Source organism: Paraburkholderia ultramafica (assembly GCF_902859915.1).
In the GTDB taxonomy this organism is placed as follows: domain Bacteria; phylum Pseudomonadota; class Gammaproteobacteria; order Burkholderiales; family Burkholderiaceae; genus Paraburkholderia; species Paraburkholderia ultramafica.
In genome coordinates this window covers 57,672-114,967 of sequence record NZ_CADIKK010000017.1, presented here as the reverse complement: position 1 = coordinate 114,967, position 57,296 = coordinate 57,672, and the positions used below count along the sequence as shown (strand labels likewise).

Genomic DNA, 57,296 nt, shown 5'->3' with positions numbered 1-57,296 from the left:
CCACGACGCGGTCTACGAGTACGAAGCCGGCTTCGACGACAGCGGCCGCATTCTCGGCGCGCGTGTCGAAATCGCGTTGCGCGCGGGCTATTCGGCCGATCTGTCCGGCGCGGTCGCCACGCGCGCCGTGTGCCACTTCGACAACGCGTACTACCTGTCCGATGTCGATATCGTCGCACTGTGCTGCAAGACCCACACGCAGTCGAACACCGCGTTCCGCGGCTTCGGCGGCCCGCAAGGCGCGCTGGTGATGGAAGTGATGCTCGACAGCATCGCGCGTCAGTTGAACTGCGATCCGCTCGACGTGCGTCTCGCCAACTACTACGGCATCGGTGAACGCAACACGACGCCTTACGGACAGCGCGTCGAAGACAACATCATCGCGCCGCTGACCGACGCACTGCTCGACTCCAGCGACTACCGCGCGCGCCGCGCGGCGCTCGCCGCATTCAACGCCGGCAGTCCGGTGCTCAAGCGCGGCCTCGCGTTTTCGCCGGTGAAGTTCGGCATCTCGTTCAACGTGCCGTTTCTGAATCAGGCCGGCGCACTGGTGCATGTGTACAAGGACGGCTCGGTGCTCGTCAATCACGGCGGCACCGAGATGGGCCAGGGGCTCAACACGAAGGTCGCGCAGGTCGTCGCGAATCAGTTCGGCTTGCCGCTGACGCGCGTGCGGGTCACGGCGACCGATACCTCGAAGGTCGCGAATACGTCGGCGACCGCGGCCTCCACCGGCAGCGATCTGAACGGCAAAGCCGCCGAAGCCGCGGCGCGCACGATCCGTGCGCGGCTCGCCGAACTCGCGGCCAAACAGCTCGGCGGCAACGCGCACGACGTGCAGTTCGCCAACGGCGCAGTGTCGGTGAACGGCGGCGCGATGCCGTTCGAGCAACTGGTCGGCGCCGCGTATCTGGCGCGCGTGCAGTTGTGGTCGGACGGTTTCTACTCGACGCCGAAAGTGCATTGGGATGCGAAAACGCTGACCGGTCATCCGTTTTATTACTTTGCGTATGGCGCGGCTGTGTCGGAGGTCGTGATCGACACGCTGACCGGCGAATGGAAGCTGGTGCGCGCGGACATGCTGCACGACGCCGGCCAGTCGATCAATCCGGCGATCGACATCGGCCAGGTGGAAGGCGGCTTCATTCAAGGCATGGGCTGGCTCACCACCGAAGAGCTGTGGTGGAACCGCGATGGCCGTCTGATGACGCATGCGCCGTCCACGTACAAGATTCCCGCGGTCAGCGACACGCCCGCCGCGTTTCATGTGCAGCTCTATCAGAACCAGAACGCCGAGCCGACCGTGTTTCGCTCGAAGGCGGTCGGCGAGCCGCCGCTGCTGCTGCCGTTCTCAGTGTTCCTTGCGATTCGCGATGCGATCGCGGCCGCCGTGCCGGGCGCGCAACAGGCTCCGCCGCTGCGCGCGCCGGCCACGCCCGAAGCGATACTCGATGCGCTCGACGCGTTGCAGGCCGCTTGCGCAACCGAACCCGCAGCGCAGCCGGCCATCATCGACACGACAGCGTGAAAACCACCGCAATAGAATGATCGCAATGAAATAACCCGACGGCCTGACACGACACGAACGCGTCACGCCGCACGCAACCAGCCGCACGGACACCCCGCGCGGCCACGTATGGAGAACCGCCGGATGCAAGCCTGGCTACCTGAGCTGCAACAACTGCTCGCGCACGGCGACGCCGCCGTGCTGGTGACGGTCGCGCGCGTCGAAGGTTCGGCACCGCGCGAAGCCGGCACCAAGATGATCGTCACGCGCGACTCGGCCAAGCATACGATCGGCGGCGGCCACCTCGAATGGAAAGCGATCGAGACCGCGCGCCAGGTGTTGCGCGACGGCATGCGCTCGCCGCACATGCGCCGGCTGGAGCGTTTCGCGCTCGGCCCGAGCCTCGGCCAATGCTGCGGCGGCGCGGTGATTCTCGCGTTCGAGCGGCTCGACGTCGGCGACCTCGGCTGGATCACGTCGCTCGCGAAGCGCGTGGCCGCGGGCCAATCGACCGTGCGTAGCGTATCATTCGGCCCCGCGCCGGACGCGGTGATGCTGTCCGACCCCGAGCCGGGCGTCGACGCCGCCGACTGTCTGCTGTGGGACGGCGCCGGTTTCGACGACAGCGTCGCGCTGCTCACCGAAACCATCGCGCCCGGCGACTTCGCCGTCGTGCTGTTCGGCGCCGGCCACGTGGGCGCCGCGCTGGTTCGCGTGCTCGCCACGCTGCCCTGCACGGTCCGCTGGGTCGACGAACGCGATGCGCAGTTCCCGCCGGTCGAATCGCTGCACGCGCCGAACGTCAAGCTCGATCCGAACGACGCGCCCGATGAAGCGATCGACCAGGCCGCGCCGCACACGTACTTCATCGTGATGACGCACAACCATGCGCGTGATCTCGAACTGGCCGAGCGCATTCTGCGGCGCGGCGATTTCGCGTTCTTCGGCATGATCGGCTCGCATAGCAAGCGCAAGCAGTTCGAACACCGGCTGGCGGCGCGCGGCATCGATCCGTCGCAGATCGCGCGGATGAAGTGCCCGCTCGGCGTCGACGGCATCGTCGACAAGTCGCCGGAGATCATCGCGATCTCGGCGGCCGCGCAGATGCTGCAGGCCGTCGAGGCGAACGCGGGCACGCGTCACGCGACACAAACGGTCTGATGCAGTGCGCCCCGGCGTGCGGCCGGCGCGAACCGACTCCAACAAACTCCAAACGACTATGAATACAACGACCGCTACCACCCCATCGCTCGCCGATAAAACCGCGCGGGCTCCGAAGGCCGAGCTGCATATCCATATCGAAGGCTCGCTCGAACCCGAACTGATTTTCGCGCTCGCCGAGCGCAACGGCGTGAAGCTCGCGTACGACTCGATCGAAGCGCTGCGCGCCGCCTACGCGTTCACCGATCTGCAATCGTTCCTCGACATCTACTATGCGGGCGCAAGCGTGCTGCTGCACGAGCAGGACTTCTACGACATGACGATGGCGTATGTCGAACGGTGCCTCGCCGACAACGTGATTCACAGCGAGATCTTCTTCGACCCGCAGACACACACCGAACGCGGCGTGTCGATCGCGACCGTGGTGGCCGGCATCGAACGCGCGCTCGCCGACGCGCAACAGCGCGGCATGTCGAGCAAGCTGATTCTGTGCTTCCTGCGCCATCTGTCCGAAGAGGACGCGCTCGCCACCTTCGAAGAAGCGCTGCCGTTGTTCGAGCAGTACAAGCATCGGCTGATCGGCGTCGGTCTGGATTCGTCGGAGCGCGGTCATCCGCCGTCGAAGTTCGAACGCGTGTTCGCGAAGGCGCGCGCACTCGGCCTGAAACTCGTCGCGCATGCGGGCGAAGAAGGGCCGCCGTCGTATATCTACGAAGCGCTCGATCTGCTGAAAGTGGACCGCGTCGATCATGGCGTGCGCAGCATCGAAGACCCGGCGCTCGTCACGCGTCTGGCCGACACGCGCGTTGCGCTGACCGTCTGCCCGCTGTCGAACCTGAAGCTCTGCGTGTTCGACGACCTCACCAGGCACACGCTGAAGGATCTGCTCGATCGCGGCGTCGCGGTGACGGTGAATTCCGACGATCCGGCCTACTTCGGCGGCTACGTGAACGCCAACTATCTCGCCACCATCGACGCGTTGAAGCTCAACGATGCCGAGGTCTACACGATCATCCGCAACAGCTTCGAAGCGTCGTTCGTCACGCCCGAGCAACGCAATGAACTGATCGCGAAGCTCGACGCGCACTGGCATCAAAGCGGCCCGCACTGACGGGCCGGGATATAGCAGCCGACGGCGGCGCGGGTTGTGGTTCGAAACTAAGCCCCAGCATAAAGCCGCCGTCCGCGCTGTTCAGCTTCTCATATTCGGAGACGGTTTTTCCATGACTCAATCGGCTAACCCGGCCAAAGCAGCGCAGTCGGCATTCCGCGCGCAACTGCTGACCTTCAACGGCGACCCGGCGCAATCGCCCAACGCGGCGGTCTTTCATGAGGACGGCCTGCTGATCGTCGAAGACGGTCATGTGGCCGCGGCGGGCGCGTATGCAGCGCTCGCGGCGCGGCTCGCGCCGGGCACCCAGGTGCAGGAGATGCGCGACAAGCTGATCGTGCCGGGTTTCATCGACACGCACATTCACTATCCGCAAACGGACATGATCGCGTCGCCGGCGCCGGGTTTGCTGCCGTGGCTCGACACCTACACGTTCCCGACCGAGCGCCGCTTCACCGATCCGGCGTATGCGCGCGACACCGCGGGCTTTTTCGTCGACGAACTGCTCGCGTGCGGCACGACCACCGCGCTGGTGTACTGCACGGTCCATAAGGAATCCGCCGATGCGCTCTTCACCGAGAGCGAAGCGCGCAATCTGCGGATGGTGGCGGGCAAGGTGCTGATGGACCGCAACTGCCCCGCGTTCCTGCGCGACACCGCGCAATCGGGTTATGACGACAGCGCCGAGCTGATCGGCCGCTGGCACAATCGTGGCCGTCAGATGTACGCGCTCACGCCGCGCTTCGCGCCGACCTCGACCGAAGCGCAGCTCGAAGCGTGCGGCGTGCTGGCGGGCAAGCATCCGGATGTTTTCATCCAGAGCCACGTCGCGGAAAATGCCGACGAAGTGAAATGGGTCGCCGAGCTGTTCCCCGGCCACCGCAGCTATCTGGACATCTACGATCACTACGGCCTGCTGCGCCGCCGCGCGGTGTACGGCCACTGCATCCACCTCGACGAGGAGGACCGCAAACGCATGGCGCAAACCGGCACGGTCGCCTCACATTGCCCAACTTCGAACCTGTTCCTCGGCAGCGGCCTGTTTGACTTCGATAAGGCCGACGCGGCGGGCATGCCGATCACGCTGGCGACCGACGTCGGCGGCGGCACCTCGTTCTCGATGCTGCAAACGATGAACGAAGCGCACAAGGTTGCGCGTCTGACCGGCCATCATCTGACGGCTACCCGGATGTTTTATCTGGCGACTGCCGGCGCGGCCGAAGCGCTCGATCTCGCGGACAAGGTCGGTACGTTGAAACCGAACTCGGAAGCGGACTTCGTCGTGCTCGATCCGCACGCGACGCCGCTGCTCGCGCGGCGCACCGCGCGCACCGACTCGCTGGAGGAGTTGCTGTTCGCGTTCGCGCTGCTCGGCGACGATCGTGCGGTTTACGAAACGTATGCGGCCGGCAAGCGCGTGCATCGTCGCGACGATGCGCGGCAGCCTGCGCCGGGGGCGGCGAGAATCGCGGCCTGATTGTGGGTTGATCCGACTCACGCTCACACGGCTGAATCAAAAACGGCGCTTCGTTCACGAAGCGCCGTTTTCATTTGCATCACCGCTGCATGCACACCTCATGCAGCGCCGTGAGCCGCCGCACCGGATCGGCAACATACGGATTCGATTCATCCCACGCATATCCCGCCAGCACCGCGCTGATCATGCGCCGGATCGACGGCGCCTGGTCCGGGTAGTAAATGATGTCCTGCAACTCGCCGGTGTACCAGCGCTCGACGAACGCGCGGAACGTATCGATCCCCTTGCGCAACGGCGCGTCGTAATCGGCTGACCAGTCGACCGTTGCGCCGTCCAGTTGCCGGTTCAAGGTGTGCGCCGCGAGATGCGCCGAACGCAGCGCGATCGTCACACCCGACGAGAACACCGGATCGAGAAATTCGCCGGCATTGCCGAGCAGCGCATAACCCGGCCCATGTAGCCGCTCGACGTTCGCCGAGTAGCCGCCGATATGGCGCACCGGCATCAGGAACGGCGCGCTGCCGATCAGCCGGTTCAGCGTCGGCTCCTGCTGGATCAACGCACGCAGCGCCGCGTCGCGCTCCGCTTCCGGCACGTCGAGAAAGCTGGCCTCGGCGACGCACCCCACCGACGACCGGCCGCCCGCCAGCGGAATCATCCAGAACCACACGTCGCGGCGCTGCGGATGCGTCGCGATGCAGATCTTGTTGCGATCGCTCGCGTCGACCGGAATGCCGTCGCGCACGTGCGTGAAGAGCGCGGCGCGCGTCGGCATCCGCGTCGGCGTTTCGAGATTCAGCAGACGCGGCAGCACGCGCCCGAAACCGCTCGCATCCAGCACGAAACGCGCTTCGATCTGATACGCGTGGTTCGCCTCGTCGATCACGTCGACCAGCGGCATGTGGCCCGTGTGGACCGCGCGCACCGTATGGCCGAAGCGCACGTCGGCGCCCTGCTGCGCCGCGCAGCGAATCAGGATGTCGTCGAACAGCGCGCGCTCGACCTGATAGGTGGTGCCCCATCCGGACGAATGTTTGTCGCGGAAATCGAACGACGAGGTCTGGTCGCGATAGACGAAATACGCGCCGTTCTTGTGCTGGAAACCGGCTTCGACCACGGCCTGCAGCATACCGGCCTCTTCAAGATAGGCCATGCTTTGCGGCAGCAGGCTCTCGCCGATCGAGAAGCGCGGGAAATGCTGACGCTCCAGCACCAGTACGGAGCGGCCCGCTTTGCGCAGCAGCGCGGCAGCGACTGCGCCGGCCGGACCGGCACCGATGATCGCGACGTCGACGGCCGTCCGCTTCGATGAATGTTTAGTCAAATTTGCCTCAATTGTTTGCATGTCCGGCGCAGCGTTACGCCGCGCCCTTACTTCTCGTTACAATCGTGCCTCTGACAGCAGGAACAACATTTCGCCGGGGAGTGCATCGTGTCGTCATCCGAAACATCCAGCGTGCCCTTTGTGCCGGAGACGGCGTTCGGGATCTGGTTCCTGCGCACCCACACGTGGGAACATCACGTGCTGCGGGTCGCGATCAACGACCTCAAGAGCCTGATCGATGCGCCCTTGCCGGCCGCGCCGCTGATCGTCGACGTCGGTTGCGGGCAAGGCATTTCGTTCCGCCTGCTGGCCGAAGCGTTTGCGCCGCGCCGTATTGTCGGCATCGATTTTCACGCGCCATCGCTGGCGCTTGCCGCCAACGCGGCGCACGCCTGCCGTAACACGCTTGCCGATATCGAACTGCTGCATGGCGACTGCGCGAACCTGCCGCTGCCCGACGCCAGCGCCGATATCGTGTTCTGCCATCAAACGTTCCACCATCTCGTCGAGCAGGAGCGCGCGCTCGCCGAGTTCCGCCGCGTGCTCAAACCGGGCGGCATCCTGCTGTTCGCCGAATCGACCGACGCGTACATCAAGTCGTGGGTGATCCGGCTGCTGTTCCGTCATCCGATGCAGGTGCAAAAGAGCGCCGACGGCTACCTCGACATGCTCCGTCGCGGCGGTTTCAGCTTCGGCCAGCGCAACGTCTCGTTGCCTTACCTGTGGTGGAGCCGCGCGCAAGACTTCGGTCTGCTCGAACGGCTCGGCCTGCATCGTCCGCGGCCCGGCAAGCGTCGTGAGACGCTGGTCAATGTCGCGGCGCTCAAGGCTGGCCAAGCTCAGTTCGCTTCCAGCACGACGAGTTGACCACGCACCGCGATCGCGGCGGCGCTCGGACTCACGCCGCATGTGAAGTCGGTCGACGAACTGGTTTCAGTGCTGTGAAAACGCGTCGACACACCGATCACCGCATTCGCGTGGCGCTCGCGCGCCGCGTCGCGCAGCCCGCCTGCGTCAACACGACCACGGCGAGCGCACCAACTACCAAAGCCTTTTTCATTATTATCACCTTCGTTATTTTTAAAGTCGCGGCCATTTCAACCGCCCTGCCATGCTTCGAACATCAGGCTCGCGCAACTACCGCCGAACCCGAATGAAACCGACATCGCCGTGTCGATACGCGCATCGCGCGTCATGCGCACCAGCGGCATGCCGCGCACTTCCGGCTCCGGCGTTCCGATATCGGCCGTGCCCGCGATGAACCCGTCGCGCATCATCAGCAGCGTGTAGATCGCCTCGTGCGCGCCGCACGCGCCGAGCGAATGCCCGGTCATGCCTTTGGTCGACGAAAACGCCGGCACGCACCGGCCGAACACCTCGTTCAACGCGCGCAGTTCCTCGAGGTCGCCAAGCGGCGTCGACGGTGCGTGCGTGTTGATGTAGTCGGGGCGCCGCCCCGCTTCGTCCAGCGCACCACGCATCGCCCACGCGATGCCCGCCGCACGCGGCGCGACCATGCCACCGCCGTCGGTGCAATCGCCGAATCCGCTCAGCTCCGCGTAGATGCGTGCGCCGCGCGCCAGCGCGTGATCGAGCGCTTCGAGCACCAGCACGCCGCCGCCCGAAGCGATCACGAAGCCGTCGCGCTGCGTGTCGTACGGACGCGACGCGAGTTGCGGCGTGTCGTTGAAGCGGCGCGATAACGCGCCCATCGCGTCGAACAGCAGCGTCACGTTGTCGTGCAGCGCCTCGCTGCCGCCGGCCAGCACGATCTGCTGGCGGCCAGTCTGGATCAGCTGCATCGCCTGGCCGATCGCGAGCGCCGACGTCGTGCAAGCCGACGACGGCGAATAGCTCACCCCTTCGAGCCCGATCACCTGCGCGACGTTGGCCGACGCGGTGCTGCTCATCGCCTGCGGCACCGTGTACGGCGGTACCCTGTCGATGCCGCGCGCGTGCGCGATCGCCAGCGCTGCGTCGTAGCTCGACAAGGCGCCGACGCCCGAGCCGATCACCGCGCCGGCGCGTGGCGAACGCAACACGGCAGGCGCGAGCCCGGCGTCGTCGATCGCGTTGCGCGCAGCATGGCAGGCCAGGCGCGCGGTGTCGCCCATGAAGCGTTCGAGCTTGCGCTCGAACGGCGGCTCGTGCGCGATCGACGCGACGCCCGCGACCTGCGAGCCGAAACCGCGCTCGCGCCACGCGTCGATCCGCGCGATGCGCGAGCGGCCCGCGCGCAATGCGGCGGACACGTCATCGAGCGTATTGCCGAGGCACGACACGATGCCCATGCCGGTGACGACCACGCGTTGCAGCGCGATGCTCATCGAACGCGCCTGAAAATCAGCGACGTGTTGATGCCGCCGAACGCAAAGTTGTTGCTCATCACATGTTCGGCGTCGATCTCACGCCCGCTGCCGGCGATGTAGTCGAGCGGCGCGCAGGCCGGATCGACGTGGTCGAGATTGAGAGTCGGCGCGTACCAGTTGCGCTTCATCATCTCGATGGTCCACCACGCTTCGAGCGCGCCGCACGCGCCGAGCGTATGGCCGACATAGCTCTTCAACGAGCTGATCGGCATGCGCGCGCCGAAGGTCCGCGCGGTCGCATGGCTTTCGGCAATGTCGCCGCGATCCGTCGACGTGCCGTGCGCGTTCACGTAGGCGATCGCTTGCGGCGCCAGTTGCGCATCGCGCAGCGCAAGCTGCATCGCGAGGGCCATGGTTTCGGTGGTCGGCTGGGTCATGTGCGCGCCGTCCGAATTGCAGCCGAAGCCGACGATCTCCGCGTGAATCCGCGCGCCGCGCGCCACCGCGTGTTCGTATTCTTCGAGCACCAGCGTGGCCGCGCCTTCGCCGACCACGAGGCCGTCGCGCGCGGCATCGAAGGGACGCGGCGTCAGATACGGCTCGTCGTTGCGCGTGCTGGTCGCGTACAGCGTGTCGAACACCGCGACCGCCGGGCCCGACAGCTCTTCTGCGCCGCCCGCCAGCATCAGCGTCTGCTTGCCGGCCTGGATCGCTTCATAGGCGTAGCCGATCGCCTGGCTGCCGGACGCGCACGCGCACGAGGTCGGAATGATCCGCCCTTTCAGATCCCAGAACAGGCTGACGTTGACCGCCGTGGTGTGCGGCATCATCTGCACATAGCTGTTCGACGTGACGTTACCCATTGAGCCGGTTTCGAGCATCGTGCCGAACGCGCGGATCGGCTGCACCGAACCCGACGACGAGCCATACGCGACGCCCATGCGGCCATCGCCGATGCTCGGGTCTTCGGCGAGGCCCGCGTCGGCGAGCGCCAGTTCGCTCGCGCGCACCGAGTACATCGACACCGGTCCCATCGAGCGCGTCTTCTTGCGCGGATAGTGCGCGGGCGCGGTGAAATCCGGCAGCGGACACGCGAGCCGCGTATGCAGCGATTCGAAGTAGTCCCACTCGGGCATGCGCCGCACCGCGTTCTCGCCGCGCTTCAAACGCGCTTCGATGACGTCCCAGCTATCGCCGAACGCCGTGACGCCGCCCATGCCGGTAATGACGACGCGCTTCATCAGACCATCCCGCCGTTCACGCCGATCACCTGGCGCGTCACATACGAGGCCGCGTCCGACATCAGGAAGCTGACCACCGACGCCACCTCGGCGGGCTGGCCGACGCGGTTCATCGGCACGGTCTTCAAGGCCTGGTCGAGCGGCATCTGGTCGAGCATGCCGGTTTCGATCAAGCCCGGCGCGACGCAATTGACGGTGATGTGGCGCGTCGCCAGTTCGACCGCGAGCGCCTTGGTCGCGCCGATCAGCCCGGCCTTCGCCGCGCTGTAGTTGACCTGGCCGCGATTGCCCATCACGCCGGACACCGACGCGATCGTGACGATACGCCCGCCCTGGCGGGCGCGCACCATCGGCATGGTCAGCGGATGGACAACGTTGTAGAACGCGTCGAGACCGGTCTCGATCACGATGTCCCAGTCTTCTTCGGTGAGCGCGGGAAACGCAGCGTCGCGCGTCACGCCCGCGCTGCACACGATGCCGTAGTACGGGCCGTGCGCGGCGACATCCGCTTCGAGCACTTCACGGCACGCGGCGCGTTCGCGCACGTCGAATTGCAGCACGCGCGCCATGCCGCCTTGCGCGGCGATGCACGTCGCAACCGCGTCGGCTTCGCTGCGTCCCGTGCGGCAATGCACGGACACCGCGAAGCCGTCGGCGGCCAGCTTGTACGCAATCGCACGGCCGATGCCGCGGCTTGCGCCGGTAACGAGAACACGCCGGCTCATGAACTGAAACTCCCTTCGATGAATGACTGGAAATCGGACGGTTGAAAAATCTTGATGACAGCCTCGGCGCAGCACACGTCGCCATCATGGATCGTGCATTCGTATGCGCCGTGGCCCTCTTCGCTACGCAGCAATTCGGTGACGTGGATCAGCAAGCGCGCGCCGCCGCCGAACGCCGGCTGCAACGCCTTGTAGCTGCGCGAGCCGAGCAGCACGCCGGGCCGCGCACGGCCGCCGCCGCGCATCGCCAGCAACGCGACGTGCGCGGCAATCGCCTGCGCCATCAGTTCGATGCCGATCCACGCGGGCATCGCGCCATCGGCGTCGGCGTACCACGCGTGCACGTCGACGGTGGCGCGCGCGCTCAGCGTCGCTTCGCCAAAGGTATCGACGGCGTCGATCAGCAGCATGGTGCCGCGATGCGGGATGATCGCTTCGATCGGCTGCTGCATGAGTTGCTGGACGGTCGGCGTCGGAGTCGTCATGCGCGTCACCGTGCGAGGATCAGGCTGACATTGCTGCCGCCAAAAGCAAACGAATTGCTCATTACGTATTGCGTGCCTGCATGCTTGCCCGCACGCGGCAGAAAGCGTTCGCTTTCCACCAGGTCCAGCGCCGGCAACGCGGGATCGGCCTCGCCGTCCCACAGATGACGCGGCAGCGGCACGTCGTCACGCGCGAGCGTCAGCCACGCGAAGCCGAGTTCGGTGGCGCCCGCCGCGCCGAGCTGATGCCCGGTCAACGGCTTGGTGCCGCTGGTCGCCACGCCGCCCGGAAACACCCGCGCCATCAGCTTCGCTTCCATCTCGTCGTTCTTGCGCGTGGCGGTGGCGTGCAGGTTCACATAGCCGAGCGTGGACGGCGCGATACCCGCATCGGCGAGCGCTTCACGCAACGCGAGTTCGCCGCCGGCGCCTTGCGGGTCCGGTGACGAAATGTGATGCGCGTCGCTCGATTCGCCGAGGCCCGCGAGCCGCACCGCCGCTTCGTCGCGGCTCATCAGAAACACGGCGGCGCCTTCGCCGACGTTGATCCCGCGGCGGTTGACGCTCATCGGATTGGTACGCACGCCGCTAGTCGATTCGAGCGACGCGAAACCCTGCACGGTCAATTCGCATAGCGAATCGACGCCGCCCACCACCACCGCATCGCACAGTTGCAATTGCAGCAGCCGGCGCGCCGACGCGAAGGCTTTCGCACTCGACGTGCACGCGGTCGAGATCGTGAAGGCCGGCCCTTGCACGCCGAGCGCGGCGGCGGCGAACGGCGCGGCGGTGCCGATTTCCATCTGCCGGTAGTTGAAGTTGACGGGCAGCTCGCCCGCTTGCGCGTGATAGACGAACGCGGCTTCGGCCGCTTCGATGCCCGACGTGCTGGTGCCGAGCACCACGCCGATCCGATCCGCGCCATAGCGCTCGCGCGCGGCGTCGATGGCGGGCGCGATCTGCGCGAGCGCGGCCAGCAGCAAGCGGTTATTGCGGCAGTCGTAGCGCGCGAGCTCGGCGCGCGGCGCCAGGTCCAGCGGCGCGAGCACGCTGCCGACAAACGCGTCGCCGATCCCCGTATGCACGTTCGCCATGCCGGGCGCGCGCGCGGCGGCGAGCGCCGGAACGATCTGGTCGATATCGCCGCCGAGCGCGTTGATCATGCCGAGCGCGTGCAAATAAACTGATGGCGTTTTCATGCCGCCCTCCTCGATTCCGATGGCATGCCGATCGGCGCGAGCAGCACCGAGACCGCGATGCCGAGCGCGAGCGTCGCGCCGAAGCTCTTCAGCACGGGCATCCCGCTCATGCCGAGCATGCCGAACGACAACAGCGTGGTGGCCGCCGACAGCAGCACGCCCGTCCACACTGCGCCGAGATCCGCGTCCGCGTCCGCGCGCAGACAGCCTTCGCGCAGGAACACCGCATAGTTTGCGCCGACGCCGAGTACCAGCATTAGCGCGAGCCAGTTGAACAGATTGAGCGGCACGCCGGCATAGCCGAACACCGCGAGCGTGACGCCGACCGCGAGCAGCACCGGCAAGGTCGTGGCGATGCCGCCGCGCACGCGGTGCCACAAGGGGACTTTTTGCGGGACGTCCCTCGAGGGGACTTGCTTCGGCGCGTACCGCACCGTCAGCAGCACGAGCACGAGCGTGAGCGCGCCACCGAGCCACCAGCCGCTATCGACGCGATACGCGCCGAACAGCTTCGACACGCTGGCGGCCTTGTCGACGAACGCGACGCCCGGCAAGCCTTGCGCAAGCGCGATCAGCGCGGGCTCGTTATGCGGCGTCACGCGTTGCGGAATCACGACGGCCGCGTAGGCTCGCGTGGCCGAGTCGACTTCGCCGAGCCACAGATGCCGGTACGGCTGCGACCACGGCGCGGCCAGCCAGCGCTCGACGCTCAGCGGCGGCTGCGGTTGCGCGTACGCGGCGAGCCACGCATCGGCGACTTCGTCCTTGAAGCCCGCTTGCAGCAGTGTCGCGCGCAATGCCGCGGGGTCGTTGAACACATGCTGCGCGAGCAGTGCGCGGTCTTCGCTCTGCTGCTTCGCGGACGGCACGAATTGCGTCACCGACTGATAGCTGCCGACCTGGTTCGTCGTGCCGTTCAATGCGTCCAGTTTCGCGCCCAGCGCTTCGGCGCGTTGCAGCACCGCTTCCGGCGTATCGCCGCGCACGACAAAAAACTGCGCGCTGTTGTCGACGCCCACCGCGTCACGCACCTTGTCCTCCTGCGCGACGAGCGACGGGTCGCGCTGGATCAGCAGATGGATATCGTCGTCGCTGGTCAGCCGCAACCAGCCGGGAATCGCGACGATCAGCAACAGCGCCGCCACGAACCACGCGCGCTGACCACCAATCGTGCGATGCCAGAGCGTCAGCAAGCGCGCCGAGCGGGCAAACACGCGTTGCCGGCTGCGCCTCGGCGCGCGGGTCAGCAACGCGGGCAACAACCACAACACAGAGGCGTACGCGGTCACAATCCCGACCATCGCGAAGCACGCGATCTGCTTGAGCGCGGGAAACGGCACCCACATCAGGATCGCGTAGCCGAGCAGGCTCGTCAGCAACGCGACCGTCAACGCGGGCCGCACCGCGCGCGCGCCGCAGCGCGCGTCCCAATTGCGCTGCGCGCCGAGATACACCACGAAGTACTGAATCGAATAATCGACGGCTTCACCGATCAGGCTCGCGCCGAACACCAGCGTCAACAGATGCAGCTTGCCGAACACCAGCAGCGTCGCCGCGAGCGCGCAGACGATGCCGAGCGCCGTCGACACGAAGCCGAGCAGCAGCAGACGCGGCGAGCGGAATACCCACATCATCAGCAGCGCGATCCCGCACAGCGACGCGACGCCGATCAGATGCACCTCATGTTCGGAGGCGCTGCGCGCCGATTCCGCGTAGAACACCGCGCCGGTGCGCGCCACCGAGACGTCGGGAAACGCCTCGCGCAACGCGCTTTCGCTTTGGGCGAGCGCCGCGTGCACCGCGTGCTGCGTCTTCGTTTCGTACGCGGAGCCCGGCAACGTCGCGACGATCAGCACACCGGTCGAGGCGCCGCGATGCGCGACCAGCAGGTTGTCTTCGACTTCGAGGTTCGACGTCGCGAGCGGCAGGCCGCCGAGCCAGCGTTCGAGCCAGCCGAACGGATCGTCGGCGAGCGGCGTGGTCAGGCCGCCGCGCAATGGGCTGTAGATGCGTTGCGCAAGCGTGTCGCGCAAGGTCGTGCCCAATGCGCCCGCTGCGCCACCCGCGAGCGCCGCGCGGTCGGCCGGCGCCAGCAAACCGAAGCGATACGGCATGTATAAAGCGGCGATCTGCGCCAGATCGAACGGCGGCAACTCAGCGGTCACCGAGCCGAACGCCCCGCTCTTTTGCAGCGCCGCGCCAAGCTGCTTCGCTGCCGCTTTCGCGTGCGCGTCGTCGTTGCTCGTGACGAGGAAAACCGTGCGGTCGCCGAGCGCGCTCGCCAGCGTGTCGACCGCCCTTTCGGCGACCGGGTCCGCTTCGGTGGCGGGCAACAGCGCGAGCAGATTGGTCTGCAACGGCGACGGTCCCGCGAAACGCCAGCCGCAATACAGCGCCGCGACCAGCGCGAGCAGCAGCCACGCGGCGCGCACGCCCCACGCCTGTCTCGCGGATCGCTGGTGCAGCATATCCATCACGGCGCCCCGAGCAAGCTGCGTTCAGCCTGCGTCGGTTCGGTGACGGCCATGCTCTTCGCGAACTCGAGCTTCGTCACGTCGCCGTTCGCCAGCGTGATGCGCAAGCTTTGCAGGTAGTCGCCGCCGTCCATCTCCAGACCCTTGATCGACTGCGCGATCTGCGGCTGATTCGGCGTGAGCCGCATGCGCCATTGCGCGGCGCTGCCTTCGGCCTGCACGTCGAATTGCGAATACAGCGCCGACAGGTCGCCGCCGAGCATCGCGCGCATCATCTTCGAAACCTGCGCGACGCCGCGCGTGCCTTGCGCGCTGTGGGCGCTCACGCGCTGGCCGGCAGCGTCGACCTGCACGACGCCGGCATCGGTAATCACATAGGTGGCCTTGTACGGCGTGTCGATCTGCCAGATCACGCCGCGCTCGCGAAAGAACAGCAACGCGCCGCTGCTGACGAGCGGCTGCTTCATCGCGGCGAGGGTCTGCGTCTGCGTGAATTGCGCGCGCACGCCCTTGGCCTGGGCGAGATGCGCGGCGATCTGCGAAACGAGTGCGGGGTTGCCGGCGGTTGCGCCGGTTGCCGCGCCGGTTGCCGTGTTAGCTGCCGCTGCGCTTGTCGCCGCGCGCGCCGACGCCGCCGGCCATCCCGCCACGCCAGCCAGGCCGATCACGCTCAACGCGCTCAACGCACTCACCGTCAGCACGCGCCAATTCATCTTCCCCATACACGCTCCAGCTTGTCGAACACGACGGGCGGCGAGACGAACTGCAACTCCTGGGTGGCGGCATCGACCGCGACCTGAATCGTGTAGCCCTTCGTCAAACGCGCGCCGGATGCGCAATCGACAATTTCATAGCCTATTTTCAGGCGGTTTTCGTGTTCGAGCAGTTGCGCGCGCACCTCGAGCTTCTGACCGTACACGGCCGGCCGCACATACTTCAGATGCGCCTCGACGATCGGCCACAGATAGCCCGACGCCTGCATCTCGCGATAGTCGTAATCGAACGCGCGCAGCAGCGCCGCGCGGCCGATCTCGAAGTACTTCAGATAGTTGCCGTGCCAGCACACGTTCATCGCGTCGACGTCGTGGAACGCCACTTCGACCGTCGCGCTCGCGCTCAGCACCTTCGGCAGCCCGCTCATGCGTCCGGTCCTCCGCGATAGTCGTCAAGCAGATCGCATGCGGCGATGCGCGCGGTCAATGCGCGCAACTCGCTTTCCAGCGCGCGGTCTTCGTCGACGAACGGCGACTGCGCGCTCACGCCGTCGATGAAGTATTGCAGCGGCGCCGGCACCGGCGTCGCGCTGTCGATCCGCAACCGCAGACGCGCGGCCTGCACCGTCGCCAGCGTGTGCGCGGCGGCCACCTGCTCGGTCAATTCGAGCACGCGCAAACAGTCGCGCGCGGCGATCGTGCCCATGCTGACCTTGTCCTGGTTGTGCGCCTCGGTCGAACGTGAAAAGACGCTCGCGGGCATCGTGTTCTTCAGCGCTTCAGCGGTCCATGCGGACGACGAAATCTGCACGGCCTTGAAGCCATGATTGATCGCGGCGCGCGCGGGCGCGGCGCCGGACAGATTGCGCGGCAACCCGTTGTTGAAATTCACGTCGACCAGCAGCGCGAGTTGCCGGTCCATCAGATCGGCGAGATTGGCGACCGCAACCTTGAGCGCATCCATCGCGAACGCGATATGACCGCCGTAAAAGTTGCCGCCGTGCAGCACGCGTTCGTTGTCGGGATCGATCAGCGGGTTGTCGTTCGCGCTGTTCAACTCGTTCTCGACGTCGCGGCGTACCCACGTCAGCGCGTCGCGCGCCACGCCGATCACATGCGGCGCGCAGCGAATCGAATAGCGGTCTTGCAGACGATGCCCCGGCGTATCGTCGCGGCCCGCCAGATCGTCGCGAATCCATCCGGCCGCTTCGGCCTGGCCCGCGTGCGGCTTCACTTCGAACAACATTGCGTCGAAGTGCGCGGCGCGGCCGTCGAGCGCGACGGTCGAGAGCGCCGTCAGGCGCGCGGCGAGCCGCGTCAGATGATCGGCGCGGGCAAACGCGAGACAGGCGAGGCCCGTCATCACCGCGGTGCCGTTCATCAGCGCGAGACCTTCTTTCGGCGCGAGCGTGAGCGGCGCCACACCGAGTTCGGCCCACACGTCACGCACGTCGCGCAGCGCGCCTTCGAACTGCACGTCGCGCTCGCCGGCGAGCGCCGCCGCCACATACGACAGCGGCGTCAGATCGCCGCTCGCGCCGACCGAGCCTTCGGACGGAATGCGCGGCAGCACGCGATGATTGATCAGATCGGCGAGGCGTTCGAGCAGCACCGGACGCACGCCGGAAAAACCATAAGCCAGCGAGTTGAGCCGCGCGGCGATCACCGCGAGCGTTTGCGCGTCGTCGAGATACTGGCCCATGCCGCAGCCGTGATAACGCGTCAGTTGCAGCGGCAACGCTTCGACCAGTTCCATCGGCACGTCGACCACGCAGGCGTCGCCATAACCGGTGTTGACGCCGTACACGGTCGCGCCCGCGGCCAGTTGGCGGCGCAGGAAATCCGCGCCGCGCTGGATGCGCGCGCGCCATGCGGGATCGGTATTCAACGCAACCGGCGCGCAGCGCTGCGCAATCGCAACGACCTCTTCGATCGTCAGTTTGCGCGCGCCGATCACGACCGCCGCCGCGTCTTTATTCACACCTGCATTCGCGCTTGCGCCGTTGTAACGCGCGTCGCTCAGATCATGTTCGGCCATTCGCGCCTCGCTTGGGGCTGGCCCAGAAATCGAAGAAGTTGAACCATTGATAAGGTGCCTTGCGGCAATAATGTTCGAGACGTGCCGCGTAACGCTGCGTCCACGTGGCGAGATGCTGCGCGCGTTCGCGGCGCGGCAGCTCGATGCGCTCGGCGAACGGCTCGAAATACAGGTGGTAGCCGTCGCGCTCTTGCAGACAGAAGAACAGATAGACCGGGCAGCCCAGCGCATGCGCGAGCACATACGGGCCTTGCGCGAACGGCGCGCGCGCGCCGAGAAATTGCGCGTCGGTCGTGCGGCCCGTCTCGTGCGCGGGCACACGGTCGCCGACGATCACCAGCAACTCGCCGGCATCGACCCGCTGCTGCATCAGCATCGCGGTCTCGGGTCCGAAGTCGCTGACTTCGAGCAGATGCCGCGCGAACTCGCTATTGGCCGACGCCAGCACGCTATTGAAGCGGCGCGCGTGGCCGGTGTAGACGACCGCGGTAACTTTCGCATGGCCGCCCTGCGCGGCGAGCGCGCGGGTCATCTCCAGATTGCCGAGATGCGCGCCGATCACGAGCGCGCCCTTGCCGCTCGCCACCAATGCTTCGAACGCCGAACGATCTTCGAACTTCACGTCGGCGTCGTCGACGCGGCCAGACCATGCGGCGAGCTTGTCGAAGCCCGACTGCGCGAACGCCAGCATGTGGCGATACGCGGACAGCCAGCCCGGACGCGGCGTCTCGCCGTGCGGCGCGGTGGCGCCGAGATGCCGGAAGTAGTTGCCCGACGCCTCGCGCGCGGCGCGGCCCGTCAGCAGAAAATACGCGACGATGGGGTGCAGCCAGAGCGCGGTGAAGCGGCGGCCGAACAGCTTGCAGCTGAGCGCGAGCAAGGCCATGCCCAGATGGCTGCCGCGTTCGGCGATCCGCCACCAGTCCTGGCCATTCGGGTCGCTCACGTCGCTCGCGTCGTTCGGTTCGCGCGGCGCGTCAGCGGGCGCGGCGCGGCGCGACATCCGCTTGTGCGCGAGCAGCATCGGCAGACGCCACAGCATGCCGAACACGAGCCGCGTATGACTGCGGCTGATCCGCACGTTGTCCCATAGCACGTCGAAATGCGACACGCCGTCGGTGGCATAGGTGACGCGCGTCGGAATCGAGCGGAACGCCGCGCGCCGCCAATGGAGCCGCACGAGAATCTCGATGTCGAAGTCCATCCGCGTCGGCAGCGGCACGCTATCGATCAGCTCGCAAGCCAGCGCCAACGGATAGAGACGGAAGCCGCACATCGAATCGCGGATCGTCAGCGACAGCGTTTCGATCCACACCCACACGTGCGTCAGATAACGGCCGTAGAGGCGTGCTTTCGGCACGCTCCCGTCGTAGACCGGGCGGCCGAGAATCACCGCGCCCGGTTCGGCGCGCGCCGCTTCGACGAAGCGCGGCACATCGGTTGCGTCGTGCTGGCCATCGGCGTCGATCTGCAACGCGTGCGTGTAGCCCGCGTCGCGCGCGGCGCGCAGCCCCGCCATCACCGCTGCGCCTTTGCCGCCGTTGACCGGCAGACGCAGCAGCGTGAGCTGCGCCGCGTACTGATGCGCAAGCGCGGCGAGCACCTGCCGGGTCGCTTCGTCGCTGCCATCGTCGACGATGAAGATCGGCAAGCGATGCACCGCGAGATCGGCGACGGTCGCGCCGATCGCGTCCTTGTGGTTGTAGATCGGAATGACGATGCAGGGAGCGAAGTCGATCACACCGGCTCCCGATAAACGATCACGCCCGACGCGCATTCACGGCCGTCCAGCCGGTACGCGAACTGCACGCGCCGGCGCGCGGCGTCGTGAGCCAGTGTGAGCTTCAGCGCCGCGCCCGGCGAGACCGGCGCCATGAACTTCAGCCGATCGATCCACGCCACCGCGCGCACGGCCGGCAGGTGGTCGGCGGCCAGACGCACCGCCCAGTCGACTTGAACCACGCCAGGCAGAATCGGCAGTCCCGGAAAGTGGCCGGCGAAATGCATGAGCGTGGGCGGCACGCGCAGTTCGTAGTGCAGCGTGTCGCCGCTGCGCGCTTCGGCCAGCACTTCGAACCCTTCGGCGCGCGCCGCGAATGCGGCCGCCACCGCGCTCACCGGCAGCTTGCCGCGTGCATCGAACGGCAAGCCCAGCCTGAATCGCCAATGACGCGGCAGCACCACCACGTCGAAATAGGCGGCGAGATGCCGGCGCAGGGTTCGCGCGAGCAGCACGCGGCCTTCGTCGCGCAACGCTTCGCTGCCCGCTTCGGTCAAGGCGACCAGCGCGCCGACGCGTTCGCGCGACGCGCCTTCCAGCGGCACGAGCGCCGCTTGCGCGACATACGGATGCAGCGCGAGACGCGCTTCCAGTTCGGGCAGCGACACGCGTTTGCCGTCCAGCTTCAGCACGCGGTCGAGCCGGCCTTGCAGGCGGAAGCGGCCGTGCGCGTCGCAAGCGATCTGATCGTCGGTGCGGTGCCAGCCTGGGTGATCGAGATGCGGCGAGCGGACGCTCAACGCGCCGTCGTCGTCGCGGCGGATTTCGACGCCGGTCACCGGTTGCCACGCGTCGGTCTGATCCTGACGCCGCCATGCGATGCCGCCGGTTTCCGTGCTGCCGTAAATTTCGAGCGGCGCCGCGCCGTAAGCCGCGGCGTAGCGCTGCGCGGCTTCGAGCGCGAGCGGGCCGCCCGACGAAAAGAATGCGCGCGGCGCCGGCGTCAATGAAGCGAAGCCGGGCAACGCGGGCCAACGCGACAATTGCGCGGGCGTCGACACGACCACCGTCGCGCCGCATTGCTCGATCCGGCTTTGCAAATGCAGCGGCTCGATGCTGATCGCACGGTCGAACGCGCGGCCGGCGGCAAGCGGCCACAGCACGCGAAACAGCAAACCGTAGATGTGATGGTGCGGCACGCTCGCGAGCATCGTCGCGTCGCCGATCAGCGCGCCCCACTGCTTTTCCAGCGTGTGCACTTCGGCATTGAATTGCGCGAGGGTCTTGCGGATCGGCTTGGGGCTGCCGCTGCTGCCGGACGTGTAGAGCGTGAGCGGGGCTTGCGGATCGATCACGTACGGGGAGCGCGATGCGTGCGCCTCAGCGGTATTCGCGCTTGCGTGCCGCGTGAACGGCGGCAGGTCCGCATCGGTCAGCATCGCGTCGTACGCGTCGGCGAGATCGGCGAGATACCCCGGCGTCGCATTGGCCGGAAGCACCGGCTCCTTGCCGCATGCGAAGAGCGCGAACAGCGCACAGGCGAAATCGAACGGGTCGTCGATACACAACGCGTAGCGTTGCGCACCCTGCGTTTGCACCCGTGCGATCAATACGGCGACGCGCGCGCGAAACGCCGCGCGATCGAGTAACTCGCTGCCGTCCCGGCATACCGGTGCGTCGAGCAAGGTGGCTTCATCAACCGCCGACAACAGATCATGCAGTGCGATCATGCCGCCCCCGAACGCGCGGCTCGCGGCAGCACGACCAGATAACGCCAGATGACCTCGGCCACCAGCAGCGCGCCAATCAGCCCATAGGCAAGCGCGCCGTTATACAGCGACCAGCTCGCGCGGCTCCAGTACAACGCCGTATAGGCGGAAAACGCGCCGTTCAGCACGAAGAACGCGCACCACACCCGGGTCACGCGCCGCGTATGGCGCACCGCGCCGGGCGGCAGATCCGGATTGCCGAGCCGCGCGAATTTTTCGATCATCGACGGCCCGCGCACGAGCGTCGCGCCGAACGCGATCAGCAAACCGAGGTTGACGAGCGAAGGATAGAGACGCAACAGCAGCTCGCTATTGGTGACGACGATCGCCGCCGACGCGCAGCTGAGCAAACCGACCACGGTCCAGTCGAGCGCGGACATGCGCCGCAGCGAAGTCGCGACCGGGCCGTTGCCGGCGCAGCGCTGCAGCCACAAAATCGCAAACAGCATGCAGCCGACGAGGCGCGGCGCGTCCCAGCGCCACGCGCACAGAATCAGCGCGGGATACGCGAGCTTCAACAGCGCCTGCACGACGGTCTTGCCCCAGTGGCGCTCAGTGCCGGGCGCTGCCGCGGCGGCCTCGTGCGCCGCCGCTGGCATTCGCGAGCGCGCGGCTGACATCAGCCTTGGGCCGCCAGCAGGGATTCGACCGCGCCGATCACATCGCCGACGGTGCGCACCGACTTGAACTCTTCCGGCTTGATGCGGCGCCCGGTCAGTTCCTGCAGTTTGATCGCGAGGTCGACGGCGTCGATGCTGTCGAGATCGAGGTCTTCGAACAGATGCGCGTCGGGCGTCACCCGCTCGGGCTCGATGGCGAAGTTTTCTTTGAAGATCGCGCGGATGCGTTCAAGAATCTCTGCGTCAGACACGGTTTATTCCCCCTTCCTGGTGGTTTCGTTCGCAGCATGCGCCGCTTCGCGCTGACTCTCGACCAGCGCGGCGAGCGTGCTGATCGAGCGGAAGTGTTCGCGCGTGCGTTCGTCGTTCGCTGCGATGGTCAGTTGGTATTGTTTGCGCAGCACGATGCCGATTTCGAGCGCATCGATCGAATCGAGACCGATGCCGTCGGTAGCGAACAGCGGGGCATCGTCGTCGATATCGGCCGGGCTGAGGTCTTCGAGATCGAGGGCTTCGATCAGAAGCTGTTTAATTTCCAGTTTTAAAGAATCCATAATCGACCAGGTGCCGGGTAATGTGTGCCTCGACGGCGCTCGTCACGCTGCGCGCCGCCAGAGCCGGTGTCGTGTCATGGGCCGCGAGCTGCTCGACGCCGAGCGGCTCGAGCACGTTCACGCGCATCCGGAACGCGCGCGCCGGCACGTCGTACCAGCGCATCTGCTTGGTGAACGCGGGCGGGTCGCAATCCATCAGCACCGGCACGATTGGCGCGCCAGCCTTCAACGCCATGTGCGCGAAGCCGCGTGAAAAAGCGTGCAGCCGGTTCGGCGCGGGGCTGCGCGTGCCTTCGGGAAAAATGATCATCGTATAGCCGGCCGCCAGTTGCCGTGCGCCGGCCTCGATCAGCTCCGCGGGGTCCGCATTGCTGACGTATTCCGCCGAGCGCACGATGCCCCAGAAACACGGGTTGCTCCAGTGCGCGTTTTTCACGACGCAACAGGCGCGCGGCGTGAGCGACAGCAGCACCATCACGTCGAGGTAGGTCGGGTGATTCGCCACCACGATCGCGGGGCCGGCGGCTCGCAACGCGTCGGTGCCCGACACGTCGAGCTCCATCACGCCGACGCGCCGCAACACCGCGACCAGCGCGCGAAAAAACCCGCGGATCACGCGCGTCACCGCCCGCTGCCGCGACGCGCGATGCGGCCACAGCCATGCAAACGGAAACACCAGCACGGAAAACAGCACGCCGCAAATGCCGAATACCACGAAGGCCATGCCGGTCGCGCAAAGACGCCAAAGGTAATCAAGCCGCGCGGTCATGCCAACTCCAATGCCAGATGGTACCGGCGCGTTGCCAGCTCGCAGGCTGGCCGGTTTCCAGACAATGCAGCAATGCCTGGCTCTGGGTCGCGAAGCAGGCTGGCGGGGCGCCGCTGGGGCCGCCGGCCGCGTCGGCCGCGCCGGGCCCGTTTGCGCCGCCGGGTGACGCGGACGGCTGGCCGCTGGTGCCGCCGGCGTAGGACAACGAGCACACCATGTGCCCAATCGCCGCTGCGCTGTCGAGCAGGATGGCGATCGCGCCGCCCTGCACTTCGTCTTCGATCGTGCCGTACGCCGCGTCGGCCGGTTCGTCGGCGTACACCAGCAACACTGGCGAGTCCGGCTGCGTCGCGAATTGCGCGTGCGCTTCCAGCAGCGCGTAGCCGAGCGTTTCCGCGCCGGCCGAAATCGCGCTCGCCGCGGAGCGGTCGCCGCGCGCGATGCCGAACACGCCGGTCATCGCGTTCAGCACCGACAGGCTGAAGGCGGTCGGCGAGACCGGCTCGCCCGCGCTGATGCTGCGCAGGATGTCGGTGGTGCGCCGCAATTCCCCATGCCGCGAAGCGAACACGACCCGCACCGCGTCCTGCGCGACGCAGTCGTGCGCGACCTTCAGCGCGACTTTGGACAGCGTGCTCAGGCGACGCCGCACGATCGGCTCGATAAAGCCAATGTCGGGTGCGGCAGATGCGGTAGCCGGCCAGCTAGACCAGCGACCGACCGGAATGGTCCAGTGCAGATCGGGCATATCGGTGTTCGCGCGTAGAAACGGGGGAGAGGCTCAAGCGCCTGACGGAATACACAGCCGTCACAGCGTGCACGCGCCGCGCGGATCGACGATCTCCAGCCGGGGGACAATCCAGTCTTCTTATAGGGAGTTCAGCGAATTAACGGCACTTGGCCCCGATTGTTCAGGGGTCTCCGGCAATTAGTCTGGTGAATTGTCTCGAACTCCCGTGGTCGCCGGAATCATACTGAATATTCTGGATTAAATCAGCCACAAAAGACGTATCCATCTGTATCCGTATCGCCGGTACGACGGATGGTTAAAAGGCGACGGACCGGCGATCTGACATTTAGCCCACCCGCCTCCGATCCGGCCGAACGCCATTTGCGGCGCACTTCCGGCCAGGACGGCGGCCAGCCGTATCCGCTCGGCTTGCGCAAATACTTTCATCTGACTTTCCTGGCGAGTGTTTCAGATCGGAACATTTTGCACGCTGGCGGCTGGCGAACCTCGTATGCGTCCCGCAAGGCCGGCGCCGGCGTCCGCGGGTGGCCGGTCCGGCCCGCACAATGCCGCGGCAGCCCCGCAGGCCGCGCAGGCCGCGCAGGCCGCATGGCCCGCTTGCGCGCTGCAGCGCGCCCGCGCCTGCTATACTCCGTCGCTCATTGGGGAGTAGCCGCCCCGCGGCATGTCCGCACCGCTGTGCCCGGGTGCGTCGAACGTGCGGTTCGGGGGGCGCCTGTCAACCGACTTGGCCTGCACGGCCATCGCAGCCACAGCCTCTGGCCTGGCGAGACCGATGATCCACACGCGCCGCAACAGGGCCCGGCGTGTCGTGGGTCGTCGCTCGTTCATATCTTGCCCGAGGAACCCACACAATCGTGAACCAGGCTTTTCTGATTTCGACCGGTGCGGTCGCGCTCGCCGAGATCGGCGACAAGACGCAACTGCTCTCGCTCGTTCTGGCCGCCCGCTATCGCAAGCCGGTACCCATCATCCTCGGCGTGCTGGCCGCCACCCTCGTCAATCACGCAGGCGCGGGCGCGCTCGGCGCGTGACGCCTACCATCATGCGCTGGGCTTTGGCCGCGTCGTTCATCGCGATGGGCCTGTGGATCCTCGTGCCGGACAAGCTCGACGACGACGAAGCCAACACCAGCCGCTCGCATTTCGGCGTGTTCGGCACGACCGTGGTGACGTTCTTCCTGGCGGAAATGGGCGACAAGACGCAAATCGCGACGGTGGCCCTCGCCGCGCGCTTTCACGATTTCTTCGGCGTAGTGGCGGGCACCACGCTCGGCATGATGATCGCCAACGTGCCGGCCATCCTGCTTGGCGACCGCTTCGCGCACCGTCTGCCGACCAAACTCGTGCACGGCATCGCCGCGGTGATGTTTGTGGTTCTGGGGACGATGGCGCTGTTTGGGGTCGGCGTTTAAACGGCATTGCAATTGTGCGCTTTGAGCCGTCGTTCGGCTGCGGTGCGGCGGCTATCAGTCGCCAATCAGTCGCCAATCGCGCTGGCGCCTTTCTTCACGCGGGTGTGAAAGCAAAACGGCCCGGCAGGAATGACCTGCCGGGCCGTTTGGTCTTGCGCCGCAACGCGCGCCGTTCAGCGCGCCGTTTTACTCCGCGATCTTCGCGCCCGACGCCGGCGCCGGCGCCGCAGCGGGCGCGGCGCCGGTGGCGGCCATCTCGTTGACTGCGCCGCCGCTCGTGCCGAGCGGTATCTTCACCGTGTGCACCACGCCGTTGCCGAGCGGGAAATCGGCCAGCGCGCTGCGCGCCAGATACGGCATCGCCCTGACCAGCGACGACTCGGCGCCCGAATTGCGCGCTGTCACGTTATAGACCTCCTTGCCGGTCGCGCGCTCGGTGATCCGCACGCCCAGCAGATGCGTGAAGATCGGATAACTCTGATTCACGTACGTGGTCGAATACGGCCCCCACGGTCCCCATGGCCCCCACGGATCGAACGGACGACCCCAGTAGGGCGCCGGCCACGGGTTGTAGTACACCGGTTCGGCGACCGTCACCATGTCCGAGCGCATCCCGTACGAGACTCCGACCAGATAGCGCGCCCGTGCGCTGTCGACTTCGTGGAACGCATGTGCCGTGAGTTCGTTGGCGACCATGCGCTCGTAGGTGGTGAGTTCAAGATTGTTTTGCTGATTCGCCGCCCGCGTGAACGCAAAGGTACGGATGGCGTCGTTGCTGCTCCAGTCGGAGAACGCCGTGACCTCGGTGGTCACGTAAGTCGTGCAACCGGACAGAAGCACCGTCAGCGCTGCGAGCAGCAGCGTGGCGCGGCGGGTCCATCGATCAATGTTCATGGTCTACCTCGTCAAGCCTCCGGGTTGCCCGTTAGCGCCAGTCATGGCCGGCAACGCCAACGCAGGCCTTTTTGCGCGCGGGTGCCCGATCGTCCGATGATACGCTGACCTGGCAAGCCGGTAAAAAGTTCGCACCGCACGATCGCCCGAGGCTTTGTACAATGGCTCGACAAGCCCGGCTCGCGTGCCCTTCGCACGCCTGACCGCTCGAGTACCATCACTACAGAACGCCATGGCCGATACCGCAACGCCCAATGTGATCCGCCGCGCCGATTACGCGCCGCCCGCCTTCCTGATCGACACCGTCGCGCTGGAGTTCGATCTGGTCCCCGAACGCACGGTCGTCAGGAACACGATGCGCGTACGCCGCAACCCGGATGCGTCGCGCGCCGCGCATCTGGAACTGATGGGCGAACAACTGGAGTTCGTCGGCGCAGCAATCGACGGCCAGCCCTTCGCCAATGCTCATGCGCATGAGCACGGCCTGCTGCTCGACAACGTGCCGGACAGCTTCGAACTGACGCTCACCAGCATCTGCGATCCGGCTGCGAACACCACGCTGTCGGGCCTCTATGTATCGGGTGGCAACTTCTTCACGCAGTGCGAGGCCGAGGGCTTTCGCCGCATCACCTACTTCCTCGACCGCCCGGACGTGATGGCGACCTTCACGGTCACGCTGCGCGCCAGCAAAGCCGACTATCCGGTGCTGCTGTCGAACGGCAATCTGCTCGAAGAAGGCGATTTGCCGGGCGGCCGCCATTTCGCGCGCTGGGAAGACCCGTTCAGGAAGCCGAGCTATCTGTTCGCGCTGGTCGCGGGCAAGCTGGTCGCGCTCGAAGAACGCGTGAAGAGCGGCTCGGGCAAGGAAAAATTGCTGCAGGTGTGGGTCGAGCCGCACGATCTCGACAAGACCCGTCACGCGATGGACTCGCTGATCCATTCGATCCGCTGGGACGAAGAACGCTTCGGGCTCGAACTCGATCTGGACCGCTTCATGATCGTCGCGGTGAGCGACTTCAACATGGGCGCGATGGAGAACAAGGGGCTCAACATCTTCAACACGAAGTACGTGCTGGCGAACCCGGAAACGGCGACTGACACCGACTTCGCGAACATCGAGGCGGTGGTCGGCCACGAGTACTTCCACAACTGGACCGGCAACCGTGTGACCTGCCGCGACTGGTTCCAGCTGAGCCTGAAGGAAGGCCTGACGGTGTTCCGCGATCAGGAGTTCTCGGCCGACATGGCAGGCGGCCAGACCAACAGCAGCGATGAAGCCGCGCGTGCGACCAAGCGCATCGAGGACGTGCGCGTGCTGCGCCAGATGCAGTTCGCCGAAGACGCGGGCCCGATGGCCCATCCGGTGCGCCCGGAAAGCTACGTCGAGATCAACAACTTCTACACGATGACGGTCTACGAGAAAGGCTCGGAAGTCGTGCGGATGTATCAGACGCTGTTCGGCCGTGACGGTTTCCGCAAGGGCATGGACCTGTACTTCCAGCGCCATGACGGCCAGGCCGTGACCTGCGACGATTTCCGCCACGCGCTCGCCGACGCGAACGGCCGCGACCTCGCACAGTTCGAGCGCTGGTACAGCCAGGCCGGCACGCCGCGTGTGTCCGTGCGCACCCGTTACGACGCCGCGCAGCAGCGCTACAGCGTGACGCTCAGGCAAGGTTACGGCGATGCCGCGCCGGCCGCGCGCGACACGCAGAAAGGACCGCTGCTGATTCCGTTCGCGATCGGCTTGATCGGCAAGGACGGCAAGGATCTGCCGCTTCAGCTCGAAGGTGAGGCCAAGGCGTCGGCCGCCACCACGCGCGTGCTGGAATTCACGCAGACAGAACAGACCTTCACGTTCGTCGACGTCGCGCAGGAACCGCTGCCGTCGCTGCTGCGCAATTTCTCCGCGCCGGTGATCGTCGAATACGACTACTCGGCGGATCAACTCGCGTTCCTGCTCGCGCACGACAGCGATCCGTTCAACCGTTGGGAAGCCGGCCAACGGCTCGCCACGCGCGAGCTGATGACGCTCGCAGCACGCGCCGCCACGGGCGTGCCGCTGCAACTCGACGACTCGGTGGTTGCCGCGTTCGCGCGCGTGCTCACCGACGAAACACTGTCGCCGTCGTTCCGCGAACTCGCATTGATGCTGCCGTCGGAAGCGTATCTGGCCGAGCAGATGGCCGAATCAAATCCGGCGGCCGTGCATGCCGCCAGGCAGTTCGTGCGCAAGCGTCTGGCCAATGCGCTCAGGAGCGACTGGCTCAAGGTGTACGAGCAGCATCGCACGCCGGGTGCCTACGAAGCGACGCCCGAGGCTTCCGGTCATCGCTCGCTGAAGAATCTCGCGCTATCGTATCTCGTGGAACTGGATGATCCGGCCGAGGCCGTGCGCCTCGCCTCTGCGCAATACGACGCCGCGAACAACATGACCGACCGCGCGGCGGCGCTCTCCGCGCTGCTCAATGCGGCGGCGGCCAACGGCGGCAGCGTACAGGCGCAGCAGGCGCTCGACGACTTCTACCAGCGCTTCGAAAAGGAGCCGCTCGTCATCGACAAGTGGTTCGCGTTGCAGGCGACGCAGCGCGGCAGCGCGCAACGTCCGGTGATCGACATCGTGCGCAAGCTGATGACGCATCCGGCCTTCAACCTGAAGAACCCGAACCGCGCGCGCTCGCTGATCTTCAGCTTCTGCGCGGCGAACCCCGCGCAGTTTCACGCCGAGGACGGCTCGGGCTATGCGTTCTGGGCCGATCAGGTGATCGCGCTCGACGCGATCAATCCGCAAGTGGCCGCCCGCCTTGCCCGCTCACTCGAATTGTGGCGCCGCTTCACGCCGGCGTTGCGCGACGGCATGCGTGCGGCGCTGGAGAAAGTGGCTGCGCGGGTGAAGTCGCGCGACGTGCGCGAGATCGTGGAGAAAGCGCTGGCGTAACTCCGCCTGGACGCAGCACTCGTCTCGAAAAGCCGGTACGCGTTGCCGGCTTTATTTCGTCCTGAGTCCGGCGCATGTGATGGGGCGCGGCGAGGCCAGCGTTGGCCATCTGGACGACTGTTCATGGCGCGCTGACGGGGTGAAAGTAAACGTACTCACTTAACGGTTTACGTTTAACTGCACGCGTTATATCATCCCATGATCACGACATTCGGCGACAAGGCTACGGCGAGAATCTTCCAGGGCAAGTTCGTGCATTCACTGCCGCTTCACATACAGGCTCTCGCACGCCGCAAGCTGCTGATGATCGACGCCGCCAACTCCATCATCAGTCTGCACGCGCCGCCTGGCAACCGGCTCGAAGCCTTGCAAGGCCAGCGCAGCGGGCAGTGGAGTATCCGGATCAATGCGCAATGGCGCATCTGTTTTCACTTCGTCGGCGAGGAGGCGCTGAATGTCGAGATTGTCGACTATCACTGATTATTGGGAGACCGGCATGGTCATCAAACGCTCCGCGCTGGGCAGCATCGATTTCTCGGGCATCGACACCGGCGACAACATCCCGGAAATCCATCCGGGCGAGATTCTGCGCAGCGAGTTTCTCGAGCCGCTCGGCATGTCCGTCAATGCGCTCGCACTTGCCCTGCGCGTACCGGCGCCGCGCATCAATGACGTCGTGCGGGGCAAACGCGCGATCTCGGCCGATACCGCGCTGCGGCTTGAGCGCTACTTCGGCGCGAGCGCGCAATTCTGGCTCAACCTGCAAATCGCCTATGACCTGCGCATCGCCACGGCGGCTGTCGGCGAGCAGATCGAACGCGAGATCGAACCGATGCCCAAGGCGGACCGTCCGAAAATGCCGAAAGTGTCGGCCGAGCACGCGCGTGCCGCGGCGCTCGCGGCCAGCGTGAGCGGCAACCACACCACCGGCAGGGCGCGCCGCAAGGCCTGAATCGCGCCGCGCCATCCGGCGCCGGCCGCATCGCTGCACACGCTTCGCGCGCAAAAGCACGGAGCGGACACAACGAGCGGTTAAAATCGGAATATTCCTCTAGCCTCCTCGGAGTACAGCAATGGCTTTGCAACGTCGTACCACTCTCACGAAGTACCTGATCGAGCAGCAGCGCGAGACCAATAACCTGCCGGCCGACCTGCGCCTTTTGATCGAAGTCGTCGCGCGTGCATGCAAGGCGATCAGCTACCACGTCAGCAAGGGCGCGCTCGGCGACGCGCTCGGCACGGCGGGCAGCGAGAACGTGCAGGGCGAAGTGCAGAAGAAGCTCGACATCCTGTCGAACGAAATCCTGCTCGAAGCGAATGAATGGGGCGGCAACCTGGCCGGCATGGCGTCCGAGGAAATGGAACAGTTCTTCCCGATCCCGGCCAACTATCCGAAGGGCGAATACCTGCTGGTGTTCGATCCGCTCGACGGCTCGTCGAACATCGACGTCAATGTGTCGATCGGCACGATCTTCTCGGTGCTGCGCTGCCCGGACGGCCACCAGCCCACCGAACAGTCGTTCCTGCAACCGGGCACGCAGCAGGTCGCCGCGGGTTATGCGGTGTACGGTCCGCAAACCGTGCTCGTGCTGACCACCGGCAACGGCGTGAACTGCTTCACGCTCGACCGCGAACTCGGCTCGTGGGTGCTCACGCAAAGCAACATGCGCATTCCGGTCGAAACGCGCGAGTATGCGATCAACGCGTCGAACGAGCGCCACTGGTATGCGCCGGTCGAGCAATACATCGGCGAATTGAAGGCGGGCAAGGACGGTTCGCGCCAGAGCGACTTCAATATGCGCTGGGTCGCGTCGATGGTGGCGGACGTGCACCGTATCCTGAATCGCGGCGGCATCTTCATGTATCCTGCCGACAAGCGTACTCCGGACAAGCCGGGCAAGCTGCGCCTGATGTACGAAGCGAACCCGATGGCGTTCATCGTCGAGCAGGCGGGCGGCGCCGCGACCAACGGTGAAAAGCGCATTCTGGACATCCAGCCGAAGAGCCTGCACGAACGTGTCGCGGTGTTCCTCGGCTCGAAGAATGAGGTCGATCGAGTCACCCGCTACCACCTCGAAGCAAAAAAATGAGTTTAGGGGCTTGCCAAGCTGCTGAAGAAGTCCCTATAATCTCGCTTCTCCTGAGGCCGGAATAGCTCAGACGGTAGAGCAGCGCATTCGTAATGCGAAGGTCGGGGGTTCGATTCCTCTTTCCGGCACCATCAAGATTCAAGCAAAAAGCCCAGTCCATGCGACTGGGCTTTTTGTTTTCTGATGACCCGCCGACGAAGACGGGCGCGTATACGATCGGCCGATCGTCATCACTCACCAAACGGCACGACTGCGATGTCATTCGACCAGGCTGCGGGAGCAGTGGATTCTATGTCCGCTTTCGTAGTGCTCCACCCTTCTATCCTGGACACGATCAGGCGACGCGCGGGCACCTCTATGGCGTAATAACAGAAGGCACCACCCACAACGACCACGGCCAGTTTCGACCAGAAGCACAATAAACGCCACCACGGGATTGACCGGTATATGAAGCCGTCTGGCAATCTGGTTGCAGGCTATCTGCAAGATCGGGTGAATGAGATAAATAGAAAACGATATCTCGCCAAGGAAGACGGCGACACGATTGCCAAATAGCGCATTTCCGACGACACCACCCTTTGCCAGGCCCGCGACAATGAGCAGTATCAAAGGAAGCAACAAGACCGGGCGTGTCGAGGAGAGGCACATGAGAATCACAAATGCGCACAGACCCATGCACAACCCAACGTCGCCAACTTCCCACGTCTTGAGCATGCGGAACAGCCAGTAACCCGCGATGAACTGGAGAATAATCCGCGGCACGCCAAGCGTCGTCAGACCGAAGCTCGCATAGGTGGACGGACCCTCGCACAGCGAGAGAATCCATCGACATAAGCGGTTCACAACTGTCCTGGTCACGCAGAGGCAAGTCCAGTTTTTCCGGACGCCATGCAGGGCCGCCGCGAAATCAAACCGCCCCGCTCACCCACGAAAATCCAGGCGGTCGTAAGGCAGCGTCATGACGAGATTACGAGCCACGACAGCATCTTCGACAACAACCGGCTCTGTCCGTGGCGTGCCGTACGCAGCGATCGCTTCCTGCGGCGCCGACGAAAACCACAAAATCCTGCCGGCACATTCGATTCCGACCTGACGTCCATTCCAGTAGACAGCGTTTTCCATGACGAACTCTCTGAAGGGCGAAGACTGACATCTTCCGCGCCAGGCCAGGCGCGTCCGTTAGCCATCGCACGTCACGCCGCAGATAGCTGCTTCAAGCATAGGCGGCAATTGCTGCGCTGGCCGACCTGTCATCGGACGATGAGGTTTTGGCACAAAAGCACGATCGCGCCACTACGCGTAAAACCTGCGTCGATTTTCACTTGCCGCCGCGCCTCGACCAGGCTGGCCCCCCCGCAATGCCATCAGCGTTAGCAGCCGAGGCCCGAGATGTAAAGGAGCGTCTCGCTTAAGCCCACGTCCCATGCAGACCACAGATTTGTTAATCCGCACAGCAAAGCTCTAAAAGTGTTCATACGCGTCAACGAAATCTCGAAATCGATCGTTTACGAAAGATTAGTGGTCGAACGCACAAACTGAATCGATCGGTAATTAACGAACGTTCAGTCAAATATGAAGAAAAATCTGCGGATGCGGCAGTGCACAAATCCTGTCATGATTTATTCACATGAAAAACACGTGAAGCACCGACCTACAAACAAGACGCAGTGATCGGCTGAAAAGCCGACGGGTCAAGGCTGGGAAGGGAGCGACAAGGGGGGCGGACTGATTTGATTCGCGCTGGAGGAAACCGCGCAACTGCAGCAAGACGATAAATTTTATTCAAACACTCTGTTCAAGTGTTGGCTTGTGCCGTTAAAGCAACAGAGAACATGTGACGTGCATCAGACACTGGTGCGAAACGGGAACCGAGGCAGATAATCGGTTTGTAAAGGAGAAAGATCATGGATGCCAAACCAACGAAGATTCCGACCCCGGATAAAGTCTTTTGCCCGGATCCGGAACCCGCTGGCGTCGAGTTTCTGGGAGCCGAACTGCCTGAGCACGTTCGCGCTTTTTTCGACGAACAACGCAAGTCGTGCGACCCGAAGTAATTGTGCAGTGGCGCGATGCAGCTGCAGCATCGCCGTCCGCGCGTCAGACGCGCGGCGTGTGCACGCGCCTCATTCAACGTCTCACACTCGGTGCGTGACGCTGAATCGGGTCACCTGACTCCCGCTGCGCGCGGCTACCGAGCCGCGGCGTCCGCTCGCGCACGTCTCCGATTCGCGCGGCCAAAGTCTCTCGGGCGGCGGTTTTAGTTCGGACCAGACGCCCTCGCTGCCGGGGCATCATTTATTCTTCTGGTTTTCCTCTGCGGCCGCCCGGCCAGGTCCATTTCCCATGAATCGTTCGTATCGCTTTGGCGCGTCATGCGCACTCGCGTTAGCGGCTTGCCTCGCATTTGCACCGGCCCCCGCCGTCGCCGATGGCGACGACACGGCGCTCACCAATCTGATTGCGCTGGCTTCACAGCGCCTCGCGCTCGCGGAACCGGTTGCGCGCTGGAAGTGGGCGAACCATCAGGCGATTACCGATACGCCGCGCGAAAACGCGCTGCTGGCCGATGTGGAAAAGCGCGCCGCGGCGGCAAACGTCGACCCGGCATTCGCCCGCGCATTTTTCCAGGATCAGATCGACGCGAGCAAGGACCTGCAAAACGCGCTGTTTGCCACCTGGCGTAGCTCGCAACCGCCGCAAGGGCCCGCGCCCGACCTCGCAACCAGCACGAGGCCGCAACTTGACCGGCTGACGCAATCGCTCGTGACCGGTCTCGCGCGCGTGCAACCGTTGCGGACGGCGGACGATTGCCCATCGCGCGTCGCGCAATCGCTGGCCAACTGGAAATCGCTGACCCGCTATGACTCGGCTCATTCGAACGCGTTGACTCGCGCGCTAGGTCACGTGTGCGAAACGGGTGGCGTGGGCGCGACCGGTTGATCCGGTCGGCGTGATGGCGCGCGCGGCTCGAACCCATCGGTCTGGCGCGCGCGACTGGCTGCGAGTGGGTGCGGCTATGCGCCTGAACCTGCCTGGCTTTGAGCGGCGGGTTGCGGGTGGAGCAGGACCAATCCCCTCAAGCGAGACTCGACACCGGCGTGTCGCTCGATACGCTCAATGGCATCACACGCAGACCGCGTGCAAGATGACTCTGCAGGATGCGATAGGTCGACAGCTCGAATGGCCCCGCGACGCTCGACGCGTACAACTCAGCCGCTTGCGCAAGCGACGGCGCATGCCCCACGTAGCACCAACCGTCGACAATATGGAAAGCGCGCGCCTGCGACGCCTCCTCGCACTCCTCAAAGACGATCGGCCCTTGGAACGGCCAGGGCGCGTCCACCGGATCGCTTTTTGTGACGCGCTGCACCCGGTTATGGCCGGGACGCAACGTCGCGATCCACTGCGCCTCCGCAAGCATCGCGCCCAATTCGCCGCCGGTCGCGCGCCACTCGACACGCCGCACCTGCTGCGCAAGCCGAATATCCTTCGACGAGCGCCGCTCACCGGTCAGATGCGAGCGCACCCGCTGACGCACTCGCACACTTCGTCCAACATACAGCGGCAAGTCCCCGTCGCCATAGAAGGCATAAACACCACAACCGGCTGGCGCGGTATCGAGCAGATCCTCGGTGATGTCGCCGGCAAGCCGGTAGCGCCGCGTGGTGCGCTCGATCTGCGCGCGCAGCACGTCAAGCGGCACGAGGCCAGGCAGACGCTGCCAGAACTGCCAGATCAGATCGGCGTCGGCGAGCGCGCGGTGGCGATCGGACGGCACGAGCGCGTGACGTTCGACCAGCGCGTCGAGCCCATGGCGCTTTTCGGCCGGAAACAACGCGCGCGACAAACGCACCGTGCACAGCACGTCCGGATCGAACGCGAGCCCGACCCGGCGAAACTCGCCGCGCAGAAAACCGCGATCGAAACTGGCGTTGTGCGCGACGAACAGTTTGCCGCTCAGGCGCTCGAACAGGGCCGGCGCGATTTCATCGAAAGTCGGCGCGCCGCGTACCATTGCGTTCGTGATACCAGTGAGCTGCTGGATGAAAGACGGAATCGGCTGCTGCGGGTCGACCAGACTGCTCCAGCGCGACACGCCGGCAGGCCCCACTTCGACGACGCCGACCTCGGTGATGCGGTGCTCGCTAGTGGAACCGCCAGTGGTCTCGAGGTCGACGAAGACAATCGGTACATCCAGGGCCGGTTCCGGCAAAAACTGTTCAGACATGGAAAGGGATACTTTAGACGCGTGGCTTTGCGGCAAGTATGCACCAGTTGGCCGCCGCGCACCCAGATCGCATCACATTAGTTCGGCGGGGAGCGCTGTGCAAAGAACGCATTTCCGGGGTGAGCCGCCAACTGCCGTTGAAACCTGAAAATATTATGTTTTTTGGCGTAAATATAAAAGCCACAGAGACAGGATTCGAGCGCTTCCGTCTTGCATCAAACACGCTTTAACCAAAACCAGACGAATCCGCGGCGAAAAAATACTGCAAGAATCATAAAAAGAGCCCTCGCATTCCGGCGAGGGCTCTCTTGCAATCAGAGCGGCCTGGCGGTGCGCGCCGCGCGGCTCACAGCGGCTGAATGTTGGCCGCCTGCTTGCCCTTCGGGCCTGCTTTGACGTCGAAGGAAACGCGCTGGTTTTCCTTCAGCGACTTGAAGCCTTCCGCGCGAATCTCCGAAAAGTGGGCAAACAGATCGTCGCCACCCGAATCCGAAGTGATGAAGCCAAAGCCCTTAGCATCGTTGAACCATTTGACGATACCAGTTTCCATTTTTCACTTTCCCTCGATGATTTATCAAAATCGGGCATTGCCCCACGTCGAATAACGCCGCCACTTCGTCAGCCATTCCATATTCGGCAAGCTGCAGATAATCCGAACCGGCAACTGAAATTCAGCCTTGCCGTTATACGGGGAACGAAGAATTGTCGTCAAGCGAATTTTTCATATTCATTTAGCAAGATCAGAGATAAAAGACTCAGACCCATCCCGAAATGCCAGACGCATATTCATTAACTACCGAATAAAAATTCGCGTCAATATTACTCAACTAGCTCCAGAACATGCCAAATGGCGGGAAATTTTTCAGCATGTCGCCGGATAAATGTAACAAAATCTGTTTTTGGTAAGTGTTTGTCCGACTTGCTGCGCCGCATTCACGACAGCATGATCGAAGTCAGTCGTGGTAGTAATGCGTATCAGGAGATTGCCATGCTGTTCAATCAAGTCCGCCGCCTCGTCGTCTGGCTCACCCGCTCGCACACAAAGACTGCTGCAGATCAATCCGCGCCGCTCGCGGACACGTCCTTTGAATTTGATCCCATGTGGCACGGGGATCACTGGCAGAACCTGCTGTCGTCCCCGATGGACGCGCGCCATTACGTGATGGAAGACTGGAGCGTATCGGCGACGACCGACTGGAGCGACGTGGACGACGCAGCGCCCGCACACTGACCGGCATCCGCGAATTCGCGATCCGCAGGCAAAAAAAAGCGCGACTGGAAAGCCGCGCCGACAAAGGTTTGGAGATCTTTTTCGTCAACGAAAAAGTCTGCTTTGGAAAGCAGAAATTTCAGTATAGCGGGTCAATCCATTTCCGTTATTCATACAATTAACAATCATCTATTGCGGCAACAACAACAATCCTCATTGTGATATCGCTGCGTTGCTTTTTTGCATCGTTTGGTGTCGCAAATGAGCAACGAAAATTCAGTCCAAGTGCCCTGCCCATCCCGTCAATAACGCGGAAAGCCTTTATCCATAAGGCTTCGTTGGCATTCATACATCGTTTCCAATCGCGTAATACTTTATTGCGAAAATCGGAACGCCCACTTCGCGAAGTGTCTCTCTACACTCTGCCTAACCGGAAACCGGCGCGATTTTGGTCAACGCGCGTTTCACGAGGACCCGCCTCTCGCAGCGCCCGCGTGAAGGTCTCCTAAGCCTGGGTTCCAATACCTCTCTCGCTCTCGGAGTTACAAAATGAAAAAGACACTCATGGTCGCGGCCCTCACGGGCGTTTTTGCAACCGCCGCGCATGCGCAAAGCAGCGTGACGTTGTACGGCCTGATCGACGCCGGCATCACCTATACGAATAACCAGCGCGTGAGTAGTACCCAGCACGGCGCCAACGTGGCCATGACGAGTGGCTCGGTGAACGGAAGCCGTTTCGGCCTGCGTGGCGCTGAAGATCTGGGCGGTGGTCTGAAGGCCATCTTCACGTTGGAAAACGGCTTTGGCATCAACGACGGCACGCTCAAGCAGAACAGCCGCCTGTTCGGCCGGCAGGCGTTCGTCGGTCTGTCGAGCGACCAGTTCGGCGCTGTCACGCTCGGCCGTCAATATGACAGCATGGTTGACTACGTCGGCCCGCTGGCGCTGACCGGCACGCAATACGGCGGCACGCAGTTCGCGCACCCGTTCGACAACGACAACCTGAACAACTCGTTCCGTATCAACAACTCGGTCAAGTACCAGAGCGCGAACTACGGCGGCTTCAAGTTCGGCGCGTTGTACGGCTTCTCGAACCAGGCGGCCGGCTTCGCGAACAACCGCGCATATAGCGCGGGCGGATCGTACAGTTGGGGCGGCCTGAACGTCGCCGCCGCTTACATGCAACTGAACAGCAACGGCTCGACTAGCGCGGCCGCAGCGTTCAATTCGGGTGGCGCAGTGTCGGGCGACAACACGTTCTTCGCGCAACGTCAGCAAACGTGGGGCGCAGGCGCCAACTACGCGTTCGGCCCGGCAACCGTTGGCCTCGTGTACTCGCAGACGAACCTGCATGGCCTCGCCGGCATCAGCCAGGCCGCATCGGGCATCTCGGGCGGCATCCGCTTCCCGTCCAACAGCGCCCAGTTCCAGAACTTCGAGGCCAACGCTCGTTACGCTCTGACGCCGGCGATCAGCATCGCCGGCGCGTACACGTACACCCGCGCTAACCTGTCCAGCTCGCACGTGCACTGGAACCAGGTCAACCTGCAAACCGCGTACGCATTGTCCAAGCGTACCGACGTGTACCTGCAAGGCGTGTATCAGGCAGCAAACGAAGACTCTATCGTCCCCGCCTTCATCAATGGCGTGGGCAACGCTTCGGGCAACAACAAGCAAGTCGCCGTGACGGCTGGTCTGCGTCACCGCTTCTAAGCATTGCGCAAGGACTGGCAGTAGAGAAGGCGCCGTTCGCGGCGCCTTTTTTATGTCGCGCTACAAGATGCTTTCGAGGAGAAGACGAGATGGACCGGCTGTCAGACGCCGAATGGGAGTGCATTCAACATCTGTTTCCGACGGCAGGCGCCCAAAAGGCCACCGGGCGTCCAGCCGCCGACTCGCGCGCCGTGCTCGATGCCATCCTGTGGATAGAGCGTACAGGTGAGCGCTGGATGTATCTGCCCGCCCACTTTCCGCCACAACAGACCTGCTATGCGAAGTATCTGAACTGGAAGCGCAGCGGCAGGCTCGATCAGGTGCGCATGCTGCTCACACATCCAATCGCAGGCGCTCAAAGTTGTTCCGCGCCGGGCAGGGTGGACCTCGTCGAAACAGCCCGATTCGCCCCACCCTCGCAGACATCATCCGGCGCGGCGAGCCGCGGATCTAGCCGCCTGTGTCGGGCGGCGGATACTTGACGTCAAGTACATCGATCGGCTGCGGGCCGGCCGGCGTGTACAACGTGACCGTATCGCCGATTTTCGCTTTGAGCAGCGCGCGCGCAATCGGCGAAATCCAGCTCACATGCCCGATATCCAGATCGACCTCGTCAATGCCGACGATCGTCACGGTATGCAGCTCGCCATCTTCCGTCGCATATTCGACGCTCGCGCCGAAGAACACCTGATCGACATTCTCCTGTTTGCTGCTATCGACAACTTCAGCGAGGTCGAGACGTTTGGTCAGAAAGCGGATTCGCCGGTCGATCTCGCGCAAGCGGCGCTTGCCATAGATGTAATCGCCGTTCTCCGACCGATCGCCGTTCGACGCCGCCCACGACACGAGCCTGACCACTTCCGGCCGCTCGACATCGATCAAATGCAGCAGTTCATCGCGCATGCGCCGGTAGCCGGCGGGCGTGATGTAGTTCTTGGTACCCGCGGGGACTTCCGGCTGGGCGACGTCGAGGTCGTCGTCATTCTCTTCACTCGACTCTTTGACAAAGGCCTTGTTCATGATGGTCCATTAACTGCAGCAAACGACTGCCTATCAAGGGTACACGATCAGGCCCATGAGACAAATCGCAGTTACACGCTTCCATTTTCCAAAACCTTTGCTATAATCTCGTTTCTGTGTGCGGCTGTAGCTCAGTTGGATAGAGTACTTGGCTACGAACCAAGGGGTCGTGGGTTCGAATCCTGCCAGCCGCACCACCTATGAAGGGCCTTCCAATCGGAAGGCCCTTTGTTTTTGTCTGGCGCTTTGCGTAACGCGCCTCGCGGAGAGGCGACACCCATCGTTATCGCGGCGGCGACTGGATATCTCCTATCCGCCCATCCGGGTTCGGTACGTCCTCGACAATACCTCCCGCCGTTTGCTCGCCGATCAGTCGAGCACGGTCGCCAGTCAGCGCTTGTGGCTCGCGCAGCACGTCGTCCACGCTTTCGCCGAAACGGCTTGCGACGAACGCTCGCAGCAGCGCCACCCGCAACGAGTCGCCCCGCCCTTCCACGGTTCGATGCGCGCCTTCGAACTCCGCGACGCAGAGTGCGGCGCCACCAGCAGTCCGCTCACGGACCTCCAGCCGCTGCGCGCGCTCCAGCACCGCCGAGGCAGCCTCCCATGACGTGGACGGCGTGAAACGCCCGTCCCACGGACGACCGCGGTCGTTGCCGCGAATCGAGACGGTTTCGCCACTGTCGGTGAAATAGATTTCGCGCACGAAGTCGTGCAGGCTGCGGGCCACCCAATAATCGAGCGCCACGCCGTTGAGGTCGGCTACGTTCATCAGCGTTCTCCCTGAGGTTCAGGTGAGACTCGCCTGTCGCCGGCGCGTTCAGATTCGAAGAATGATCTCTGAAGCCCCTGAGCGCGCCGAGGCGAGCCCAGAGTCGCGAACCACGCGCTGATTAGTAATCGGCGCGCTCGCGATCGATTCGCATGCCGCCTTCGTGACGGTGATGCCCCTCTTCGCTCGGCCGTTCGCGCGCAATGCGCATGACGTCCGGGTTCGTGCGCACGCGGCGCATCACGTTGGCCAGATGGACACGATCGCTGACCTGGATCACGAAGCGCAGCACCGTGGATTCCTGCGACAGGTCTTCATCCATTGCGATGTGGACGATGTTCGCATCCGCCGACGTGATGTCGGCAGCCACACGGGCAAACACGCCCTTGGTGTTCTTGACGAGCACCTTCACGGCGACGTCGAACAGACGGCCCGGCTGCGGCGCCCACGCGACGTCGATCCAACGGCCCGGATCGCGCCGGTGGATCCGCTGCGCGACGCGACAGTCGGTGGTATGGATCGCCATGCCGAGGCCGATGCCGATATAGCCCATGATGTCGTCGCCCGGAATCGGACGGCAGCATGCGGACAGCTGCACCGACATACCCTCGGTGCCCGTGATCACCACCGGCGGCGCATGCGGCGCGTTGGATCCGGAGCGCGAGCCGTCATCGTCGGCGTCGCGGCCGCTCATCAGCACTTCGATGCGCTTGGCCATCACCGCCGCGACACGCCGGCCGAGACCGATATCCGCGAAAATTTCCTGACGGTTCTTGTTGCCGGTCCACTGCACGAGCTTTTCCCACGCTTCCGGCGTGACATCCGACAGCGCGAGGCCGTAGCCCTTCAACGCCTGATCGACCAGACGCTCGCCGAGTTGCACGGACTCGTTCAGGCGCATCGTCTTCAGATAATGGCGGATCGCCGAACGCGCCTTGCCGCTGCGCACGAAACCCAGCCACGCCGGATTGGGCTTCGAGTACGGCGCCGTGATGACTTCGACGATATCGCCGCTCTTCAACTCGGTACGCAGGGGCAGCAGTTCATTGTTGATCTTCACGGCGACGCACTGGTTGCCCAGGTCGCTGTGGATCGAGTACGCGAAGTCGAGCGCGGTGGCGCCGCGCGGCAGCGCCATGATCTTCGACTTCGGCGTGAACACGTAGACCGCATCCGGGAACAGATCGATCTTGACGTGTTCGAGGAATTCGCTCGAATCGCCCGCTTCGCTCTGAATGTCGAGCAGCGACTTCAGCCACTGGTGCGCACGTTTCTGCACATCGTTCAGGTCCGCGCTGCCGTTCTTGTACAGCCAGTGCGCGGCCACGCCCGCTTCGGCGATCTCGTGCATCTTGCGCGTGCGCACCTGAAACTCGATCGGCGCACCGAACGGGCCGACCAGCGTGGTGTGCAGCGATTGATAGCCGTTCACCTTCGGGATCGCGATGTAGTCCTTGAACTTGCCCGGCACGGGCTTGTACAACGCATGCAGCGCGCCGATGCAGGTGTAGCACTCCAGCGCGCTCTCGACCACGACGCGAAAGCCGTACACGTCGAGCACCTGCGAGAACGACAACTGCTTGTCGCGCATCTTCTTGTAGATGCTGAAGATGGTTTTCTCGCGGCCGGTGACTTCGGCGTCGATCTTCGCGTCGGCAATCGCGCGCTGCACCGACTCCAGAATCTTGCCCACCACTTCGCGCCGGTTGCCGCGCGCCGCCTTGACGGCTTTTTCGAGCGTGGCGTAGCGATGCGGATTGAAGTTCGCGAAGCTCAGGTCCTGCAGCTCGCGATAGGTGTTGTTCAAACCGAGCCGGTGGGCGATCGGCGCATAGATATCCAGCGTTTCGCGCGCCACGCGGCGGCGCTTTTCGGGCGGCACCGCGCCGAGCGTGCGCATGTTGTGCAGCCGGTCGGCGAGCTTCACCAGAATCACGCGGACGTCGCGCGCCATCGCGAGCAGCATCTTGCGGAAGTTTTCCGCCTGCGCCTCTTCGCGATTACGAAACTCCATCTTGTCCAACTTCGACAAGCCATCGACCAGTTCCGCGACCTTCGCGCCGAAACGCTCCGCGAGTTCGGCCTTGGTCACGCCCTGGTCTTCCATCACGTCATGCAGCAGCGCCGCCATGATCGACTGGGCGTCGAGATTCCAGCCGGCGCACATTTCCGCGACGGCGACAGGATGCGTGATGTAGGGCTCGCCGCTCTGGCGATACTGGCCGAGGTGGGCTTCGTCGCTGAAATGGAAGGCCGCCTTGATGTCCTTGATCTCTTCCGGCTGCAGATAGCCGGACAACACGGACGTCAGTTTGGCGATGGAGACGACGTCATGCCGGCGCGGCTGCTCCGGCGTGGCGGTCGGCCCGAACAGATGGCGGAACGACTGTTCGAGGACCGCATCGATGTACTTCCGTGCAGACGAGGGCGAATCGGCGTCGTGGTCCACTTCCGTGGCGGTGGGCGGGGTAGCACTCATGGTCGCCTCCGTAGCGGGTTAGGGTTGGACGCCGGTCTGCACGCTGATGCAACTACATGGCTATCGAAAACGGAACAGTGCGCCTTAGACAGGCACCTTCTTCAGCATTTCGACGCCAACCTGGCCGGCTGCGATTTCGCGCAGTGCAACGACCGTGGGCTTGTCGCGGCTTTCGATCTTCGGCGTGTGGCCTTGAGCGAGCTGACGCGCGCGATAGGTTGCGGCAAGCGCGAGTTCGAAACGGTTCGGGATCTGTTTGAGGCAGTCTTCGACGGTAATGCGGGCCATGTTGGGTTCCTTCTCAGTATGTTGCTTATTCTACCTTATGTGCTCGGCACAACGCCGCGCTCACGCGTGCGGCAGGTGAATGCCGAGCTGCACGAAAAGCTGCGTGTGACGGGCGTACTGCGACGCGAAGCGCGAACGCGTGGCGGCGACGAGGCACTGCAGTTCGCTGAGCGCCCGATCGAAGTTCTCGTTGATCACGACGTACTCCGCTTCGGCCGCATGCGCCATCTCGCTGCCGGCCGCCAGCAACCGGCGCGTGATCACGTTCGGTTCGTCCTGGCCGCGCTTTTTCAGACGCTCTTCGAGTGCTTCGAGCGACGGCGGCAAAATGAAAATTTCGACCGCGTTGTGAAACTGCTTCTTCACCTGCTGCGCACCCTGCCAGTCGATTTCGAGCAGCACGTCATGGCCGCTCTTCATCTGCTCCTCGATCCACACGCGCGAGGTGCCGTAGTAGTTGCCGTGCACTTCCGCGCTTTCCAGAAACTCGCCTTCGTCGTGACGCTTCATGAAATCGTCGACGCTGGTGAAGTGATAGTGCTCGCCGTCCTGCTCCTTCGGACGCGGTGGGCGCGTCGTGTACGAGATCGACAGACGGATCGCGTCGTCGCCGGCGAGCAGCGCGTTCACGAGCGTCGACTTGCCCGCGCCCGAAGGCGCGACGACCATGAACAGATTGCCCGGATAAGCACCAGCGTAAGGATTGCGCGGTGCGCCGGTTTCGCGTTTGTGATCGGTCATGTTGATGGTGCTCCAGCCTTATTCCAGATTCTGTACTTGCTCGCGCATCTGTTCGATGAGCAGCTTGAGGGTCATCGACGAATCGGCCAGTTCCTTCGCCGCCGCCTTCGAGCCGAGCGTGTTCGCTTCGCGGTTCAGTTCCTGCATCATGAAGTCGAGCCGCTTGCCGACCTTGCCGCCCTTCTCGATCACATGCCGCGTTTCGTTCAGGTGAGCCGTGAGGCGCGACAGCTCTTCGGCGATGTCGATACGGATGCCATACATCGTCACTTCCTGGCGAATCCGTTCGTTGATCTCCTCACGCGAGACGATCGTCGCGGCCGCATCCGGCGCGGCGATGCCGAGCGCTTCCTGCAAACGTTCGACGATCTTCTGCTGATGCCTGGCAATCAGCTCGGGCACCAGCGGCGTGATCTTCGTGACGATCGTTTCCATTTCGGTGACGTTGGCGAGCAGCATCGTGGCGAGTTGCGCGCCTTCGCGGGCCCGCACGTCGATCAGGTCGGTGATCGCCTGCTTGCCGCACGCGAGCACCGCGTCGCGCAGCACTTCCGGGGCCACGCCGCTTTCGGCCAGCACGCCCGGCCAGCGCAGAATCTCGCCGGTGCGCAGGCGGCCGGCTTCGGGGAACGTCGAGAGCACCGTGCGCTCGAGCAGCGCGAGTTGGGTCAGCGCGTCGCGATTGATCGCGCTTGCGTTGGCGGACTGTTCGCTGCGTTGCAGGTTGATACGGATATCCACCTTGCCGCGCGACAGCTTGTTCATCAGCATTTCGCGCAGCGTCGGTTCGCAAACGCGCACGTCTTCCGGCATGCGAAAGTTCAGATCGAGAAAGCGCGAGTTCACCGTGCGCAGTTCGACCGACACGCTCACGCCGCCTGTGCCCGAAGCCGCAACGAGTTCGCGCGTCGCGCTCGCATAGCCAGTCATGCTGTAGATCATCGTATTTCTCGCGATTGTGGCCATGCGTTCGACGCTGGCCTGAGAGGCAAATCGCCCGGCGTGTACGAGACGCGGGGCGGAGAACCGGCATTATCCCATTTTTGGCGGCGACACCCGCCGGCAGCGAGGCTGCACGCGGGCGGCAGCTTTGCGGGTCTGCGCCGGCGGCAGCGGATGACTGCCCTGCTCGATCGGCTGTAAAATCGCGCTTTCCCTGCGCATTTCTTCGTGAACGATCCCAACATGACCAACGACACCCAACGCCCCAGCGGCCGCCAGGCCAATCAGCTGCGCGACGTGCGCATCACGCGCCACTACACGAAGCACGCGGAGGGCTCGGTGCTGGTCGAATTCGGCGATACGAAAGTCATCTGCACCGCGAGCATCGCCGAGAGCGTGCCGTCGTTTCTGCGCGACCGTGGCCAGGGCTGGCTCACCGCCGAATACGGGATGCTGCCGCGCGCCACGCACACCCGCAGCGACCGTGAAGCGGCGCGCGGCAAGCAGACCGGCCGCACCCAGGAAATCCAGCGGCTGATCGGCCGCGCGCTGCGCTCGGTGTTCGATCTCGAGAAGCTCGGCGCGCGCACGCTGCATATCGATTGCGACGTGATCCAGGCCGACGGCGGCACGCGCACGGCCAGCATCACCGGCGCGTTCGTGGCCGCGCATGACGCGGTGGCCAGATTGCTGGCCACGGGCCGCATCGAAAGCTCGCCGATCAACGATTACGTCGCGGCGATCTCGGTCGGCGTGTACGACGGGTTGCCGGTGCTGGACCTCGACTACGACGAGGACTCGCAATGCGACACCGACATGAACGTGGTGATGACGGGCGCGGGCGGCTTCGTCGAAGTTCAGGGCACCGCCGAGGGCGTGCCCTTCTCGCGCGACGAAATGAACGCGCTGCTGGAGCTGGCGAGCGACGGCATCAACACGCTGATCGCGAAACAGAAGGCAGCGCTGGAGCAAAAGAGTGAATGAGGTTCGCCAAGACAACGGCGTGCAGGCATCGGGCTCGTCGTTGAAGAAAGTCGTGCTGGCGTCGAACAACGCGGGCAAGCTGCGCGAATTCGCGGCGCTGCTCGGCGCGGCCGGTATCGAACTGATTGCGCAAGGCGAGCTGAACGTACCGGAAGCGCAAGAGCCGCATCCGACCTTCGTCGAAAACGCGCTGACCAAGGCGCGCCATGCGGCGAAGCTCACCGGCCTGCCCGCTCTCGCCGACGACTCCGGCCTGTGCGTGCGCGCATTGCGCGGTGCGCCCGGCGTGTATTCGGCGCGCTACGCGCAACTCGCCGGCGGCGAGAAAAGCGACGCGGCGAATAACGCCCGCCTCGTTGCCGCGTTGCAAGGCGAAAGCGATCGCCGTGGCTATTACTACTGCGTGCTGGCGCTGGTGCGTCATGCGGACGATCCCGAACCGCTGATCGCCGAAGGCCGCTGGCATGGCGAAATCCTCGACGCTCCGCGCGGCGAACAGGGTTTCGGTTACGACCCGTACTTCTTTTTGCCGTCGCTGAATGCGAGCGCCGCGGAGCTCGCGCCGGCAGTGAAAAACGCCAGCAGCCATCGCGCGATCGCGTTGCGGCAACTGCTGGCGCGCCTGACGGAGGAAGCGTGATTCCGATCAAGCCGGCGCCCGCCGAGATCGGCAGCGGCGTCATCAAGGCGTTCACGTCGCCCGGCAGCATTCGTCTGACGTCGCTGCCGCCGTTGGCGCTGTACGTGCATTTCCCGTGGTGCGTGCGCAAGTGTCCGTATTGCGATTTCAACTCGCACGAGTGGAAAGGCGACACGTTCCCGGAGAGCGACTATCTCGACGCTTTGCGCGCCGATCTCGAGATGGCGCTGCCGCTGATCTGGGGCCGCCAGGTGCATACGGTGTTCATCGGCGGCGGCACGCCCAGTTTGCTGTCGGCAGCGGGACTCGACCGGATGCTGTCGGATATCCGCGCGCTGCTGCCGCTCGACGCCGACGCGGAAATCACGCTCGAAGCCAATCCCGGCACGTTCGAAGCCGACAAGTTCGCCCAGTTTCGCGCGAGCGGTGTGAACCGGCTGTCGGTGGGCATCCAGAGTTTCAATGAAGCGCATCTGCATGCGCTCGGCCGGATTCACGACGCGGCGCAAGCGCGCCACGCGGTCGAAGTCGCCGCGACCACGTTCGACAACTTCAATCTCGACCTGATGTTCGCGCTGCCCGGGCAGACGCTCGCCGAATGTCAGGCCGACGTCGAGACGGCGTTGTCGTTCGCGCCGCCGCATTTGTCGCTGTATCACCTGACGCTCGAACCGAACACGCTGTTTGCGAAATTCCCGCCCGCGCTGCCCGACGACGATGCGTCCGCCGACATGCAGGACTGGATTCACGAGCGCACGACGGCTGCCGGTTACGAGCGCTATGAGGTGTCGGCGTATGCGCAGCCGCATCGGCGGAGCAAGCACAATCTGAACTACTGGCGCTTCGGCGACTATCTCGGCATCGGCGCGGGTGCGCATACGAAGCTGTCGTTTCCGAATCGTGTGCTGCGTCAGGCGCGCTACAAGCATCCGACCACCTTCATCGAGCGGGCGTTGGCCGGCACGGCGGTGCAGGAAGAACACGAGGTCGGGCCGCGCGATCTGCCGTTCGAGTTCATGCTGAACGCGCTGCGACTGGTGGAAGGCTTCCCGGTGCATCGGTTTATCGAGCGCACGGGGCTGCCCATGACGTCGATCGAACCCGCGTTGCAGGAAGCCGAACGGCGCAAGCTGATTACGCGCGACCATGAAAAGATTGCGCCGACACCGCTCGGCCAGGCGTTCCTGAACGATCTGCAAGGGCTGTTTCTGAAAGATCCGCAGTGATTGCTGATCGACCGAACGCCTCAGCGAGGTTTTTTCAGGTTGCAATTTAACGCTTGGAGGTGTGGCCGAGCGGTTTAAGGCACCGGTCTTGAAAACCGGCGAAGGAGCAATCTTTCCGTGAGCTCTTAAATGGACCCTCGAAATTTGCAACCAATCCGGCCCCTCTCTCAGATAGGCCCACCCGACTGTTCGCTTTGCGCGAATTTCTGCCGGCCATGAATGGGCGTCTCGCTGGTACCGGGATTGCCATACAACATCCCCGCCCTAAAGTGGACCCAGAAATCGAGACAAGCATTTTAGCTGTCGTCGTAGATGACAGGAAACGCTTAAGGACCGCGACAGCCTGGCACATGTGACGCCGTCATACTGTCGCGGTGAGGCACGCCGATTCGACGAATGCCCCACCGTTTTCGACTTTTCTGTTTAGTGGCCGCTGTCGGCGTTGCATCGTGGCAAATGACCACAGGTAGACAATCCGGAGGGGGTTAAGCTACCACTTGCGCTGGTGATTCCGGATACACCGCCATACCCGGATGTGGTGCTTTCCATTTTGCCGGGCATCGTATTCAGAGGACTTGAGACAGGGTCCCCGTGGTAGGTCATGCCGGCAGTCGCCGCGCCATGCGCGTTACCTCCGCCGCTCCCACCATTGCCATTTCCACCCTGAGCAAACGCGGCGCCCGTCGCGCAGATTGCAGCAACGGCCCCGCATGCCACAGCTACCTTCAGTGAGTGCTTCATGATATGTCTCCTGCAAATTCGACACGCCTGGTTCGCGTCGAGACTGGATGTGCCGCAAACGACGACGGACCGTCTGCGCAGCGGCGGCGCGTAAACGGCCGATTCCACCCAGGTACCTCAGCGCTTGTGGCGTGAGGGCCGGGGGTAAGGGTTAGTCGTGTACAGCTGTTTCAAATGACACGGGTCGTCGGTGCCCGATGCAGGCTGTGACCAGGAGATGGCCTCGATTCGCACTGCCCGGCTGCACTGCGGCTCCTGCATAGACGAGCGACACGGCGGATTCTTGAAGGCTGGCGTGAGGTTATCGGCCACGCTACAAATCGGTGCCGCCGGCAGCCGCTCTTCGACTGTGCGCTTCCCCGCGCTGTCACCAGCTCGCCTCAAAACTGACGCTTTCGCCGCCTACGCTCTCGAGGTTGCCCGGCAACGGTCAACACGGATCGCGCGCCTTCACATGGAGAGAGAGATGTCGACGAAATGCATCGCATTTTCAAACAATGACGTGGTTCTGGTGGCCTGGACGTTCGCGCACAAGCTTGAGGATTGCGTTGGCTGCGACGTCCGGCGGATTCCGGCCGAATCGGCAAACATTCATAGCGACGAGCCACAGGGCGAGTCGCTACCCGCCATGGCGGGGTTTCCCGGCGACCCGAACGCCGGCAAGAGCGGGCGGACCACGGCGCAGGCGCCTATCCAGAAGCTTTTCTGGAAGGACCTGTCCGTGACGGACCTGGCCTCGCCGGGCCCATATATCTACCAGGTCCTTCCGCTCAAGGGCACCTTCGATGCCAAAGGCGTGCCCACACTTATCCCTTACCCGGATGTGCACCCGCTGTTCTCGAATCCCGTGACGCTGACGGCAGACCATGGTCCCGCCGATGACGCATCATCACTGCAGGCTTACTTCAACCGGGGCATTCTGGCAACCCAGGCGCTCACGCACGAGGTGCCCATCAGCAAGAAGACAGGCGCGCCCGATGCGGGAGCGTTGCTAAAGCGGATAGCCGACCCACAGGACCCGTTGCGCAAGTCCCTGTCGAGCGACCTCACGACCGCCTTGCCGGCCCTGCTCGTCGAAGCCAGCAAGGAGGGCGGCAACTGCTATGCGGCCCTCTACGAGTTGCATGACAAGGAGCTGGAATCGGACCTCGTCGGCAACAGGCGCCTGCACCTGATTCTGTCGAACACGTTCGACAGCAAGAGCGGCGACCCGGACAAGGAGAACAAGCCGGCGCGGGATGCGCTCCACCATTCCGGAGTGGATGTCCTCGACCGTATCCTTCCCGACGGCAGCCACATCGGACACAACAAGTTCGTGCTCTACCTCAACAGCAAAAGCGAGCCCGCTGCGGTCCTGACCGGCTCCACCAACTGGACGTCCACCGGCCTGTGCGCCCAGACCAACAACAGCCTGATTGTCCGCTCACCCAGCGTCGCGCAGGCCTACTCGGACTACTGGGACAGGCTCAAGCAGGACACCGACGCTGCCAACGGCGATGCTCACGCCCTGCAGGGGAAAACGTTCCGTGCCGCCAACCAGACGCCTGTCGAAGTCAACGTGCCGGGCGCATCCAAAGCCACCGTCTGGTTCTCTCCGAACACCGCGCAAAAAAACAAGCCAAAGAATCCGGAAGCACCAGTCGACATGGCTGCCGTCGAGGAGCTTATCAAGGCTGCGAAGCAGGCCGTTCTGTTCCTGTGCTTTGACCCGGGCAGTCCCAGCGTGGTGGACGCGGCTGCCGCCGCCCTGGAAGCGAACCCGAATCTGTTCATTCGTGGCGCGCTGACCAACGCCGACCGGGCCGGGAATTTCGTTATCGACCTGCACGATAACGGTCGGGAGCCGGATGACCCCGCACAGGTTATCCCTGCAAAAGCCATCGATGACACGTTCGGCATGTGGGAAAAGGAACTGCTCAACGCAGGCCACGCGGTCATTCACGACAAGATTGTCGTCATCGACCCGTTTGACAGCGACACCTGCACGGTGGTGCTGGGCAGTCACAATCTCGGGTACAAGGCGTCCTACACCAATGACGAGAACCTGCTCGTCATCCGAGGCAACGAGAGCCTTGCCCGTGCATACACGGTCCATGTGCTTGACGTGTACGACCACTATCGCTGGCGCTACCTCCTCGCCGAGTATGGGACCAAGGACAGCTGGCAGGGACTTCAGCCCAATGACAAGTGGCAGAACCGGTACTTCCCTTCTGCAGGGGAGAAGACCGATGCCGAACTGGAGTTCTGGCTTTCCGCAAAATCATAATCAAGAAAACCGGGCGGATTTGGATGCGATGTCGAGGAAGGGGGCTGGCAGTCCGGCTCCCTGAAGCGTGCGCCTTAGCGGTTCTCCAGGAGGCGAACGTAGAATGGTCCGCAAGTTATGCGCATGCAAGATGCCTGGCATGCCCTCGCCAGAGGTCCGACACTTGTCTGTCGCGGTGCTGCAGCCAGCGTTTCACACCGCTAGCGCGCCATTGCTCCATGGCTGAGTCAGCGTGCGTCTCGCGGAATAGTTAACGGCTTCGCGAATGCGCACGGCAGCCGCATTTCGGCATGCGGGTCAAGCTGGCATCGACGACATCAGCGTTACCACTGCAATTCAACCAGCGCCAAGCGCGCGCAACACGGCACGCCCGTCGGCAGTAAGTGCGAACATGGAGGTGACTTCGCCCTGTTCCAACTCAACACCCTGGACCAGTCCGACTTCGCGAAGAGCCATCACATCTGGCGTCGCTGCCATTAGCTCGACCGGCGCCTGAAGCAATAGCAGAAGTGTGGCAATTTCATGTGCGCTCAGCATCCGGCGTAACGCCCCGACGGGAAAGGATTCGCCCCTGGCCAACCTAACCGAGCGTTGCCAGCAACTTGATGAAGTTGCGCTTGGCGCGATAGCTCTGTCGGATTGACTCGAGTTCACCGGCGAACTCTGCATGCTCCTTCAATTCGGCGCGCAGCTTCCCGATGGTCCGCACAATGCCGAATGCTTCTTCGTAGCGAGCGTTTCGCGTTCCACTCTCCGCCGCGATTGGCAGCAGCCGGTGATATAGGGCAATGGCGTCGTGCGGATGCGTCTTCGCGCGAGCCGCCGCCATCGTAGCCCACATGTTCGTCGCCACTGGGCCGCCTTGGAACGTCTCCCACGCGGCATCATTGTCACGCTCGGCGAGGAACAGTTTGACTAGCTCGGTTCGCGTCGGCGTCTGCCAGGAGTTGCGCTTCGACGTTGTCGGTACCTCCTCCGCGCGTACGAGCGCCCACAGATGATTGAGTGCACGTTCGTGGGTGGCCGCTCGCTGCCCTGTGGCCTTCGCGACGTCCATCAATGCGGCAAATGCTTCAGCAACCGGACGCATTTCAAAACGTTGCCACGCAAAGGCATCGGCCTTAACAAACTCACGGCGGCGCAGGTATTCGGTGATGCAGAAATCCAGCAACCGCTGGTCCGGATTCTTTTCGGACGCCGTGAGGCCTCGCTCCGCCCACGACAGACCTTCGTCATAACGTTCGTGCTTCGCGCAAAGTTCTGCGACCAGCAAGAAGCGGTACGGACTCGACAGGTCTTTCGAGCGAATCCCAACCAGCGCGTCGATGTCACCATCGAGTTCCGCCAGCGCCTCCATCGCGTGGTCCAGACGCATCCGCAGCGAGTCAAATGGCCTGCGAAAATCGTTGCCCGGTGCAAGTGGCGGCAGCCTGTTCCACGCACTCTCGACCAGTTCGCGGTACCTGGACAGTCCCGCGTCGCGCAGTGGTTCGGCGTACGCCGGTAACACATCATAGAACGTATCCCAAACACCCTGAGTCTGAAAATCGAACAGCCGCTCGGCTAGCTGCACCTGGTCCGGCCGCGTCTGGCGGCAGGCTGCCAGGTGCACGGCAGCCAGTTCCTGAATTGCTGGCATGACGTCGCCACTGGAGTCGTCAATCTGCTCGAGGCTCTTTTCGGCGCCAGCAATGGCGAGCTCCGTGAGTTCGACCACCTGAGCGGCGTGAGGACCGGCAAGCTGCTGACGCAACATCTGCGCGAGCGACATCAAGCCGTCGCCGTAGCCACCGGCCTCGCGCCAGTCGAGCGGTCGAGAAATCCGCGTGGCCTGCCGCACGGCCGCTTTCATGCCCGGCAAATCGTTGGCATTCGCCGCGCGCGCCGCAAACAGCAGCTTGTCGCGCAACCCCATGTCGCGTTCGACTGCTTCCAGCAACAGCTCCCGCAACGAATCCTCGCTCAGCGTCCCCACGTACTCACGGATTTGCTCTTCGTAGGTCTTGCGTTTCCTGCGAGGTTTCGCGGGTTCGCGCTCCTCAGCATGAAAGACTTCTTCGCCGGTGTTCTCCAGCCAGGAGAGCGCGACGGCCACCGCATGTTTGCAAAAGATGCCGTCTTCGCCGACGGGACAGTTGCATTCGTAGCTAAGCTCGCCGTCATCGCCTAAGCCAAGCTCGACGCTATACCGGTGTGTGCCTTGGACACTGGCATGGAGGACGCCATCGCGCTCGTCCAGCCGCGATACCGCACCCTCGTGAAAATACGCTTTGCCGCGCGCGAAGGTCTTGAGGTCAGCCAGTGATTGAACTTCGGCGAGGGTAATGACGTCGGTGAGCAATGAGGAGCGAGGCATCTGTCAGCAGGAGCGGTGAGCGATGAACTGGAATACGCGGAAGAGGTGACCTTAACACAGGCGCTGGATGACTCGGCACGCGCGTAGCCATTGCGAAGGCGAGTCGGCCGTCGATTGACGCTTCTACTGCAGCGTCGCATGCCTGTCGTCGCAATCGGGGCATTAGTGATGCTTGGCACGTTGACCTCTATGTTGAAGAAAATACGACCGCGGCCTTCTGTAAAAGTCCCTCGCCCGCTGGTTCGCGTAATTTTTGGGTTTACCAGCGCAATCAATCCACTTTGATTGTCAGTAACATCCGCCACCACCACTCTTGGAGCAACGCCTACTTGCGGTGCCGCCAGCCCAATGCCGCCGGCAGGGCAGAGTACATCGTCTGCGCCATGTCGTGGGCCAAGTGTTGAATCCTGTCATCGACCCTCAAGACCGGTGCGGCCTTTGTCTCCAGGCGCTCATCTGGGTACTTCAATATCGTAAGAACCGCCATTGCCTATCGTGGTAGTAGAGGATATTCGGCGGGGAGTCCGCCTCAATCTGAGCCGAGAGCACATGCCTCACTCTCCCGTCCTTTGACCCTATGCTCAAAGCGCTTCTGCAGAGAGCGCCATCATCCTTTACACCATGGTGCTGGCTTCGTTAAGCTCCATCTCATCGCCGTTGCCTCAGGCCTCGACGCATTCCTTTTGAGGTTCGCTGGTGACAGGCTCATGTACGGAGGGCTCGTGACTCTTGTCGCGAGAACTAAAGCTTGCCAGTGTTATGAGGCCAAGCAGCGCGAGCGCACTGCCGAGCCAGAAGTCGGCAGGAATACCCACGCGGTCGACAATCGTGCCGCCGACGGACGACCCAACAGCGATGGCCACCTGGATAATGCCGACGAACAAAGCCGAGCCCGCCTCGGGCAGGTCAGGTGTCGCGTCTTGCATCCAGACGCTCAGACAGAGCGGAATAGCGCCGAACGCGATACCCCATGCCAACACCATGGCAATCGCGGCAAGCGGGACGCTCTTCAGGAATGGCAAAATCAGCAAAGCGCACAGCAGGAGAACCGTCATGGTCGCAAGCGAACTCTTGAGTCTGCTCGCAACAATTGCTGACACCGCGAAGTTGGAGACGAAGCCGACGATGCCAAAACCCAGCAGAACCAAGGTGATGGTTGACGCGCTGAAAGCCGCATCCTGCAAAAACGGGGCAATGTACGTGTAAGACGAAAAGTGGGCACCGAATACGAGCACAACCATCAGCAGGCTCTTTCTCGGGAAAGGACGCCGCACGACCTCGACAAGGTCGGCGAAGCGCAGCGCTGCCTTTGACGGAAGCGAAGGCAGCAACACAATCTGCAAAATCAGCGCGACAGCTACGAGCACTGCGGTCGCGATGAACGATGCACGCCACGACGCCAGCCCCGCGATGAATGTTCCTAGCGGCACGCCGATGACCGTCGCGCAGGTTACACCCGCGAGGATGGCAGCTGTAGCCCGCGGAGCCTCATACGCTTTGACCAGTCGCCCTGCAGCTGCGAGGGCCAGCGTCCAGAAAGCGCCGAGTCCAGCGCCAAGGAGTGCGCGACCAACCAGCATGAGCGAAAACGTGGGAGCAAATGCTGAAAGCAGGTTCGACGCGAGGAGCATTACTGACAGCATTATCAGAATTAGACGACGGTCGACCCGCCCTGCTCCCAACATCATGCCGGGTGCAGAAATGGCTGCCATGATGCCGGGTATTGTCACCATGAGTCCTGCCGTACCCGGCAAAACGCCGAACGTGTGTGCAACCTGTGGTAACAGACCGACCGGCAGAAACTCCGTGGTCACAAATGCGAAGGCACCGATGGTTACCGCACCTACTGCCAACCATGCTTTCAACGGCGACGGGTCCCCGCTATCTGTTGTTGAGATGTCGTCCGAGGGTCTGTTCTGAATTTGCATATTTCAACTTCAAGTCGATGAATGAGTGACTTGCGCTAGCGCGCGATTTAAATTCTCCGTTGCGAACTTTTGTCGCATGGCTTTCCCGCTCGAACCAAACTGCCACGTGGTGGATACACGTGGAACGTTGCGCTATGGGAAGGCTCAGCACTTAAAGTTGCTTTCAGCGCGGTTCAGCGGGCCGCCACCATATCACCGACTGTAGAAATATGCAGACAGAGTGCAATTACCGCGCGGCTTAGAAGGCTCGAACAATGGCAAAATGGGCAAAGTCGCTTGTGCAAACTTCGCCGACGCAGTTGTTCCGGCAAAACACGCCCCTGCGATAGCGTCGGCAAAACGTCAAGGTCAAAGAAATCGGCGCCATCCGTCTCGCCGCCCACCAATTCGCCCGAGCCAAAAATCTCGCCGACGAACACCAGTTTCCAGATGCGAAACAACGACGGTGGATGCGAGTGCCGTTGCATGTCCCACACTGCGAGCAGCCGAGTGATGTGCACAATATAGCCGCTTTCTTCGCGGACCTCGCGCGCGGCGTTTTCGGCAGGCGTCGCTCCCACGTCCGCCCATCCGCCGGGCAACGACCACAGTCCCTCTGCTGCTTCCCGTACAAGAAGTATGCGGCCCATTTCGTCAAACACTGCGCATCGAACGTCGACCTTGGGATTCGCGTACCCCTCTTCCTTGGAGAAGAGTTCCGCGACTTCCTCGGTGCTCATGTCGGCAATTTCGCCGAGTTGGGCGCGAGCGATGTTCGCTATCTCGCGGTAGCGTTCGGTATCGAACGGCCCAGTCGAATAGTGGAGCCCTGTCTGCGCAAGAGCAAGCAAGCGCCGGGCTTGCTCGAGTCGTCGAGTCATCAATTGGACACCCCTTCCGTTGGAGGTTTCGGTTGTCGTATCCGACGGGCCTATGGCAGCGGCAACAGTACGTGTCGGGCGGGGGAACTCTCACGCAGCCAATCGGTGTTCGTAGAAAGGCCGGTCCCTCATCGGCGACCAGGGGAGCATGTCAGCGGCCGCCACCATGTCCACCTCCACCGCCGTGTCCACCCTCATGTCCACCTCCATGTCCGGCCTCATGTCCGCCGTGCCATCCACCGTGCCAATGGTCGCCGTGCCAATGGTCGCCGTGCCAGCGATAGCCGCCCCAGCCACCGCAGCCGCCCCAGATACTGCAGGTATCGTACCCCGACCCGTAGAAGGGATAGCCGTACGCTGAATCGTATGGCTGGGCCTCTCCATATCCTGGTGCGACCGCGCAACCACCCAGGCACGCTGCCGCGCCGAGCAACGCAATTAACTTAAACACGATTTTCTCTTGAATGATGCGGGAGGCAAGACACGTAGCGGGAGCGGGGAGCAACGCGAGTGGTTGCGACAGCAGAGACCATCGAAAGCGCTCTGGTGTTTCCGTGCTGCGGTGGCTGGGCGGTTGGAGCCGTCGCATTGGAAGTCGGTGGGCTGGCGCCGGTCGCGAATGGTAACGTGGTCGGAACGAGGGATTCCGGGCGGTCGTGATTGCCATCGGCAAATGCGGACGTGGCGCGCGTTGCAGCAATAAGCGCGGCGGCAATAGCTTGGGGCTGCATATGCTCCTCCAGAGCAGTGCGGAATCGATAAGATTTGATTCCGAACGGTGTCCATTCTGGAGAATGAAATCTGGACGAGCGGTGACGCAGAAATTACTTTTTAGCCATCTAACCGACGTGCTCGTCAAATCATTCATGTTTTCCGCAGGCTCCAGTAGAAAACGGTTTGCCCCGCAAGGGCAAACCGTTTGTCGGCATTACCGTCTTTGTCTACACGCTTACCGCCAGGTCTAGTTCGCTCTTCGCCTCTGAATAAGGTCAACCATTGACTTTTGCGCAGCGATGCGGGCGGCCGCGCGTCGCATCGACGGAGTGACCGTAGATTTACAGATTCGCAATCAGGCGCAGATTACAGATCTGTAACCGTCGGTTCAGCGCGCGGTCAAAGCTTGAAAAGTTAGTATTGGGTCATAGTCTTGCGGACTATCGCGGTGCGGGGCCGTGCCGGTTCCGCTTCCTGCGCCCCCAATCTGAGGAGAGACATCACGAAACTCGGTGCAACTCACGAGAGCTATTCACGACTTTGCGTCGACAGCCGGGACTCTTTTTTACAGAGCCACAGGCGCGGTCCGCACGGACCGCTTTGCAAATGCGTTCAGTACCGAGGGTAACCAACTATTACGCCAAGGCCAATTGAAGTTGTTTAGCAATTTACGGTCTATCTGCCACGTCCAGCGTACGCGCGATAGCGCCGATTCCATTGAGGAGGTGCTGTTTTTCGCAAAATGGTGACTGCCAGATAGCAGGCCGGTTCGATGGTTCGGCGCCATCATTGACGTCACAATCGAAGCCACGGTCCGCAGGGTTTCACTGGCCGAATGTCCCTAAAGCAGGGTACAGTCACCGCTTTTTTAACCTCTACGCCAAAAATCCCTTGATTTAAGGCCT

The 57,296-nt window shown here is 63.6% G+C and carries 52 protein-coding genes, 2 tRNA genes and 3 pseudogenes (1 of these 57 only partly in view); 21 read left to right on the top strand and 36 right to left on the bottom strand.

Translation table 11 applies throughout. The annotated features are described in order from the left end of the window. The 4 genes from xdhB to guaD form a co-directional block, all read left to right on the top strand. Positions 1-1,528 carry the 3' portion of a xanthine dehydrogenase molybdopterin binding subunit gene (xdhB, locus tag HV744_RS19250; RefSeq protein WP_175151047.1) on the top strand. Its footprint begins 896 nt before the window's first position, so 1,528 of the gene's 2,424 nt are visible here — the last part of the coding sequence; the start codon falls outside the window, past its left edge; its stop codon occupies positions 1,526-1,528. A 123-nt stretch (positions 1,529-1,651) separates the two neighbouring features. Then, positions 1,652-2,668 carry a xanthine dehydrogenase accessory protein XdhC gene (xdhC, locus tag HV744_RS19245; protein ID WP_175151046.1) on the top strand — a complete coding sequence of 339 codons (1,017 nt, stop codon included), beginning with the start codon at positions 1,652-1,654 and terminating at the stop codon, positions 2,666-2,668. 58 nt (positions 2,669-2,726) lie between these two features. Continuing rightward, the gene (locus HV744_RS19240; RefSeq protein WP_175151045.1) at positions 2,727-3,779 is read left to right on the top strand and encodes an adenosine deaminase; all 1,053 of its coding nucleotides are present in this window, start codon (positions 2,727-2,729) and stop codon (positions 3,777-3,779) included. Positions 3,780-3,891: 112 nt separating this feature from the next. Continuing rightward, on the top strand, positions 3,892-5,256 hold the full coding sequence (gene guaD / locus HV744_RS19235; protein ID WP_175151044.1) for a guanine deaminase: 1,365 nt from the start codon (positions 3,892-3,894) through the stop codon (positions 5,254-5,256). A 79-nt stretch (positions 5,257-5,335) separates the two neighbouring features. Here guaD and HV744_RS19230 read toward each other — a convergent pair whose 3' ends face one another. Beyond that, complete coding sequence (locus HV744_RS19230) at positions 5,336-6,580, bottom strand: NAD(P)/FAD-dependent oxidoreductase (protein WP_175151043.1); 1,245 nt, start codon at positions 6,578-6,580, stop codon at positions 5,336-5,338. Between the two features lie 108 nt (positions 6,581-6,688). Here HV744_RS19230 and HV744_RS19225 point away from each other — a divergent pair, with 108 nt between their 5' ends. Continuing rightward, a complete protein-coding gene (locus HV744_RS19225; RefSeq protein WP_175151042.1) occupies positions 6,689-7,447 on the top strand; it encodes a class I SAM-dependent methyltransferase in 759 nt (252 codons plus the stop codon). Here HV744_RS19225 and HV744_RS37435 read toward each other — a convergent pair. From HV744_RS37435 to HV744_RS19145, 17 genes and pseudogenes are all read right to left on the bottom strand, one after another. Beyond that, positions 7,420-7,584, bottom strand: a pseudogene (locus tag HV744_RS37435) (signal peptidase); the annotation flags it as partial. The gene HV744_RS19225 and the pseudogene HV744_RS37435 overlap by 28 nt on opposite strands. 93 nt (positions 7,585-7,677) lie before the next feature. Then, the gene (locus HV744_RS19220; RefSeq protein WP_175151041.1) at positions 7,678-8,907 is read right to left on the bottom strand and encodes a beta-ketoacyl synthase N-terminal-like domain-containing protein; all 1,230 of its coding nucleotides are present in this window, start codon (positions 8,905-8,907) and stop codon (positions 7,678-7,680) included. Beyond that, on the bottom strand, positions 8,904-10,130 hold the full coding sequence (locus HV744_RS19215) for a beta-ketoacyl-ACP synthase (protein ID WP_175151040.1): 1,227 nt from the start codon (positions 10,128-10,130) through the stop codon (positions 8,904-8,906). The genes HV744_RS19220 and HV744_RS19215 overlap by 4 nt, the downstream gene beginning before the upstream one ends. Beyond that, positions 10,130-10,855 (bottom strand): 3-ketoacyl-ACP reductase FabG2, encoded by a 726-nt coding sequence (locus HV744_RS19210; RefSeq protein WP_175151039.1) that lies wholly within the window; start codon positions 10,853-10,855, stop codon positions 10,130-10,132. Before HV744_RS19210 ends, HV744_RS19215 begins: the two co-directional genes overlap by 1 nt. Continuing rightward, entirely contained in the window at positions 10,852-11,340 is a 489-nt protein-coding gene (locus tag HV744_RS19205) for a hotdog family protein (RefSeq protein ID WP_175151038.1), read from the bottom strand. The genes HV744_RS19210 and HV744_RS19205 overlap by 4 nt, the downstream gene beginning before the upstream one ends. 5 nt (positions 11,341-11,345) lie before the next feature. After that, positions 11,346-12,539 (bottom strand): beta-ketoacyl-[acyl-carrier-protein] synthase family protein, encoded by a 1,194-nt coding sequence (locus HV744_RS19200; RefSeq protein ID WP_175151037.1) that lies wholly within the window; start codon positions 12,537-12,539, stop codon positions 11,346-11,348. Beyond that, the gene (locus HV744_RS19195) at positions 12,536-15,013 is read right to left on the bottom strand and encodes an MMPL family transporter (protein WP_175151036.1); all 2,478 of its coding nucleotides are present in this window, start codon (positions 15,011-15,013) and stop codon (positions 12,536-12,538) included. Before HV744_RS19195 ends, HV744_RS19200 begins: the two co-directional genes overlap by 4 nt. Next, positions 15,013-15,735 carry an outer membrane lipoprotein carrier protein LolA gene (locus HV744_RS19190; protein WP_175151035.1) on the bottom strand — a complete coding sequence of 241 codons (723 nt, stop codon included), beginning with the start codon at positions 15,733-15,735 and terminating at the stop codon, positions 15,013-15,015. Before HV744_RS19190 ends, HV744_RS19195 begins: the two co-directional genes overlap by 1 nt. Then, positions 15,723-16,154 (bottom strand): acyl-CoA thioesterase, encoded by a 432-nt coding sequence (locus HV744_RS19185; protein ID WP_175151034.1) that lies wholly within the window; start codon positions 16,152-16,154, stop codon positions 15,723-15,725. The genes HV744_RS19190 and HV744_RS19185 overlap by 13 nt, the downstream gene beginning before the upstream one ends. Continuing rightward, positions 16,151-17,764, bottom strand: a complete 1,614-nt coding sequence (locus HV744_RS19180) for an HAL/PAL/TAL family ammonia-lyase (protein ID WP_175151033.1) — start codon at positions 17,762-17,764, stop codon at positions 16,151-16,153. Before HV744_RS19180 ends, HV744_RS19185 begins: the two co-directional genes overlap by 4 nt. After that, positions 17,751-19,502: a glycosyltransferase family 2 protein gene (locus tag HV744_RS19175; RefSeq protein ID WP_175151104.1), complete on the bottom strand. Its 1,752-nt coding sequence runs from the start codon at positions 19,500-19,502 to the stop codon at positions 17,751-17,753. The genes HV744_RS19180 and HV744_RS19175 overlap by 14 nt, the downstream gene beginning before the upstream one ends. Then, positions 19,502-21,214, bottom strand: coding sequence for an ApeI family dehydratase (locus HV744_RS19170; protein WP_175151032.1), 1,713 nt, complete (start codon positions 21,212-21,214; stop codon positions 19,502-19,504). The genes HV744_RS19175 and HV744_RS19170 overlap by 1 nt, the downstream gene beginning before the upstream one ends. Then, positions 21,211-21,873, bottom strand: coding sequence for a COG4648 family protein (locus HV744_RS19165; protein WP_175151031.1), 663 nt, complete (start codon positions 21,871-21,873; stop codon positions 21,211-21,213). The genes HV744_RS19170 and HV744_RS19165 overlap by 4 nt, the downstream gene beginning before the upstream one ends. Continuing rightward, the gene (locus HV744_RS19160; RefSeq protein WP_175151030.1) at positions 21,873-22,124 is read right to left on the bottom strand and encodes an acyl carrier protein; all 252 of its coding nucleotides are present in this window, start codon (positions 22,122-22,124) and stop codon (positions 21,873-21,875) included. The genes HV744_RS19165 and HV744_RS19160 overlap by 1 nt, the downstream gene beginning before the upstream one ends. 3 nt (positions 22,125-22,127) lie before the next feature. Then, positions 22,128-22,427 (bottom strand): phosphopantetheine-binding protein, encoded by a 300-nt coding sequence (locus HV744_RS19155; protein ID WP_175151029.1) that lies wholly within the window; start codon positions 22,425-22,427, stop codon positions 22,128-22,130. Next, positions 22,402-23,196: a lysophospholipid acyltransferase family protein gene (locus HV744_RS19150; RefSeq protein WP_175151028.1), complete on the bottom strand. Its 795-nt coding sequence runs from the start codon at positions 23,194-23,196 to the stop codon at positions 22,402-22,404. Before HV744_RS19150 ends, HV744_RS19155 begins: the two co-directional genes overlap by 26 nt. Further along, the gene (locus tag HV744_RS19145) at positions 23,180-23,944 is read right to left on the bottom strand and encodes a beta-ketoacyl synthase chain length factor (protein WP_175151027.1); all 765 of its coding nucleotides are present in this window, start codon (positions 23,942-23,944) and stop codon (positions 23,180-23,182) included. The genes HV744_RS19150 and HV744_RS19145 overlap by 17 nt, the downstream gene beginning before the upstream one ends. An 860-nt stretch (positions 23,945-24,804) precedes the next feature. Here HV744_RS19145 and HV744_RS19140 point away from each other — a divergent pair. Continuing rightward, a pseudogene (locus HV744_RS19140) lies at positions 24,805-25,361 on the top strand (TMEM165/GDT1 family protein). A 186-nt stretch (positions 25,362-25,547) separates the two neighbouring features. On the opposite strand, the gene HV744_RS19135 reads toward HV744_RS19140, so the two are convergent. Next, positions 25,548-26,255, bottom strand: a complete 708-nt coding sequence (locus HV744_RS19135; protein WP_175151026.1) for a DUF4136 domain-containing protein — start codon at positions 26,253-26,255, stop codon at positions 25,548-25,550. Between the two features lie 232 nt (positions 26,256-26,487). Between HV744_RS19135 and pepN the strand changes: the two genes are divergently transcribed. The 5 genes from pepN to HV744_RS19110 all read left to right on the top strand — a co-directional run bounded on the left by pepN (position 26,488) and on the right by HV744_RS19110 (position 31,414). Next, a complete protein-coding gene (gene pepN / locus HV744_RS19130; RefSeq protein WP_175151025.1) occupies positions 26,488-29,193 on the top strand; it encodes an aminopeptidase N in 2,706 nt (901 codons plus the stop codon). Between the two features lie 198 nt (positions 29,194-29,391). Continuing rightward, positions 29,392-29,673 (top strand): type II toxin-antitoxin system RelE/ParE family toxin, encoded by a 282-nt coding sequence (locus HV744_RS19125; RefSeq protein WP_175151024.1) that lies wholly within the window; start codon positions 29,392-29,394, stop codon positions 29,671-29,673. 16 nt (positions 29,674-29,689) lie between these two features. Further along, the gene (locus HV744_RS19120; RefSeq protein ID WP_175151023.1) at positions 29,690-30,145 is read left to right on the top strand and encodes a HigA family addiction module antitoxin; all 456 of its coding nucleotides are present in this window, start codon (positions 29,690-29,692) and stop codon (positions 30,143-30,145) included. 121 nt (positions 30,146-30,266) lie between these two features. Next, positions 30,267-31,283, top strand: a complete 1,017-nt coding sequence (locus tag HV744_RS19115; RefSeq protein ID WP_175151022.1) for a class 1 fructose-bisphosphatase — start codon at positions 30,267-30,269, stop codon at positions 31,281-31,283. Positions 31,284-31,338: 55 nt separating this feature from the next. Continuing rightward, positions 31,339-31,414: transfer RNA gene (locus HV744_RS19110), tRNA-Thr, on the top strand. Between the two features lie 127 nt (positions 31,415-31,541). On the opposite strand, the gene HV744_RS19105 is transcribed toward HV744_RS19110, so the two are convergent. Together HV744_RS19105 and HV744_RS19100 are read right to left on the bottom strand one after the other, a co-directional pair. Continuing rightward, positions 31,542-32,141 carry an acyltransferase family protein gene (locus HV744_RS19105; protein ID WP_175151021.1) on the bottom strand — a complete coding sequence of 200 codons (600 nt, stop codon included), beginning with the start codon at positions 32,139-32,141 and terminating at the stop codon, positions 31,542-31,544. 63 nt (positions 32,142-32,204) lie between these two features. Next, the gene (locus HV744_RS19100; protein WP_175151020.1) at positions 32,205-32,405 is read right to left on the bottom strand and encodes a hypothetical protein; all 201 of its coding nucleotides are present in this window, start codon (positions 32,403-32,405) and stop codon (positions 32,205-32,207) included. Positions 32,406-33,187: 782 nt separating this feature from the next. Here HV744_RS19100 and HV744_RS19095 point away from each other — a divergent pair. Both HV744_RS19095 and HV744_RS19090 read left to right on the top strand, forming a co-directional pair. Further along, positions 33,188-33,337, top strand: coding sequence for a hypothetical protein (locus HV744_RS19095; RefSeq protein WP_175151019.1), 150 nt, complete (start codon positions 33,188-33,190; stop codon positions 33,335-33,337). A gap of 289 nt (positions 33,338-33,626) precedes the next feature. Beyond that, positions 33,627-34,223, top strand: coding sequence for a chorismate mutase (locus HV744_RS19090; protein WP_175151018.1), 597 nt, complete (start codon positions 33,627-33,629; stop codon positions 34,221-34,223). A gap of 136 nt (positions 34,224-34,359) precedes the next feature. On the opposite strand, the gene HV744_RS19085 is transcribed toward HV744_RS19090, so the two are convergent. Together HV744_RS19085 and HV744_RS19080 are read right to left on the bottom strand one after the other, a co-directional pair. Then, complete coding sequence (locus HV744_RS19085) at positions 34,360-35,511, bottom strand: 3'-5' exonuclease family protein (protein WP_175151017.1); 1,152 nt, start codon at positions 35,509-35,511, stop codon at positions 34,360-34,362. A gap of 346 nt (positions 35,512-35,857) precedes the next feature. Continuing rightward, positions 35,858-36,061 carry a cold-shock protein gene (locus HV744_RS19080; RefSeq protein WP_175151016.1) on the bottom strand — a complete coding sequence of 68 codons (204 nt, stop codon included), beginning with the start codon at positions 36,059-36,061 and terminating at the stop codon, positions 35,858-35,860. A 438-nt stretch (positions 36,062-36,499) separates the two neighbouring features. On the opposite strand from HV744_RS19080, the gene HV744_RS19075 reads away from it, so the two are divergent. Beyond that, complete coding sequence (locus tag HV744_RS19075; RefSeq protein WP_175151103.1) at positions 36,500-36,742, top strand: hypothetical protein; 243 nt, start codon at positions 36,500-36,502, stop codon at positions 36,740-36,742. A 157-nt stretch (positions 36,743-36,899) separates the two neighbouring features. Here the strand turns inward: HV744_RS19075 and HV744_RS19070 are convergent, their stop codons facing one another. Next, positions 36,900-37,070 carry a hypothetical protein gene (locus HV744_RS19070; RefSeq protein WP_175151015.1) on the bottom strand — a complete coding sequence of 57 codons (171 nt, stop codon included), beginning with the start codon at positions 37,068-37,070 and terminating at the stop codon, positions 36,900-36,902. A gap of 200 nt (positions 37,071-37,270) precedes the next feature. Here HV744_RS19070 and HV744_RS19065 point away from each other — a divergent pair, with 200 nt between their 5' ends. Further along, positions 37,271-38,434 (top strand): porin, encoded by a 1,164-nt coding sequence (locus HV744_RS19065; protein ID WP_175151014.1) that lies wholly within the window; start codon positions 37,271-37,273, stop codon positions 38,432-38,434. A gap of 89 nt (positions 38,435-38,523) precedes the next feature. Then, on the top strand, positions 38,524-38,916 hold the full coding sequence (locus tag HV744_RS19060; RefSeq protein WP_175151013.1) for a transposase: 393 nt from the start codon (positions 38,524-38,526) through the stop codon (positions 38,914-38,916). On the opposite strand, the gene greB is transcribed toward HV744_RS19060, so the two are convergent. After that, positions 38,885-39,454 (bottom strand): transcription elongation factor GreB, encoded by a 570-nt coding sequence (greB, locus tag HV744_RS19055; RefSeq protein WP_175151012.1) that lies wholly within the window; start codon positions 39,452-39,454, stop codon positions 38,885-38,887. The two genes, HV744_RS19060 and greB, sit on opposite strands and share 32 nt — an antisense overlap. Before the next feature lie 120 nt (positions 39,455-39,574). Here greB and HV744_RS19050 point away from each other — a divergent pair. After that, positions 39,575-39,651: transfer RNA gene (locus HV744_RS19050), tRNA-Arg, on the top strand. An 86-nt stretch (positions 39,652-39,737) separates the two neighbouring features. Here HV744_RS19050 and HV744_RS19045 read toward each other — a convergent pair. The 5 genes from HV744_RS19045 to HV744_RS19025 form a co-directional block, all read right to left on the bottom strand. Continuing rightward, entirely contained in the window at positions 39,738-40,226 is a 489-nt protein-coding gene (locus HV744_RS19045) for a phage protein NinX family protein (protein WP_175151011.1), read from the bottom strand. 121 nt (positions 40,227-40,347) lie between these two features. After that, positions 40,348-42,705, bottom strand: coding sequence for a RelA/SpoT family protein (locus HV744_RS19040; RefSeq protein ID WP_175151010.1), 2,358 nt, complete (start codon positions 42,703-42,705; stop codon positions 40,348-40,350). Between the two features lie 84 nt (positions 42,706-42,789). Further along, on the bottom strand, positions 42,790-42,993 hold the full coding sequence (gene rpoZ, locus HV744_RS19035; protein WP_006025620.1) for a DNA-directed RNA polymerase subunit omega: 204 nt from the start codon (positions 42,991-42,993) through the stop codon (positions 42,790-42,792). A 60-nt stretch (positions 42,994-43,053) separates the two neighbouring features. Continuing rightward, on the bottom strand, positions 43,054-43,734 hold the full coding sequence (gmk, locus tag HV744_RS19030; protein WP_175151009.1) for a guanylate kinase: 681 nt from the start codon (positions 43,732-43,734) through the stop codon (positions 43,054-43,056). A gap of 18 nt (positions 43,735-43,752) precedes the next feature. Further along, a complete protein-coding gene (locus HV744_RS19025) occupies positions 43,753-44,676 on the bottom strand; it encodes a YicC/YloC family endoribonuclease (RefSeq protein WP_175151008.1) in 924 nt (307 codons plus the stop codon). Between the two features lie 243 nt (positions 44,677-44,919). Between HV744_RS19025 and rph the strand changes: the two genes are divergently transcribed. From rph to HV744_RS19005, 4 genes are all read left to right on the top strand, one after another. Then, positions 44,920-45,660, top strand: coding sequence for a ribonuclease PH (rph, locus tag HV744_RS19020; RefSeq protein WP_175151007.1), 741 nt, complete (start codon positions 44,920-44,922; stop codon positions 45,658-45,660). Beyond that, the gene (gene rdgB / locus HV744_RS19015) at positions 45,653-46,300 is read left to right on the top strand and encodes an RdgB/HAM1 family non-canonical purine NTP pyrophosphatase (protein WP_175151006.1); all 648 of its coding nucleotides are present in this window, start codon (positions 45,653-45,655) and stop codon (positions 46,298-46,300) included. The genes rph and rdgB overlap by 8 nt, the downstream gene beginning before the upstream one ends. Beyond that, positions 46,297-47,526 (top strand): radical SAM family heme chaperone HemW, encoded by a 1,230-nt coding sequence (gene hemW, locus HV744_RS19010; RefSeq protein WP_175151005.1) that lies wholly within the window; start codon positions 46,297-46,299, stop codon positions 47,524-47,526. Before rdgB ends, hemW begins: the two co-directional genes overlap by 4 nt. A gap of 1,207 nt (positions 47,527-48,733) precedes the next feature. Then, positions 48,734-50,533, top strand: a complete 1,800-nt coding sequence (locus HV744_RS19005; RefSeq protein WP_175151004.1) for a phospholipase D-like domain-containing protein — start codon at positions 48,734-48,736, stop codon at positions 50,531-50,533. Between the two features lie 336 nt (positions 50,534-50,869). Here HV744_RS19005 and HV744_RS19000 read toward each other — a convergent pair whose 3' ends face one another. The 6 genes and pseudogenes from HV744_RS19000 to HV744_RS18980 form a co-directional block, all read right to left on the bottom strand. Further along, a complete protein-coding gene (locus tag HV744_RS19000) occupies positions 50,870-51,070 on the bottom strand; it encodes a hypothetical protein (protein WP_175151003.1) in 201 nt (66 codons plus the stop codon). A gap of 43 nt (positions 51,071-51,113) precedes the next feature. Next, positions 51,114-52,889: an SWIM zinc finger family protein gene (locus tag HV744_RS18995; RefSeq protein ID WP_175151002.1), complete on the bottom strand. Its 1,776-nt coding sequence runs from the start codon at positions 52,887-52,889 to the stop codon at positions 51,114-51,116. Between the two features lie 245 nt (positions 52,890-53,134). After that, positions 53,135-53,239 (bottom strand): annotated as a pseudogene (locus tag HV744_RS38505) (peptide deformylase); the annotation flags it as partial. Beyond that, positions 53,215-53,376, bottom strand: a complete 162-nt coding sequence (locus tag HV744_RS18990; RefSeq protein WP_281363657.1) for a peptide deformylase — start codon at positions 53,374-53,376, stop codon at positions 53,215-53,217. The gene HV744_RS18990 and the pseudogene HV744_RS38505, both read right to left, overlap by 25 nt. Before the next feature lie 175 nt (positions 53,377-53,551). Further along, entirely contained in the window at positions 53,552-54,817 is a 1,266-nt protein-coding gene (locus tag HV744_RS18985) for an MFS transporter (protein WP_175151001.1), read from the bottom strand. 173 nt (positions 54,818-54,990) lie between these two features. Continuing rightward, positions 54,991-55,677 carry an NUDIX hydrolase gene (locus HV744_RS18980; RefSeq protein ID WP_175151000.1) on the bottom strand — a complete coding sequence of 229 codons (687 nt, stop codon included), beginning with the start codon at positions 55,675-55,677 and terminating at the stop codon, positions 54,991-54,993. Between the last annotated feature and the right edge of the window lie 1,619 nt (positions 55,678-57,296).

Coding starts and splice junctions, on each gene's coding strand:
- xdhC (WP_175151046.1), top strand. CDS start 1,652: ATGCAAGCCTGGCTACCTGAGCTGCAACAACTGCTCGCGCACGGCGAC.
- HV744_RS19240 (WP_175151045.1), top strand. CDS start 2,727: ATGAATACAACGACCGCTACCACCCCATCGCTCGCCGATAAAACCGCG.
- guaD (WP_175151044.1), top strand. CDS start 3,892: ATGACTCAATCGGCTAACCCGGCCAAAGCAGCGCAGTCGGCATTCCGC.
- HV744_RS19220 (WP_175151041.1), bottom strand. CDS start 8,907: ATGAGCATCGCGCTGCAACGCGTGGTCGTCACCGGCATGGGCATCGTG.
- HV744_RS19215 (WP_175151040.1), bottom strand. CDS start 10,130: ATGAAGCGCGTCGTCATTACCGGCATGGGCGGCGTCACGGCGTTCGGC.
- HV744_RS19210 (WP_175151039.1), bottom strand. CDS start 10,855: ATGAGCCGGCGTGTTCTCGTTACCGGCGCAAGCCGCGGCATCGGCCGT.
- HV744_RS19205 (WP_175151038.1), bottom strand. CDS start 11,340: ATGACGACTCCGACGCCGACCGTCCAGCAACTCATGCAGCAGCCGATC.
- HV744_RS19200 (WP_175151037.1), bottom strand. CDS start 12,539: ATGAAAACGCCATCAGTTTATTTGCACGCGCTCGGCATGATCAACGCG.
- HV744_RS19195 (WP_175151036.1), bottom strand. CDS start 15,013: ATGGATATGCTGCACCAGCGATCCGCGAGACAGGCGTGGGGCGTGCGC.
- HV744_RS19190 (WP_175151035.1), bottom strand. CDS start 15,735: ATGGGGAAGATGAATTGGCGCGTGCTGACGGTGAGTGCGTTGAGCGCG.
- HV744_RS19185 (WP_175151034.1), bottom strand. CDS start 16,154: ATGAGCGGGCTGCCGAAGGTGCTGAGCGCGAGCGCGACGGTCGAAGTG.
- HV744_RS19180 (WP_175151033.1), bottom strand. CDS start 17,764: ATGGCCGAACATGATCTGAGCGACGCGCGTTACAACGGCGCAAGCGCG.
- HV744_RS19170 (WP_175151032.1), bottom strand. CDS start 21,214: ATGATCGCACTGCATGATCTGTTGTCGGCGGTTGATGAAGCCACCTTG.
- HV744_RS19165 (WP_175151031.1), bottom strand. CDS start 21,873: ATGTCAGCCGCGCGCTCGCGAATGCCAGCGGCGGCGCACGAGGCCGCC.
- HV744_RS19155 (WP_175151029.1), bottom strand. CDS start 22,427: ATGGATTCTTTAAAACTGGAAATTAAACAGCTTCTGATCGAAGCCCTC.
- HV744_RS19150 (WP_175151028.1), bottom strand. CDS start 23,196: ATGACCGCGCGGCTTGATTACCTTTGGCGTCTTTGCGCGACCGGCATG.
- HV744_RS19145 (WP_175151027.1), bottom strand. CDS start 23,944: ATGCCCGATCTGCACTGGACCATTCCGGTCGGTCGCTGGTCTAGCTGG.
- HV744_RS19135 (WP_175151026.1), bottom strand. CDS start 26,255: ATGAACATTGATCGATGGACCCGCCGCGCCACGCTGCTGCTCGCAGCG.
- pepN (WP_175151025.1), top strand. CDS start 26,488: ATGGCCGATACCGCAACGCCCAATGTGATCCGCCGCGCCGATTACGCG.
- HV744_RS19125 (WP_175151024.1), top strand. CDS start 29,392: ATGATCACGACATTCGGCGACAAGGCTACGGCGAGAATCTTCCAGGGC.
- HV744_RS19120 (WP_175151023.1), top strand. CDS start 29,690: ATGGTCATCAAACGCTCCGCGCTGGGCAGCATCGATTTCTCGGGCATC.
- HV744_RS19115 (WP_175151022.1), top strand. CDS start 30,267: ATGGCTTTGCAACGTCGTACCACTCTCACGAAGTACCTGATCGAGCAG.
- HV744_RS19100 (WP_175151020.1), bottom strand. CDS start 32,405: ATGGAAAACGCTGTCTACTGGAATGGACGTCAGGTCGGAATCGAATGT.
- HV744_RS19095 (WP_175151019.1), top strand. CDS start 33,188: ATGGATGCCAAACCAACGAAGATTCCGACCCCGGATAAAGTCTTTTGC.
- HV744_RS19090 (WP_175151018.1), top strand. CDS start 33,627: ATGAATCGTTCGTATCGCTTTGGCGCGTCATGCGCACTCGCGTTAGCG.
- HV744_RS19085 (WP_175151017.1), bottom strand. CDS start 35,511: ATGTCTGAACAGTTTTTGCCGGAACCGGCCCTGGATGTACCGATTGTC.
- HV744_RS19080 (WP_175151016.1), bottom strand. CDS start 36,061: ATGGAAACTGGTATCGTCAAATGGTTCAACGATGCTAAGGGCTTTGGC.
- HV744_RS19075 (WP_175151103.1), top strand. CDS start 36,500: ATGCTGTTCAATCAAGTCCGCCGCCTCGTCGTCTGGCTCACCCGCTCG.
- HV744_RS19070 (WP_175151015.1), bottom strand. CDS start 37,070: ATGAATGCCAACGAAGCCTTATGGATAAAGGCTTTCCGCGTTATTGAC.
- HV744_RS19065 (WP_175151014.1), top strand. CDS start 37,271: ATGAAAAAGACACTCATGGTCGCGGCCCTCACGGGCGTTTTTGCAACC.
- HV744_RS19060 (WP_175151013.1), top strand. CDS start 38,524: ATGGACCGGCTGTCAGACGCCGAATGGGAGTGCATTCAACATCTGTTT.
- greB (WP_175151012.1), bottom strand. CDS start 39,454: ATGAACAAGGCCTTTGTCAAAGAGTCGAGTGAAGAGAATGACGACGAC.
- HV744_RS19045 (WP_175151011.1), bottom strand. CDS start 40,226: ATGAACGTAGCCGACCTCAACGGCGTGGCGCTCGATTATTGGGTGGCC.
- HV744_RS19040 (WP_175151010.1), bottom strand. CDS start 42,705: ATGAGTGCTACCCCGCCCACCGCCACGGAAGTGGACCACGACGCCGAT.
- rpoZ (WP_006025620.1), bottom strand. CDS start 42,993: ATGGCCCGCATTACCGTCGAAGACTGCCTCAAACAGATCCCGAACCGT.
- gmk (WP_175151009.1), bottom strand. CDS start 43,734: ATGACCGATCACAAACGCGAAACCGGCGCACCGCGCAATCCTTACGCT.
- HV744_RS19025 (WP_175151008.1), bottom strand. CDS start 44,676: ATGATCTACAGCATGACTGGCTATGCGAGCGCGACGCGCGAACTCGTT.
- rph (WP_175151007.1), top strand. CDS start 44,920: ATGACCAACGACACCCAACGCCCCAGCGGCCGCCAGGCCAATCAGCTG.
- HV744_RS19005 (WP_175151004.1), top strand. CDS start 48,734: ATGTCGACGAAATGCATCGCATTTTCAAACAATGACGTGGTTCTGGTG.
- HV744_RS19000 (WP_175151003.1), bottom strand. CDS start 51,070: ATGCTGAGCGCACATGAAATTGCCACACTTCTGCTATTGCTTCAGGCG.
- HV744_RS18995 (WP_175151002.1), bottom strand. CDS start 52,889: ATGCCTCGCTCCTCATTGCTCACCGACGTCATTACCCTCGCCGAAGTT.
- HV744_RS18990 (WP_281363657.1), bottom strand. CDS start 53,376: ATGGCGGTTCTTACGATATTGAAGTACCCAGATGAGCGCCTGGAGACA.
- HV744_RS18985 (WP_175151001.1), bottom strand. CDS start 54,817: ATGCAAATTCAGAACAGACCCTCGGACGACATCTCAACAACAGATAGC.
- HV744_RS18980 (WP_175151000.1), bottom strand. CDS start 55,677: ATGACTCGACGACTCGAGCAAGCCCGGCGCTTGCTTGCTCTTGCGCAG.